The organism is Neobacillus sp. BF23-41 (assembly GCF_041106275.1).
This window is the reverse complement of sequence record NZ_JBGBPR010000001.1, coordinates 1-57671: the sequence shown is the minus strand read 5'-3', so window position 1 is coordinate 57671 and position 57671 is coordinate 1. Positions and strand designations below refer to the sequence as shown.

Below are 57671 nucleotides of genomic sequence, written 5' to 3'. Positions count from 1 at the left end.
CATGAGTTTAAGAGAATAGGAGAAACATCCTTATTTGAACTTCTAGTTGAAAATACCGATCCAGCGAACGTGAAATTTGAGCTGGACCTCGTTTGGGTTATGAGAGGAGGATATGATCCTCTTGAATTGCTTGAGAAATTGGGGAATCGCTGCGACATGATCCATCAGAAGGACTTAGGTAAACATGTAAATCCAGTTAGTATATTTACCGCATCGAGCCAAGAAGAAAGCAATGACCTGATGAAAATATATACAGAGTATGTGAAGCCAAATGATTTTGTCAATCTCGGAACTGGTATCGTTAATTTTCAAGAAACCTATCAAATTCTTAATGAATTGGGATACATCCGTTATGCAATTGTGGAAAACGAAGGACAGCTAGGAGATAAATTTACAAGCATTTCGGGGGATTTAACAGTAATGGAGAAATCTGTAAAAGGTCTTATCAAAAATTAATTAAGAGGAGTGTTCCTAATGTCTAAAAAGTTAAATATTGGAATCATCGGCTGTGGCGGAATTGCCAATCAAAAGCACATGCCTTCATTGGCAAAGCTTGGTCATTTAGGAGAAATGACTGCATTTTGCGACGTGGTAGAGGATAGAGCCGTTAAAGCAGCACAGCAATTTGGCACAGAAGAGGCAAAAGTTTATACCAATTATAAGGAGTTATTACAGGATGACTCGATTGATGTTGTTCATGTACTTACTCCTAATCTGCAACACTCCTTTATCACTGTTGATGCACTAGAAGCAGGAAAGCATGTCATGTGCGAAAAGCCAATGGCCATCAATTCTAAAGAAGCCGAAGAAATGATTGATGCAGCCAATCGAACAGGAAAGAAGCTTACAATAGGTTACCAAAACCGTTTTCGTGATGACTCGGAAGTATTGTACAAAGCTTCAAGAGAAGGTGAATTCGGCGATATTTATTTTGCTAAGGCACATGCCATTAGAAGAAGAGCGGTTCCTACATGGGGGGTGTTTCTTGATGTAGAACAACAAGGTGGCGGACCATTAATCGACATCGGTACACATGCATTGGATTTGACGCTTTGGTGTATGGACAATTACAAACCGCAATCTGTAACAGGTTCCGTTTTCCATAAGCTTGCAGATAAACATGAAGGAAATTTGTTCGGACCATGGGACCCAGAAACATATAGGGTAGAAGATTCAGCGTTTGGATTTATTAAAATGGAAAATGGGGCCACGATCATTTTAGAATGTTCTTGGGCATTAAATACAACGGATGTTCGAGAAGCAATGGCAACCTTATGTGGCACAGAAGGTGGTGCTGAAATGAAAGCATTACCAAATTCACCTACAAGTGAGTTAGTTTTCAATGGTACAAAATACGGGAAGTTGGTTGAAACAAAACCTGCCACAGGCGGAGGAATTGCTTATTTTGATGCAGGAGCAGAGGAGCCTGGAGTAAAAGAGGCGAGACAGTGGCTGGAATGCATTATTAATGATACAGAACCACTTGTTAAACCGGAACAAGCATTAGTTGTCACACAAATTTTAGAGGCGATATATACCTCAGCAAAGACAGGAAAAACAATAGACTTTTAACAAACAGGCAAACAAGAATAAGAAAATGGGGGATTTTAGATCCTCCTTTTTCCTACCTGTTTCTGAGCAAAAAGGTGATCCTCTAATTAAAGGAGTAAAAAATTCGTGTCGAATACACCATCGTTATGGAACAAAACCTTTTTTATTATCATGTTTGCTAATGCATTTGCTTTTTTCGCATTTGATCTATTGCTGCCAACTCTCCCACTCTTTTTGGCAAAACATGGGGGACTCGATATATCCCAAATAGGATTAATTATCGGGAGTTTTACTTTTTCAGCCATTATCATTCGTCCTTTTACTGAATTCTTTACCAATAAATTTGGAAAAAAGAAAACATTAGTAGTCTCCATCCTTATTTGTTTAATCTCCTCTCTAGGTTATTATTTTGGGACAAACTTCATCCTTGCACTTTCCATTCGTATTCTGCATGGTTTCGGTTTTGGTCTTGCTGTCACGATTCTTTCCACTTTAGCAGCGGAGATTATTCCAAAACAAAGAAGGGGCGAAGGGATGGGTATGCTTGGGAATGGTACAACGATTGCTTTAGCATTATCGCCATTTGTTGGGATATGGCTGTTTAATTCCTATAATCCAATCATATTATTCGGTACCGCAGGAGCTAGTTTACTAATCTTCCTGTTTTGTATTAGTTTCATTTCTTTTCCCGAAAGTGTGATCAATCCCAATCAAAAAGAAACATCATTCCTAAAATCATTGATTGAACCTTCTGCTATTTTTCCTAGCTTCTTGATGCTTTTATTTGGCATATGCATGGGCGGAGTCATTAGTTTTATGGCACTTTATGCAAAAGAGTTAGAGATAGAAGGTGTAGAATGGTTTTATTTCGTAAATACGGTTAGTGGATTCTTAATCCGTTTCATTTCAGGAAAAGTATTTGACCGTAAAGGACATGCTTGGGTGTTAGTTCCAAGTTCGATCTCAGTCATCATTGGTTTTGTATTAATATATCAAACTACTACTTTAAGTGATTTAATCATTGCTGCAATCCTATATGGGATGGGTACAGGATCATTATTCCCTTCCCTCCAAGCCTGGGCACTGAATAATACGAAGCCTGAGCGGTATACGAAAGTAACCGCCATGTTTTTTAATTCATTTGACTTAGGAATTGGAGGAGGGTCTGCCGTTCTTGGTTTGATTGCGGCAAAAACAAATTATGGTTCTATTTATTTGTTTTCAGCCTTCGTAATGGTATTTTTTCTCCTTGTCTATTGTTCCGTATTATTTTTAAACAAACAAAACATGGTGAGAATTCAGTAAAGAGCAAATTGAATATAGTGAGCAACTTTGGAAATGAAGATGGTCACTACTACACTGTTTTCATTGGAGGATTAAAAATGAAAAATGTTAAAACAAAAATCGATACTGAGGATCATATCAAATATGTGGAAAATAAAGGAGGACCAACGTTAGGATATTCCGAAACTTCTGGAGTTACGATCATCCAAAAAGACGGTCATTTTTTTAAGGATTTAAACAAAGATGGAAAAATAGATAAATATGAAGATTGGAGATTAACTCCTGAGGAGAGAGCAAAGGACCTTGCATCTAAAATGACAATTGAGCAAATCGCGGGACTCATGTTATATAGTAGGCATCAAGCCGTTCCTGCAGGGAGTAAGGGTTGGTTTGCTGGTACCTACGGGGGGAGGTCCTACGAAGAAAGCGGTGCAAATCCATGGGACTTAACCGATGAACAAATCGAGTTTCTTTCTAAAGATAATTTAAGACATATCCTCGTAACTACGGTCGAAAGCCCTGAAACTGCTGTGCGATGGAATAACAATATTCAAGCTTTTGCAGAAGGGACAGGGCTTGGTATCCCAGCAAACAACAGCTCAGATCCACGCCATGGTTCAGATTCTAGTACCGAATTTAATGCAGGAGCGGGCGGCAACATTTCTATGTGGCCTGAGCCACTTGGTCTTGCGGCAACATTTATTCCAGAAGTGGCAGAAAGATTTGGAGAAATAGCCTCAAAGGAGTACCGGGCTTTAGGCATTACAACTGCATTATCGCCGCAAATTGATATTGCAACAGATCCGCGTTGGTTCCGTTTTAATGGAACCTTTGGTGAAGATTCACAGCTTTCCGCTGACATGGCTCAAGCTTATGTGGAAGGTTTTCAGAATTCAGCAGGTGATAAAGAAATTGCTGAAGGCTGGGGTTATAACAGTGTTAATGCAATGGTAAAACATTGGCCGGGAGGCGGCTCTGGCGAGAGTGGAAGGGATGCACACTATGGATATGGTAAGTTTGCCGTTTATCCAGGCGGCAACTTTGAAGAACATTTAATTCCATTTACTGAAGGTGCCTTTAACTTACCTGGAAAAACAAAGATGGCTTCTGCGGTTATGCCTTATTACACTATTTCCATGGAACAAGATCCGGTAAATGGAGAAAATGTTGGTAACTCTTACAATTCTTACTTAATAAATGATTTGCTTCGAAAAAGATATGGTTACGATGGTGTTGTTTGCACGGATTGGATTATTACTGCCGATGAACCAGAGAATATTGATACGTTTGTCGGCGGGAAGCCATGGGGTGTTGAAAATCTGACCGTTGCCGAGCGGCATTATAAATTAATTTTAGCTGGGGTCGATCAATTCGGAGGGAATAATGAAGCGGGTCCAATCCTGGAAGCGTACCAAATGGGGATTGCTGAATTTGGTGAGGCATGGATGCGCAAGCGCTTTGAAGAATCAGCAGTACGTTTATTAAAAAATATCTTCCGTCTAGGAATCTTTGAAAATCCTTATATAAAAGTGGAAGAAAGTGTTCATGAGGTTGGGAAACCAGAGTATATGCAGGAAGGATATGAAGCGCAGCTTAAGTCTATTGTTATGTTGAAAAATAGGAATAGCATCCTGCCACTAAATAAAGAAAAAGTCGTCTATATCCCTAAAAAATATACACCTGCAGGCAAAGATTGGTTTGGTAATCCAACACCTGAAAAATTCGAATATCCAGTTAATATCGATGTTGCTAGGAAATATTTTAAGGTAACGGATAACCCTGAAGATGCAGATTTTGGATTGGTCTTTATTAGTACTCCTAAGTCCGGAACTGGTTATAGTCATGATGATGTAAAGGAAGGTGGAAATGGATACGTACCAATCAGCCTTCAATACAAACCCTATACGGCGATTTATGCTCGAGAAAAAAGTCTTGCTGGTGACGCTCGTGAGGGTGATGTTTTAAACCGATCGTACAAAGGAAAAACGGTGACTCCAAGTAATACCAAGGATTTGGATATGGTGGTAGAAACAGTTGAAGTAATGAAAGGAAAACCGGTAATTGTTTCGCTTCTCCTATCGAACCCGACAGTGGTGGATGAATTTGAAAAGAATGTCGATGCTATTATTGCGAATTTTGGGGTTCAGGATCAAGCTATTTTTGATATTTTAACAGACGGAGCTGAGCCTTCGGGTCTCCTACCAATGCAAATGCCTGCTAACATGAAAACCGTCGAAGATCAATTGGAAGATGTGGCCCATGACATGGAGTGCCATGCAGACTCTGAAGGTCATGTGTATGACTTCGCATTTGGTCTTAACTGGGCTGGTAGGATTCAAGATGATAGAACTAAAAAATATCAAAAAACCAAATAGAAAAAAGTAACCTAAACAACAAAGAAAAAAGTTAAGAATGAAACTCGACAAATGAAGAGGAGATGAAAGCCGTATGAAGTCGTTTCAAAACTTAAGCCCATTATTAAAAAGTTTTGTGGAAAGGGGGCCTGTTGGCTGCGCCTGTTCTGTTATGCTCCATGGAGAAAAGGTATTTGAAGAGTACATTGGCTATGCTGATTTAGAAACTCAAAAACCTGTTTCTACCGATACGATTTTCCGGATCCACTCCATGACAAAGATCGTTACATGTACAGCTGCCATGATCTTATATGAACGAGGGCTGTTTTTGTTGAATGACCCGCTCGAGGAATATTTACCTGAATTCAAAAATCCACATGTCTACCGGACTGCTAAAGAAGGAGAACAGATTATAACGCCTGCATCAAATTCTATCAGGATCAAAGACCTGTTCACGATGACATCCGGTTTAAGTTATAGCTGGGGAACAACAGAACAGGAAAGCGAGGTAAGAAGAGTAGAGGAACGATTAAATATTCAGGATGATTTTACCCAAGAAACATATATTCGAACACTTTCTAAAGCACTAAGTACGATTCCGCTTGCGTTTGAACCCGGAACCGGATGGAAGTATGGTTATAGTCATGATGTTTTGGGAGCATTAATAGAGGTGGTATCCGGAAAGACTCTCGGCCAATTCTTAAAAGATGAAATCTTCCAACCTTTATCAATGAATAACACCTTCTTTAATCTGCCTGATGAGAAAAAAGATTTCCTTTCCAGCTTTTACATACGGAATGAGGAAGGCAGCCTGATAAAAAGCTCGGATATGTTTCCAAAAGTAAAGACTCGCTTTGAAAGTGGTGGCGGAGGTCTATTCTCTACTCTAAGTGATTATAGTCAATTTGCTCATATGTTAGCCAGTGGCGGGGAAATGAATGGAAATCGAATTATAGGAAGAAAAACAATCGAACTAATGTCAATGAATCATCTAAACTCGGAGAATTCAGTTGATTATAATTGGGATCGTCTGGCCGGGTATGGCTATGGTCTTGGAGTGCAGATAATGATGAATCCTCCATTGTCAGGCAGCAACAGCCCTGTTGGTGAATTCGGCTGGAACGGCATGTCAGGAACATGGGTAACGATTTGTCCAACAGAAAATCTTTCTGCTGTTTATATGCAGCAAATGCTGCCAAACTTTGAGGACTCTCAGCAGCCTAGACTACGATCTGTTATTTATGGAGCACTTTGAGCCTAAAAAAACATCTATAAAATAAGTCTTGGGTGAAAATTAGCTCAAGGCTTTTTGTTTTTCATTAAATTCCTATAATAATAAGAGTATGATTCTTTTATGAAATTCTTTTTCTTTTTTTTATTTATATAATAAAATATTACTATTTTTAGATGAATATTACCATACATCAAGTTAGAAATTAATATAATTAGATTGTAAATCTGAAAACGCTTTCTATTAATTAGATCGTAACTAATAGCCGTGAGTAAAAAATAGCTCTCGGCCTTTTATTATTGACTATCACTTATTTTAGAAGGATTCCCTTAGTAAGCCTTTTTTAAATGGACTTTTCAGAATATTTTTTAATTTATATTGTATAATTGGAATTACATTTTAGAGAGTTTACAACTGGAGGATCACTATGGGAAAAATGAAACTAGTTTTCAATTCGTTACTGTTTAAACTCTTTTTGAGTGTGTTTTTAATTATTGGACCATTAATTGTCGTTCACATTGTAAATAACTACTATGCGGTCGAAGTTATCAGGAGCCAGGTGGCCCAGTCAAACAAAAATATGCTGAATATTTATATGGACCAAATTGACCGAAGTTTGGAGGGTGTTGGAAACTATATCTTTCAAACTACACAAAACAATACAGATTTATATTTTCTTCAATATAATGAAACGATAGATCCCAATGATTATGAAGAAGCAAAAATACGTTTATTTAATTCTATTACCAATCAGTCTTATTTCTACACTGCCATCGATTCCATTTTTATTTATTCGGATGCCTATAAGGATTTCCTATTTACACAAAAATCCGGTGACAATTATTTTGAACGCTATGAAGCAAGAGACGAAATTTACCAGTTGTTTGAGAAAAACCCGGAGCAGCTTAGAGAAGGGAAATGGAATATTTGGAAGGGTGCAAAAAATTATTACTTGCTTCAATATTATAAAGTAGATGGAGTATATGTAGGCGCCTGGGTGAATATGGACAAGCTTATTACTCCGTTTAAATATATTGATTTTGGAGAAACAGGAAGAGCCTTGTTGGCAACTTCAGACCTAAAACCGATTACAAATAAGAAATTTATTGAAAAGGAAAAAATAGATTTATCGATTAAGAAGGAAAAGTATATTATTACTGGGAAAGATAACCGTTTTGTTTTAATGAAAAAAAAATCATCACAAAGTGATTTCTATCTTGCAGCATTGATACCTGAAAGAGAAATCCTAGAGAAACTACCATTTTTACAAAGAATATCGTCGGTTATTACTTTTTTAGCTGTGTTGTTCTTACTATATTTTATCTTTATCATGAGAAAGGTTTTTCTTCAACCAATTAATCGAATTGTCGCCGCTATGAAAAAACTGCGACAAGGTGATTTGGATATTCGCCTTCCCATCCATCGAAATTCTACTGAGTTTGAGGTGATGAATGGTACTTTCAATCATATGATTTCTGAGATTAAGGATCTTAAAATAAATGTATATGAGGAAAAGCTAAATCTTCAAAGAGCGGAATTAAAACATTTACAGCTGCAAATCAACCCGCACTTTTTCCTTAATTCATTAAATATTATCTATAATCTAGCTACAGTTAAGGATTTTGCAGTCATCCAAGAGATGGCAAAATGTCTGGCCAATTACTTTCGTTTTATGTTTCGGAGTAATTCATATTTTGTTAGCTTAGAAGATGAACTAAAGCATACGGAAAATTACTTAAAAATTCAACAGCTCAGATTTCCCGATACTTTTAAGTATTCTGTTGAATCACCGCCAGAGCTTTTAGAATGTAAGATTCCTCCGCTTGTCATTCAAACGATGGTGGAAAATTCAATTAAACATGCCTTTAATCTAGATGACCCGCTTGATATTTTAATAGTGGTAAAAAAGAATGAGGACCCTGGGTTTATAAGTATAAAAATTCAGGATACAGGTGATGGATTTCCTGACGATGTTTTACGCAGTTTGAAAGAAGACGAATCTTTAACAAATGCTGAAGGCGAGCGCATTGGAATATGGAACGTTAAACAACGACTAAGTTTGTTATATGGAGAAAAATCAAATATCCAATTTTCGAATGAACCAGGCAAAGGGGCGACTGTTCGGATACGAATTCCGAACAATATAATTTAAGTCAAGAGGGTGGTTAGGGTTTATGAATCAATTCCAGGTTCTAATAGTTGATGATGAAATTCATTCCATTAGGGGTGTCCAGGCTGGTGTCAATTGGGAAAAGCATGATATCTCTTCTGTTTTTACAGCCAATAACTTAAGACAAGCTCAAGAAGTGTTTTTAAATAACAAAGTTGATTTGTTATTATGTGATATTGAAATGCCTAGAGGCTCTGGAATTGATTTGCTAAAGTGGGTGCGCGAACACTTCCCAATGACTGAAGCGATTTTTTTAACCTGTCATTCAGACTTCTCTTATGCAAAGCAAGCTCTGCAATTGAAAAGCTTTAATTATTTATTAAAACCCGTCGATTACCAAGAACTTGAAGAAGTTATTCATAGCGCATTGGAGAAAATCAAAAAGGATCAAGAAACAAGAATGGTAGAGGAATCTTACCTTCAATTGAAAAAGTCCCACCATTCAGTCATGCAAGAACGTTTCTGGTTAGATCTTATTAATCAAGTTATCCCAACAACCAAAGATCAAATTGAAAAACAAATGAAGAATTATCATTTATCCTATTCAGAATTAACTACTTTTCTACCCATTTTATTTCATGTTCAGCAATGGAAAGAGGAACTATCTGTCCATGAAGAAAAGGTGAGCGAATATGCTCTTCATAAAGCACTTGGTGAAGTAATCGAAAAGAATAATATGGATGGTTATGTGCTAAATGTAGAAATTGGCTATGTCTTAGTGATTATTGCATTAGTAGAGCCAATCAACCTGAAGGAGTTTAATGAAAATTGTAATCACTTTATTTCACAATTCGCTCAGTTTTTTTCTTGTGAACTTTGTGGCTACATTGGAAATCAGGTTCCGATTGAAGAATTAGTAGGGATGGTCCATACTTTGCAGGAATTTGATCGCAATAATGTAACTGTAAGTAACCAGACGATTAAATGTAACAATAAGAAAAAATGTATATGCACTTCCCCGCTGCTTCCTTCCGCAGAATGGACGAGTCTAATGAAAAATGGTCCAAAAGAAAAGTTTATAGATGCTGTCAATCAGTATTTTACTGATTGGAAAAAATCGGATGGAAATATAACCGCTCAATCCCTTCATTTGTTTTATCAAGATTTTTTGCAATTAATCTTTTATGTTCTTCAGGTAAAAGGAATTCAAGCCAATCAGGTTTATTCACAAAATTTGCTGACTGAAAAACCAAAAAGAGTATTGAAATCATTGAACTCGCTCCAAGAATGGGTCATATATATTGCCGATGTTGCCATGAACCAGCTCCATCAGCCTCAAGAAAAAGGATCAGTGGTGGACATAGTAAAAAATTATATTAATCATCATCTAGGAGAACAGCGGTTAACTCGTGATGAAATTGCCAATTATGTCTATTTAAATCCTGATTATTTAACAAGAATATTTAAAAAACAAACAGGTTTATCCATATCGGACTATTTGCAGCAGAAGCGTATTGAATACGCCAAAAAACTGTTAATAGAAACCAATCTGCCTGTAAGTGAAGTGGCATTATCTGCAGGTTATTCAAATTTTTCCTATTTTTCTACTATATTCAAGAAATCAACCCAATTAAATCCGATGGAATATCGAAAAAAGTCGTTTTTTTCAGAAAAGTCGGAATAACAAAAATAAAAGGTCGTATTTTTAGTAAGTGTTTTTTAAGCCAACCTCTATACTAAAATTAGATGAGTGGTAACGCTTTCAACAAGAGTTATCATAGAATCAACTAGATTATAAGGGGGAAAGAATGGATGAAATTTTTTAAGACATTTTCAAGGTTTATACTGATTGTAATGTCAGCAGTTTTAGTATTGGCTGGCTGTAGTTCAAAGGAAAGTAGTTCAAGTTCAAAGGACGATACGAACACGAAGGGGCAGCCAAATGAGCTTAACATGGCGTATATGAACTTTACGAATATAGAAGATCTTCCATTAGTTCAGGAAGAAATTAATAAGATTGTTAAAAAGAAGATTAATGCTACTGTGAAATTAGTCCCGATTAATGCAGCGAACTATCAACAGCAAACAAACTTAATGCTGACTGGAAACGAAAAACTTGATTTGGTTGTTTCGTCAGCTTTTTTTGGTTACAACACACAAGCCACAAAAGGACAACTTGTTGCATTAGATGATCTGCTTAAATCAAATGGAAAAGGTATTTTGGAAGTTGTTCCAAAAAATCTTCTAGAGGGTAACAAGGTAAACGGTAAAATATATGGAATTCCTAGTATTAGAGACTGGGGCTCTTATTATGGATTTATTATGAGAAAAGATATAGTAGATAAATATAAAATTGATCTTTCTCAAATAAAAACATTTGCTGATTTGGAAAGTGTTTTTAAAATTGTCAAAGAAAAAGAACCAACTTTAACTCCGATTGTAAACGCAGGAACTGTATCGGTTGCTTCCGTCATTGCAGGTGGAAAATTTGACATTCTTGGGGACAACCTAGGAGTAGTATCCTTTAAAGACAAGAAAATCGACAATATGTTTGAAGAACCTGAATATGTTGATGCGGTCCAGTTAGCCAGAAAGTGGTTCAAAGCCGGTTATATCATGAAGGATTCAGCAACGTCACAAGAAGTTGCAGCGAACATTGTGAAGGCTAATAAAGGATTTGGCTATTTCTCTCATATGAAACCAGGCTTTGAAGTACAAGAAAAAGGTATTACTGGACATGAAATGGTATCTGTAAAATTGACGGATGTATATTCGTATACCGATGCTGCAACAGGCTTTAATTTGTCCATTGCCAGAAACAGTCAGAATCCTGAAAAAGCAATGGAATTTATCAATTTACTTTACACTGATAAAGAGATTATGAATTTACTGGATAACGGTATTGAAGGGAAACATTATGCAGTTAAATCTGATGGTATCATTACATTGCCAGAAGGTGTAAAAGAATCAAAATATGTATTTGGCCAATGGCAAATCGGTAATAACTTCCTGACATACCCTTGGGAAGGAAATCCAGCGAATTATTGGGAAGTTATGAAAAAACATAATGATTCAGCGATATTTTCTCCGGCATTTGGTTTTACATTTAATCCAGATCCTGTGAAAACAGAAATTGCGGCATCGACGAACGTATTAAATCAGTATAAATTAGGTATTGAATCTGGTACTTTAGATCCAGAGAAAAGTTTAAAGGAATTTAATAAGAAACTTAAAGCATCCGGCATTGATAAAATTATTGCAGAAAAACAAAAACAGTTTGATAAGTGGAAAGAAAAGAAATAAGAACGAAGAGAAGAGAGCTAGTGTAGATCTAGTTCTCTTTTTTTATAAATCCATAGATTTAAAATGGCTGAAAAACTATATTAAATATATTCTGAAAAGTCGGATAAACAAAAATAAGAAGTCGTATTATGGATAGTAACAAATTTACTAGTCTAATAGAATAAATATATAAGTAGGAATGATAGTTTTTGTAAGCGGAAACATTTTATTAGAACAAGGGGGAATGGGGATGTCAGAAATTACAGTAAAGCCGTTAAGTACGGACGTCCATGCTGTAACTGGGAAAAAAACGAGTGTTAGAATGATGAAATTTAAAAGGTATCTGCCATTATTTATTATGATGCTGCCTGGCTTAATTTACTTATTGATCAATAATTATTTACCAATGTTTGGCCTTATGATTGCTTTTAAAGATATTAACTACGCTAAAGGAATATTCGGCAGTGATTGGATTGGATTTAAAAACTTTGAATATTTGTTTAGTACAAGAGATGCCTTTGTAATTACCCGGAATACCATTCTCTACAATGGAGGATTTATTATCTTAAATACGATATTGGCCATCGGTGTAGCAATCATGTTAAATGAAATTAAAAATAAGCTGGCGAAAAGCTTTTACCAAAGTGTCATCCTATTGCCATTCTTAATCTCAATGGTTATTGTCAGTTATTTAGGCTTTGCCTTTCTTAGCGAAGATGTTGGTTACCTGAACAAAACGATTTTACCGTTTCTTGGACTTGATGGTATTTCATGGTATAACGAAGCAAAATTTTGGCCATATATTTTAACCTTCATTAATATGTGGAAAGGTGTCGGTTTCTTGTGCGTCATTTACTTAGCCGCAATTATCGGGATTGACCAAGAATACTATGAAGCAGCCACTTTAGATGGGGCAAATAAATGGAAGCAAATCATTCACATTACCCTTCCCTCAATTATGCCTGTGATTATCATGATGACTTTATTGGGGATAGGACGCATTTTTTACTCCGATTTCGGCTTGTTCTATCAAGTGCCAATGAATTCAGGTGCTATTTATGACACAACGAATGTTATTGATACCTATGTTTACCGTGGATTAATGCAGCTTGGGGATATCGGGATGTCAGCTGCAGCAGGTTTATATCAATCGATCGTCGGATTTGTCCTTGTATTATTATCAAATTATCTCGTACGTAAAAAAAGTAAAGATAATGCATTATTTTAAGCTGGAGGTCGAAGAAGATGTATAAATCTGATCGAATAACACAATGGGTTTCGCATATCTTTTTAATCATACTTGCGGCAGGAAGCATCATTCCGTTTATCATTCTTTTATCTTCTTCTCTGAATAGTGAAGCAGCCATCATGAAAGAGGGATATTCCTTTATTCCCAAGGAGATTAGCTTTGATGCATATAATTACCTGCTAAATAATTCATCTAGTATATTAAGGGCTTATGGAATCACCATCATTGTTACGGTATTTGGCACCTTTGTAAGCTTGGCGATGACTTCGTTTTTGGCATATGCGCTCTCTCGCCGCGATTTACCATATAAAAACGTTTTTGCTTTTCTGGTTTTCTTTACTCTATTGTTCAATGGCGGACTTGTTCCGACCTATCTTGTTTATACCCAAGTATTTGATATCAAAAACACCATTTGGGCACTAATAGTTCCAGGATTACTCATGAACGGGTTTAACGTATTGTTGATGAGGACATTCTTTATGACTTCTATTCCAGAGCCAGTTATTGAATCAGCACGGATGGATGGTGCAGGTGAATTTAGAACCTTCTTCTCTATCATTCTGCCGCTCTCATTGCCAATTCTGGCCACGATTGGATTGCTTCAAACGATCATATATTGGAATGATTGGTTTAATGGACTGATCTATATCACTGAACCGTCATTATTTAGTATCCAAAACATCTTAAACAGGATGCTGTCAGACATTCAGTTTTTAGCAAGCAGCAATTTAGGCACAAACGCAAGCCAGGCTGCATCGCAAGTTCCTACCACTGGTGTACGGATGGCGATTGCTGTTATCGGTGTCCTGCCGATACTGATTGCTTATCCATTCTTCCAAAAATATTTGGTAAAAGGGATTGCTTTAGGATCTGTTAAAGGATGATTTAATTAAATTAATCACATGGAGGGTCGATTGCAAAGCAATGGCCCTCCAATGATATATTCCTAGGATAAGAGTAAAAGCAAAGGAGGAATAACTGATGGAAGGTTTTATGCGGGGCTTTTATAGTATCTCGGAGTGGATCATGAAGTTTGCTTATGTGAATATTCTTTGGATTTCATTTTCCTTGCTTGGATTTATCGCTTTTGGCTTTTTTCCTGCCACTACAGCAATGTTTACAGTAGTTCGTAAATGGGTTTTGAAGCAGTCCGATATTCCAGTCTTGAAAACCTTTTGGTTCACCTATAAAAAAGAATTTGTAAAAAGCAATCTATTAGGACTTGTCATTATTTTAGTTGGTATTTTTATGTATTCTAATATCAGAATCGTGGAAGCCACTACGGTACATGAGCTTAAACTACTTTATATACCAAATGTGATTGTTATTTTCATATTTCTACTTACTCTCTTATATATTTTTCCAGTGTTTGTCCATTTTGATGTCAGCCTGGCAGAAGGAATTAAAAATGCGTTTATTTTAATGACTGTTAACCCTATGGCGACGTTTTGTATGGGAATTCTGACTGGATTCCTTTGTTTTATATTAATAAAATTACCAGGACTTCTTCCATTTTTCAGCGGGAGTTTCATTGCATTTTTACTTATGTGGATTAGTAACTATGTATTTATAAAAATGAATAAAGCTACTAATTTTTCCGTTGCGAGAAGCAGTACTAAAGTAAATTAATATTAGAGGCAGAAGCCAAGGCGAAGAAATTAAAACGATTTAATAGGAGGTAAAAAAATGGAGATTAGTAATTTAAGAACAAATCACGTTGTGAATCCGCTTGGATTTGAATTCGATCGATTAAGTCTTTCATGGGTGACCGAGTCAGGGGAGAGCCCTTCTGTTTTTCAAACAGCCGCCAGAGTGGTAATAGCTGCTGATCCAGGCTTCGAATCGATTCATTTTGATAGCGGGAAAAGTCAAGAGATTGATAATTTAGGGTACACTCCGGACCTACAGTTGAAACCACGTTCTCGTTATTTTTGGCGGGTAACTATATGGGGGAATGCTGGTGACGTGGAAACAAGTGAAACTGCTTGGTTTGAAACAGCAAAAATGAATGAGTCATGGCAAGGAAATTGGATTACGCCTGAATTGGATAAGGAAATCCACCCATTGATTAGAACAAACTTTATACTGCCTGCTGATATTGTATCAGCCAGAGCTTATCTTTGTGGAGTGGGTCTATATGATGTTGAAATAAACGGAATGAGAATTGGAGAGGAATATTTTACTCCGGGTTATAATGCTTATGATTTCTGGCTTCAGTATCAAACCTATGATGTGACGGACGTATTGAAGAGTGGGGAAAATGCGATTGGTATTATGCTTGGCAATGGTTGGTACAAAGGCCGTTTTGGGTTTGAAGGCGGTTATCATGAATTATATGGAAGTGAATTTGCTTGCATTGGTGAAATCGTTGTAACGCTAAAAGATGGAACTACCATTATCATTGCTACGAATGAAGACTGGAAGAGCGCACCAGCACCGATCACATTTAGCGGCATTTATGATGGTGAGATTTATGATGCAAATCAAGAGAGTAAAAAATGGGCGCTGCCTGATTTTGATGACAGTACATGGACTAGTGTAAGGAAAACGGAAATCAAAACAGAATGTTTTACAGCCAGACGAAATTTGCCTATCAAAATCATGGAAGAAAGAAAACCAATGGAGATTATACATACACCTGCCGGAGATGTGGTTCTTGATTTTGGTCAAGTAATGACCGGCTGGGTGCGTTTTAAAACCAATGCACCGAAAGGAAGCATATTACAGCTCCAATACGGTGAAATTCTTCAAAATGGAAATTTTTATCGCGAAAATTTGCGAGAGGCCAAAGCTGAATATGTTTATATTTCTGACGGAAGTGTAAGAGAGGTCCAGCCTCACTTCACCTTCTATGGCTTCCGATATGTAAAGCTTACTGGTTTTGAAGGAGACATAAACCTGGATGACTTTACTGGCTGTGTTATATACAGTGAAATTGAACAAACGGGAACAATTGAAACTTCAAATCCAATGGTAAATCGATTATTCCAAAATGCGTTATGGGGACAAAAAGGAAATTTTCTTGATGTACCTACAGATTGTCCGCAGCGCGATGAACGGATGGGCTGGACAGGTGATGCACAAGTGTTTGCCACTACAGCCTGCTACAATATGTATTCGCCTGCATTTTACCAAAAATACATGTTTGATTTACATGAAGAACAGAAAAGGTTAAACGGTTCCGTACCTTTCACAGTACCTGTCGTAAAACCAAAGGATGGAAACGGTTTTATTTCAGGTAGTGGGTCAGCTGCATGGGGTGACGCTGCGACTGTTATTCCGTGGACATTATATACGTACTATGGAGATAAAGAGCTTCTTCGTCAGCAGTTCGATGCAATGAAGGACTGGGTCGATTATATCAAAAAAGTGGATGATGAATCAGGTGCAAAGAGACTGTGGCAGGTTGGTTTCCATTTTGGTGATTGGCTGGCATTAGATGGAAAGGATCCTCAAAGCCCTATGGGTGGAACCGATTCTTATTATATTGCTTCCGCTTATTATTGTTATTCGGCACAGCTAGTGGCAAAAGCAGCAAAGGTCTTGGGTAACACTGGAATGGCGAAACAATATGACAATCTAGCAATTGAAATTAAAGAAGCAATCATGAAGGAATATTTTACGCCAAATGGCAGAAGTGCGATTAATACTCAAACCGCCATGATTGTTGCCCTATATATGGACCTGGTACCAGAAAGCTTTCGGCCAAGGTTAATAGAAGATTTAAAGGCTAAGCTTCGTGAAGATAAAATGCACTTACAAACAGGATTTGTCGGTACGCCCTATTTCTGTAACGTATTATCTGAAAATGAAGCTAATGATTATGCGTATATTTTATTGTTAAATGATGATTTTCCAAGTTGGTTATATGCGGTCAAACTTGGTGCTACAACGATTTGGGAACGATGGAACTCAGTGCTTCCAGACGGAAGCATTAGCGGAACAGGAATGAACTCATTAAATCACTACGCTTATGGTTCGATTGCAGAGTGGATGTATCGTTATATGTGCGGAATCAATCCGGTTGAAGATGCACCTGGGTTTAGAAAGATTAAACTATGTCCTAAACCATATGGAAAATTATCCTACGCCAAGGCAAAATTTTCTTCTCCGTCTGGATATATTGAGAGCGGCTGGGAATTAAAAGAGGATGGGTCGTTAACTTTTAGCTTTGTTGTACCATTCAATACTTCAGCTAAAGTTTTCCTGCCTGATGCTGCTTTGGAAACTATTAAGGTAAATGGCGACTTGCTCGTTAATCGAGGTTTGGAGGCTAAGCAGGAAAGTAAGGAAGTTCTATGTGAGCTTACTGCAGGCACATATGTATTTCAATATCTACCGACAATATCTTATATCTTAACTTATAGCACAAACAGTAGTTTAAAAGAGCTTCTAAACAATGAAGAAACAAAAGAAATTATTAATAATAATCTGCCAGAAATCGTAAATAACCCGATTGTAAAAAATGATCAATTTATTGAAAAATCATTGGAAGAATTAATTAATTTCCCATTATTCACTTCGATTGCTTCTTCAGAAAAATTAGATGAGTTAAATAAAAAACTAGTTCTTGTTCGACAATAGACTATTAAATCTGTAAAGAAAGAAATTTGAAATTCTAGTAAGTATTAAAAATGTAGTGGTCTTTTAAGCTTATTCCCTTATAGTAGGCGGTTAAAAGAGAAGTAGTACTGTCTATTATGAGGGGATTTTTTTCATGGGGGAAATTAGAATAAAATATAACATAAATACTATTTATCCGAAAATAGTACCATAAATAATTTAGAAAAGGATATAAACTGGGTAATGAATAAACCGTTTACATAAATTAAAACTAGCAATTGAAAGGAATGGAATTCATGACTAAAAAAAAACAACGGGAATTAGTATTTGAATATCAAGGCAAATCCTATCAATTTGATTTAAAACCTGAATCTTTTAACACGATTGTTTTAAAGTAAACCAATGACTCCGGTTTTAATACCGGGGTCACCTTTTTTATCATTAATAATAGTTAAAAATCAATAAAAAATTATGAAGAAATTGTTCAGTTGGAGGGATTTTGTTGAATAAGTCAGCAAAAGTAATCATTGATACGAAAGCGAAAAAATTTCCTGTAAGTCCATCATTATATGGTCTTTTCTTCGAGGAGATTAACCGTGCTGGTGATGGAGGAATTTATGGGGAGTTAATTCGAAATAGGTCTTTTGAGGATACGATCATTCCTGACCGCTGCGAAGTAGAGGGATGTGAATTGCATTCACCGGCAGGGTGGGTTTCACCTTTTGAAGAAGCCCCGGGATCAATCCCAGGCTGGCATCTCCGCACGGATGATCCGAATAGTAAAGCAGGCATTTCCCTAGATAGAAATGACCCTATTAATAATGAAAATCCTCTTTCTCTCAGGGTAGAGATTGAAGAATCATTGGATAAACGGATTTCAGTATATAATGAAGGATTTTGGGGAATCCCTTTGAAAAAAAATGAAAGATACAATCTATCTTTCTATGCAAAAAAGGACGGAACATTTTCGGGAGATTTGGAAATCACTCTTGAAAATAAAAAAGGTGTAAAATTGTTCTCAAAGCCTTGTGAAATAGTATCCGAAAATTGGCAGAAATATGAGCTGGTATTAGAAAGTAACGGCGAGGAGTCAGAAGGAATTCTGGCATTCTCTACGAATGAAGGAGGAACTTTTTGGCTTGAGTTTGTTTCATTATTTCCCCAAAAAACCTTTATGGAAAGGAAAAATGGCTTACGACCAGATTTAGTTGACAGGGTTACAGACCTTAAGCCGAATTTTTTGAGATTTCCTGGTGGGTGCTTTGTAGAAGGTCTCTCAGTGGAAACGGCTTTTCGCTGGAAGAAAACGCTAGGGGATGTAACCGAGAGGAGTTCTCATTGGACGCTGTGGCATTACCGGTCAACAAATGGTTTAGGCTACCATGAGTATTTACAAATGGCAGAGGATCTTGGCTTAGAGCTTATGTACGTCGTAAACTGCGGGCTCACTTGTCAAGGAAGACCAGGAGAGCAGGTCCCATTAGAAGATCTTAATGAATGGATTCAGGACATGCTGGATGCGATCGAGTATGCGAATGGACCTGTTACAAGCAAGTGGGGTTCTCTTCGTGCTGAAAACGGCCATCCAGCTTCTTTTAATTTGAAATATATCGAAATAGGGAATGAAAATTTTGGACTCGAATATAATGTCCGCTACAAATTGTTTTATGAGGCAGTAAAAGCAAAATATCCTGAAATTATTACAATTTGGAATACACATTGGGAGGTAGGAACAGAGACGAAAGGCTTGCCGGTCGAAATAGTAGATGAGCATTTTTATGCTGATTTTGATTATTATGTCATGTATCACGATATGTATGATAGTTATGATCGGAATGGTCCGAAGATCTATGTTGGGGAATATGCAATGATACTTGGCAATGGAGCGGGCGCTCTCAAAGGAGCGATAAGTGAAGCTGCGTTTATGACAGGGATGGAACGAAATCAGGATATTGTCGTGATGTCTTCCTACGCTCCATTATTTGCAAATGTCAATCATATTAACTGGACACCTAATCTCATTTATTTTAATGGAACGGATTCGTATGTATCGCCATCCTATCATGTTCAAAAATTGTTTGCAGAAAACAGGGGAGATATAGTCCTAGAAAGTAAAGTAGAAACAGAAAGTCGCTTCCCTTCATTTAAAGGTGAAGTAGCAATCACACAAAATGACCTTCAGAAGATTAAAGAAATAAGCATTACAAGTGGTGACCAACTTCTATTTAAGAGTGAAAACTTAACAGAAGATAACTCATTAACTCGCCTTGAATGGAATGTACTGCGGATTGGCGAACCTTCTTGGAAAGAATATACAGTTACTATGGATGCAACGCTGGGGCTACAGGGGCTAAAAATTCGACTGCTTGACAGCACAAAAGAATGGCAGCAAAACTATATTCTTTGGGAGTTAGACTCAAATGGTGAGAGTCGGTTACTTCATATCAATGGATGGTCTCGAGTGAAGCTGACCCCTAATCAAGCTGTGAATGTTAATCCAGATGGTGCTCATCATTTATGTGCCAAAGTTACAAATGATTCTATTTATTGCTATCTTGATGGTCGGCTGGTGCATGAGTATAAAATAGTAACCATACCGTATCTCACTTCCGTAACCACCCTTGATGAAAAGAATAATGAGGTAATCGTCAAATTAGTTAATGCTTCTGAGTTTAATCTACGAACATTGATTGATATTGAGGGGAAAGAGAAACTAGTGGGTAAGCAGATTATTTTAACCTCTGACGATCCAAACAATACAAATACAATGGAAGACCCTAACAAGGTAATTCCTCTTGAAACTGTATTGCAGTTGGATAGTAATATGTATGAAATCCCTGCTTATAGTGTAGTCATTTTAAGAATTGAGCTATAATTATTTCTTCTATGGTCCAGGTGCTATTCTGGACCATTTTTATGTAATTTCACTATCCTGATAGGGTAATCTCAGAATTTTTATTTATTTTTTATAAAAGTTAAAAAAATACTATTTATCCTAAAATAATACCATAAACTAGCTTCCTATCTATTTATACTATAAATAAATAAAGCGCTTTAAAAATACAAAATAAATTAATTTATTATTTTACCTCATGTTGAAAAGAGTATGACAAATTAAAAATTAACAAAAATGAAAACGTTTTAACTATCTAGGGAGGGTATAAACATGGCATTAAGAGAACAAGATTTACTAAAAGTGAACCATACTTCAAGTACAAATCAAAAGCTGTCCTTATTAGAAAAAGTTAGTTACGGTTTGGGAGATACGGGTTCAAACTTAATTTATACGGTCATAACCACTTATTTAACGTTTTACTTTACGGATGTTTTTGGAATTGGGGCAGCTGCAGTTGGTACCTTAATGTTAGTTGCAAGATTTGTAGATATGATTGATAGTCCGATTTTTGGGGTCTTGATTGATAGGACAAATACTAAGTGGGGAAAATCAAGACCTTGGATATTGTGGTCTAGTATTCCATTTACGATTGTTTCCATCCTTCTCTTTATGGGACCGGAATTAAGCGCTTCCGGTAAATTGGCCTACGCTTACATATTTTATATTACAGCCAATGTGTTATATGCAGCCGTTAATAACCCATTAACAACAATGCTTCCAAGTATGTCAAGCGATGTTCAGGAAAGAACCGTTGCCAATGTGTTCCGTATGTTAGGCGGACAGGTGGGCGGATTAATTGTTAACTTATCTTTATTACCACTCGTTGCTTATTTTGGTGCTGGCAATCAGCAAAAAGGTTTCTTCTATGCGATGACACTATTCTCTGTTATTGGTTTAATCTTGTTCTTTGTTACCTTCCTAAACACAAGAGAACGTGTTCAAAATATATCTGGTAACGAAGCTATTCCGGTAAAAGAAAGTCTAAAAGCAATTAAAGGCAATCGCCCATGGATGGCTGTTTCCTTATTAGGAATCGTCTTCTTCATGTTGTATATCATGAAATTGTCTGCCGGTATTTATTATATGACTTATAACATCGGTAAACCTGACATCATTTCTACGGTCAACACCCTTGCAATGTTTTCACTTGTTGGTATTTTGGCAGTGCCTTTCTTAACAAAGAAATTTAGTAAAGTACTATTAATTAATACAGGAATTGCTATCAATATCATTGGTCAATTAATCATCTTTATAGGTGGAGATAATGTATCGATAATTATTGCTGGAACGATCATAGGATCAATCGGAATGGGATTGCCAGCAGGGTTACTGTTTACCTTAATGGCAGATACGGTTGACTATGGTGAGTGGAAATCAGGAGTCCGTGCCCAGGGGATCCTTGTATCAGCTGCAGGAATAGGAATTAAATTAGGCTCTGGACTGGGTGGAGCGATTCCTGCTTGGTTACTGGCTGCCGGTGGTTACGTTGCTAATCAACAGCAAACAGAGACTACTCTGCAAATGATTTCCCTTAGCTACCTTTGGCTGCCAATTATTTTTAGTGTTGTATCCATCCTTATTATGGCTTTTGTCTATAAATGGGAAAAGCCGCATCATGAAATTATTGCTGAATTAGAAGCCAGAAGAGCAAAACGTTAATGAACAGATAGCTGATTACTAAATTCATTTATAATTTTTGAAGAGACCGTGGCAGACATACACGGTCTCTTTAATTTATAGGATTATCTTTAAAATGTTTGGGGGTAACTCCTGTAAATTTCTTAAAGACTTTTATAAAATAGCTTTGATCCGTAAAGTTTAATAGAGTACAAATTTCGGAAAGAGAATAGGAAGTTAATGTTAATAAATTTTTTGCTTCATCTATTTTCACTTTTTGAATATATTCGCTCAAAGAAACTCCTGTTTCTTTTTTAAAAAGCGAGGATAAATAATTTGGAGTCAATTGTACCAGCTCTGATAATTGAGACAATGTAATGTTTTCATATACATGGTTAAAAATAAAATTCTGACAGAGTGAGATAGGTTTAGAATACTGTTCAATTTGACTGGTGTGAACTCTTTCAGCAAAGTCACCAAATGCTTTTTCCATTAATTTCTTTACCTCATGAATATCCTGTAATTCTTCGAGTCTTTGAATATATAAATCACTTAAGGAATAGGCGATTTCTGGATATAAACCGCCTTCCATTGCAGCTCTAGTGGCTAAGGTAATGCCTGAAATGGTTAAATTCTTTTCACTTCTTAATTGGCTATTCTTTGATAGGACTCCATATTCAAATTCCTCATTTGCGATGTTCAAATAGTTTAACAATTCCTCTTTTTTTCCTTTTGTTATTGCTCCAAAAAGTTTCTTTTCAATTAAATAATCATGATGGAATTTAGTATTTTGACGTCTTAAAGATATTTCCAAATCGGGACTTTCAGTAAGAACCTCCTGATCCTCGATTATTTGATTTTGTTTGATAACATTTTCTGTATCCAGTAATTGATGATAAATCATATAGTGGACAAGGATACCGGCACGTGTCAAGTCATGAAGCTTCATAATTGGAAGTGATTGATAGTAAAGAATAATGAATTCTTGATCGATAAAAAATCCAAGGTCATGATTCATCCTTCTTATCATGTCTTCAGAGTAATTAGTAAAAACGGATGGACCTCCAATAATACTCCCTTGGAATGTATCTCCACCCTGTAAATTAACAATCAAGTAATTTTCAAGTAATTTAGTCGATTTGATGATCGGGTATTCTGATGAATCATCGTTCCTCATTAGCTGTCTTAAATAGTCTAATTTTGCATGGTATAGTGGGTTTTGTCTGTAACCTGATGATGATTCAAAAAGTAATTCACCGTTTGAATCAAATAGGTAAAAAGGAATTTTCAAAGTCTCATTCATATGCCTGCAAATATACTCTAAGTGGTCTCTATTAAGATATGGCATGCTACGTTAGTTCCCCTTTTAAAGTAAACGAATTCAATATTATTTAATTTAGTTAATAAGATAATACTATTTTTCGATAAATATTACCATAACTACCAGCGAGAAATTAATACAATATAAAAATAGAAAGCGTTTTCTATTAACCATACTAGGAGGTTCACAATGCGAGATATCAAACAATTAATTTCACAAATGACATTAGAAGAAAAAGCGAGCCTATGCTCTGGATTAGATTTCTGGCATTTAAAAGGGATTGAACGACTAGGGATTCCATCTCTTATGGTGACAGATGGGCCGCATGGTCTTCGCAAGCAGGCACAGGGTGCAGACCACTTAGGGATTTATAACAGTGTCCCATCCACTTGTTTTCCGTCAGCTGCCGGAATGGCCAGCTCTTGGAATCGCGAACTCATTGAAAAAGTAGGGATAGCTCTAGGAGAAGAATGCCAGGCAGAGGATGTAGCAGTTTTGCTTGGACCTGGAGTGAATATTAAGCGTTCACCGCTTTGTGGAAGAAACTTTGAGTATTTCTCTGAAGATCCTTATTTAGCTTCAGAAATGGCTGCCAACCATGTTAAAGGGGTTCAAAGCCAGGGAGTCGGAACATCTTTGAAACACTTTGCAGCTAATAACCAGGAGCACCGCAGGATGTCAACGGATGCTGTTGTTGATGAAAGAACATTGCGCGAAATTTATTTGGCCAGCTTTGAAGGCGTGGTCAAACAGTCCCAGCCATGGACTGTTATGTGCTCCTACAACAAAGTAAACGGTGAATACGCATCTGAAAATGAATATTTGTTAAATGAGATTCTGAAAGATGAATGGGGCTTTGAAGGCTTTGTCGTTTCCGACTGGGGTGCGGTGAATGAACGTGCAGAAGGATTATCAGCCGGATTGGAACTTGAAATGCCATCTAGTAATGGCATCGGTGACCAAAAGATTGTCGACGCTGTGAAGAGCGGTAAATTGTCTGAAGAAAAACTCAATAAAGCCGTTGAACGATTATTGCGCATTATTTTTATGGCCGTTGATCATAAAAAAGAAAATGCTGTCTATGACAAAGATGCCCATCACCAGCTTGCCAGAGAAATGGCAAGGGAAAGCATGGTGTTATTAAAAAATGAAGAAGCTATTCTTCCGCTGAAAAAAGAAGGAACCATTGCCGTTATTGGAGAATTTGCTAAAAAGCCAAGATATCAAGGCGGGGGAAGTTCTCATGTAAAACCGACAAAGCTTGAAAACATTGTGGAAGAAATCGAAAAAACTGCTGGTAAGCACACGAATGTGTTATATGCTCAAGGATACAGTCTCGACTCTGACGAAATTGACGGAACGCTTATTGCAGAAGCAAAAGAAGTGGCGGCTCAAGCTGATAAGGTGATCCTTTTTGCCGGACTTCCTGATCGTTATGAATCGGAAGGCTATGACCGCGAACATTTGCGCATGCCGGAAAACCACCGTCTATTAGTCGAAGCAGTAGCGGAAGTGAACCGCAATATCATTGTCGTGTTAAGCAACGGTTCACCGATTGAAATGCCATGGATTGGAAATGTAAGAGGTATACTTGAAGCTTATTTAGGCGGACAAGCACTTGGAGGTGCCATCGCAGATTTATTATTTGGCGATGCAAATCCGAGCGGAAAATTAGCAGAATCGTTCCCTAAACAATTAAGCGATAACCCTTCTTTCTTGAACTTCCCGGGAGAAGGCGACAAAGTGGAATACAAAGAAGGTATTTTTGTCGGTTATCGTTACTATGATACGAAAAAAGTTGAACCGCTATTCCCATTCGGATTTGGATTAAGCTACACTACTTTTGAATATAGCAATCTTTCAATCAGTCAAAAAGAGATTCAAGATACCGAAACGGTGGCAGTCAGTGTAACCGTTAAAAATACAGGTGATCGTGCTGGAAAAGAGATTGTGCAGCTATATGTAAAAGATGTAAAGAGCAGTGTCAACAGACCTGAAAAAGAGCTGAAAGGCTTTGAAAAAGTGGACTTGCAGCCAGGTGAGGAAAAAACAGTTACGTTCTTATTAAATAAGCGGGCATTTGCTTACTATAATGTGGAAATGAATGACTGGCATGTGGAAACAGGAAAGTTTGAAATTTTAGTAGGAGAATCGTCGCAAGAGATTGTCCTTAAAGATAGCATCGTTGTTCAATCAACAGTTTCCATTAGAAAGCAGGTTCATCGCAATACCTTAATTGGTGATTTGCTGGCAGATCCAATTTTACTACCGTTAGCGACGGAATTATTAAATAAACACAATCCATTCCCGGATTTAGGTGCAAATGAAGGGGATGCGGCCGAAATGATGGAAGCCATGATGAAATATATGCCTCTTCGTGCATTAGTCAACTTCAGCATGGGTGCGTTTACCGAAGAAATGCTAACAAATCTGATGGACGAATTAAACCAGTTCTCGGGTAGTAATGAAACTAATCTTGTTAAGAAATAAATAGATTACACCTATTTTGCCCCCCTTCTCACAGAGTAGGGGGGCAAATAAATAAGATATATTTTAGTTCAAATTACTCTGCTTAAAGTTTCTGTAAGGAAAAGAAATCATTATATAAACTAAAATTTGTTTAGCATGTTTAGTAGCAGGAAAAATTTTTGCTTGACCCAAAGAAATCGATCATAAAGGAAAAGATTACAATAACCGCAAAAAAAAAAAAACAAATTTAAGCTGTCTCACAAGTTTATTTTAAAAATAAGTAACCCACGGAAAATGACATTCCGTGGGTTTTTTGCCATGGCAACCAACAGGGGTTCAAAATTCACCAATCGGAGTATGTAAAGTTCCGAATAGAGGTTGTATTAAAACCAAATTTTGATTCAATCCTTCCTAGTTTGTCACTTTGTTTACTGCACATGAATTCCTTTCAATGAGTTCTGTATCAACAAACAATTTTATTTTATCAGAGTCATTATTTTCAATCTGTCTAATTAGTTTTTCTACTGATAGTAATGCGATCTTGTCTTTTTTTACATGTATGGTCGTTAATTCAGGAGTAATCACTTGTGATTCAAAAATGTTATCAAAGCCGATAACAGAAATGTCTTCCGGGACTTTTATTCCTAATTCAGTGAGCGATTTAATTACGCTAATGGCCATATAATCCGCTTCACAAAATAAAGCAGTGGGTAATTGACCCATCCGTTTATTGATTTTTTCTTTAAAAGCATCTTGGGATGAAATTACTGTTGGGGATAATGAAAAGTAATTACTTTCGGCAATTTTTAAACCGTTTTCAGTGAGTGCTTGCAAAAAGCCTTTTTTCCTCATGTCAAAATTATACATTCTTGTATTTGACCCTACATAACCAATTTGCTGGTGTTCCAACTCCATTAAATATTGTCCTGCCTGGTACGCACCATATACATTGTTCATCACGACAAAGTTTACATCTAATGTTTCAAAACAAGTATCCAGGACAACGATATTTGGCTGTATTTCTGCAACTAGATTAATTTGCTCTTGCGTTAAGTTGGTACCTAACAATAATATGCCTGCCGATTTTTGTTCTTGTTCGAGCCTCGATACTTCTTCTTGAAGGCTTTCTATACTGATAGATGAAACCAAAAGAGAATAACCACTGGAGCCGATTTGTTTGTCAAGATTATGAATTAACTCCATAAAAAAAGGGAGCGATTCATATTGCTCTGTTATTATTCCTGCATTTGTGCAAGCAATAAATCTCAATAATTTTGTGTTTGGCTGAAAATATTGATCAGCTTTAATAATAGGGCGCGGAATGTATCCATGTTCTTGTGCGATTCGTAAGACTTTCTCGCGCGTTTTTTGACTTACCCCATTTTTTCCATTCAACGCCAGAGAGACAGCGGATTTTGAGACATTGGCTAATTTAGCAATATCATCTATTTTCATAAATATAACACCTACCTAGTTGATAAAAGTACTGATCTGTTTTATAAACTTATTTCATTTGATTATAGCATAAGACAAGTTTTTTCAGTGGATGTTTAGTAAAAATAAATGAATTTATATACAAATATTCAGTAGTAATTCGGTAGTGTTTATACGTTTCAAGGGAAAGTTCTTAAAATTGATTAAGTAAAAAAGTTTATATAAAACTGAAAAAACAACTAAATAAATTTATTAAAACAATTGACTGATAATTTAATCGTTGATATTATTGACTCAAGTAGTTTAAATAAGATAAATAATTTTAGTTCATTTAACATTTTTGTTTTTTGAATGCGCTTTAAATTAAATGAGCGTTTTAGTATGTTTAGTTGAATTTTAGTTGATGAGAAATTGCTTAGGAGGCATAGAAAATGGAAAAGATTAAGCTTGGATTCGCACCCACTCGAAGATTTGTATTTAGTAAAGAAGATGCATTAAAGTTTAAACAATTAATTAGAGAGAAAATTGAGAGCTTTGGATTGGAAATGGAAATTGTTGATTTGGAAGGGATTAATGAAGAAGGGTTGTTGCATGAACGTTTAGAAGAACCGGCCATTATTAAACGATTTAGAGATGCAGAGGTGGATGCTGTATTCTTCCCACACTGTAACTTTGGAACAGAGGATATTGTTGCACGAGTAGCAAAAGCAATTGGCAAACCTGTTTTACTTTGGGGTCCAAGGGATGAGGCTCCACTGGAAGATGGGATGCGTCTTCGTGATTCACAATGCGGAATTTTTGCAACAGGTAAAGTTCTAAGAAGATTTAATGTTAAGTTTACATATATTACGAATTGCAGTGTGGATAGCCCTGTTTTTGAACGCGGGTTTAAGAATTTTATTGGTGCAGCCAATGTTGTAAAGCAATTTACTAATCTACGAATCTTGCAAATATCGACTAGGCCCTCTGACTTTTGGTCTGTTATCTGCAATGAGGGTGAATTGTTAGAGACGTTTGGAATACAAATTCATCCGATCACTCTCGAAGAGTTGAAAAAAGGAACATTGAAGATAGAAAAGTCTGATAGCCCAGAATTAGATGAAGCAATTGGCTATATCAAGGAAAAGCTTGATTGGAGTGGAGTAACAGAACAGGATGTCCGGCGAATCGCTTCATTAAAAGTAGCGATGAAACAAATGGCTGCAGATACAGGAAGTACAGCGATTGCGATTCAATGCTGGTCAACCTTACAAGATATTATTGGCATTATGCCATGTTTGGCAAATGCGATTTTGACAGACGAACAAATCCCAGTAACCTGTGAAACAGATATACATGGTGCGATAACTTCCATTATGGTTCAAGCAGCTACATTAAATACAAAACCAACGTTTTTCGCAGATATTACAGTACGTCATCCTGAAAATCCAAATGGAGAGTTATTATTCCACTGCGGAAATTTCCCTGTATCGTTAAGTGTAGAAGAAAAGCCAAAGCTAAACAAACATTTCCTATTTGATGATCATTCTCCAGGAACTCATGAAGGAGAAATAAAGGGTGGAGAAATGACGCTTGCACGTTTTGACGGAGATCATGGTGAATATTCTATCTTTCTTGGAAAAGCAAAGGGCATTGAAGGTCCATTCACCAGAGGTTCATACGTTTGGGTGGAAGTAAATGACTGGCCATTATGGGAAGAAAAGTTAGTGAAAGGACCATATATTCACCACTCAGTAGGTGTCCACGCGAACGTTATCCCGGTCCTGTTTGAGGCATGTGAATATATTCCTGGGTTGAATCCTGATCCAGTAGATCCAACTGAAAGTGAAATTAGAGCATGGCTTCGTGGGAGCGACCTTAATAAATAAAGCTGGGGGGTAAAAAGGATGAGTAAAATTGAGTTTCTAAAACGTAAAGCAACAGAAATTCGAATGGAACTGCTAAAAATGATTTATGAGTCGGGTACCGGTCATACAGGTGGCTCTCTTTCCAATACCGATATCTTAACGGTTCTTTACTATCATATTATGAATGTGGATCCAAAGAATTCTAAATGGGAAAATCGTGATCGATATATACAGAGTAAAGGGCATGCCGTTGAATCATACTGGGCGATATTAGCGGATAAGGGGTTTTTTCCAAAAGAGGAATTAAAAACATTCTCTCAATTTAATACAAGATTAATAGGTCACCCGAACAATAAAGTGCCTGGTGTAGAAATGAATACAGGTGCGTTGGGACATGGGTTGCCAATTTCAGTTGGAATGGCCTTGGCTGCCAAAATGGATGGAAAATCGTATCGAATCTATACTCTAATGGGGGATGGCGAGCAGGCAGAAGGGTCAGTTTGGGAAGGGGCTATGGCCGCTTCTCAGTACAAGCTGGATAATTTAGTCGCTATTATTGATCGCAATAGATTGCAAATAACAGGAAGTACCGAAGATGTTATGTCCCTTGAACCGTTAGGGGATAAATGGAGATCGTTTGGCTGGGAAGTCGTAGAAGTAGATGGAAATGATATCGAACAGTTAGTAGAAGTTTTAAGCAATACGCCTAGAGTGAGCGGAAAACCAACGATGATTGTTGCAAATACAGTCAAAGGCAAGGGAATTTCATTTGCTGAAAATGTAGCAAAATGGCATCATTACGTACCTAATAAAGAAGAATATGAATTAGCAATGGAAGAACTTTCAAAGCAACTGGAGGTGCTACAATGACTAAAGCGGCTTTAAAAAGTGTAAAAGGAAATAAGATCGCTAATCGTCAAGCTATCAGTGAGGTTTTAGAAGAATTAGCGAAAGAAAATAGAGATATTTTAGTCTTAACTAGTGATTCCAGAGGATCAGCTTCTCTTGTGAATTTTGGGAAAGAATTACCGGATCAAATTGTAGAGGTCGGAATTGCAGAACAAAATCTCGTTGGGATTGCTTCGGGCTTGGCGGCTTCTGGTAAAAAACCATTTGTTGCATCACCTGCTTGTTTTTTAAGCATGAGAAGTATTGAACAAATCAAAGTAGATGTTGCGTATTCCAATACAAATGTGAAACTAATCGGCATTAGCGGCGGCGTTAGTTATGGTGCACTAGGCATGTCTCACCATTCTCTGCAGGATCTCGCTGTGACCCGTGCCATTCCTGGTCTAGATGTAATGATGCCAGCGGATCGTCATGAGTCGAAAAAAATGATTAAAGCATTAGTTGAATATGATAGACCGGTATATCTTCGGATTGGTCGCAATCCAGTTGAAGATTCATATGTATCTGAAGACTATGAGTTTCAAATTGGTAAAGCAGTCACGATGAAAGAAGGAACAGATATAACCATTATTGCAACTGGCGAGACGGTCAGAATTGCATTAGATTCCGCAGAAGCCCTTCAACAGGAAGGAATCGATTGTCGGGTTATCAATATGCATACAATCAAACCGTTAGATAAGGAAGCAATTCTAAGGGCTGCTCAGGAAACAGGAAGAATTATCACCATCGAAGAGCATAGCATTTATGGCGGTTTAGGTTCAGCGGTGGCTGAGGTTGTTTCACAAAGCCACCCGATACTTATCAAGATTCTTGGGCTGCCAGACGAACCGGCTGTTGCAGGAAAAACAGCTGAAGTGTTTGATCATTATGGATTAAGTGTAACCAATGTTAGGAAGATTGCCATGCAGATGGTGAATAATGGATGAGGTATTTCTATGACAAACGAGAAATATATTCTTTCGATTGATCAAAGTACATCGGGAACAAAACTATTGCTCGTTAATACGAGAGGACAAATTATTCATAAATGTTCTGTTAGTCATACACAATACTATCCACACCCAGGATGGGTAGAGCATGATCCGGTTGAAATCTATGAAAATGTTAAAACACTCTTGGAAGAGATGGTTCAAACATCTGATGTCTCACAAGATAATTTAGCTGTTTTAGCGATTACAAATCAACGAGAAACGATAGTCGTTTGGGATAAAGAAACAGGAATCCCAGTTTATAATGCTATCGTTTGGCAATGTCGAAGAACGTCTGACAATTGCCAAGAGCTAAAAGAGCAGGGATATGAACATCTTATACAATCAAAAACCGGGTTAAAGGCAGATCCATATTTTTCTGCATCTAAGGTAAAATGGATTATGGATCATGTAGATGGCGTCAAAGACAGAGCAAAAGAAGGCAAGCTCTTAATTGGTACGATTGACAGCTGGCTCATCTGGAAATTAACAGGCGGGAAAGTCCATGCAACCGATTATTCGAATGCAAGCCGAACACTTCTATTTAATATTCATACCCTTCAGTGGGATGATGAGTTGTTGGAACTTTTTTGTATCTCAAAAGAAATGCTTCCTGAAGTAAAAGATTCTAATGAACTATTTGGTGTTACCGAGGATCCCGCTCTTCCGTTCACACAACTTCCTATCTCAGGGATAATTGGAGATTCTCAAGGTGCTTTATTTGGGCAGAAATGTTTTGAGCCGGGCATGGCCAAAGCGACATATGGTACAGGCACTTCCGTACTGATGCAAACTGATGAATTGGTGGATGGTACCAATGGTTTAGTCACTTCCATTGCATGGGGAATGAATGGGAAAGTAAGTTATGCACTGGAAGGGATTATTAATAGTACCGGTGATACGATTAAATGGCTGAAGGATCAGCTCGAATTGATTGATGAAATTGATGAGGCTGAGCAGTTGGCAAGTTCTATATCAGATAATCAGGGTGTCTATCTTGTACCAGCTTTTGTAGGCTTAGGAGCTCCTTATTGGAAACCGTACACTCGTGCCGCAATTATGGGAATGAGCCGCAATACCGGAAAACCGCATATCGTGCGTGCAGCATTAGAAAGTATCGCTTATCAGGTTAAGGATATTATTGAACTGATGCAATCAGAATCCAATATTCAAATAAAAAGTGTAAAAGTGGATGGAGGCGCAACAAGAAACCGCTTCTTAATGCAATATCAAGCAGATATGTTGGATAGCGATGTTATTGCATCAGAAGTAGCCGAACTATCTTCAATGGGTTCTGTTTATTTAGCGGGTTTAGGAGTCGGAATTTGGAAATCTAAAGATGAAATAAATAAACTTAATCAGGATCATGAATTGTATCGCCCTTTGATGACAAGTGATGTAAGAGATAAGTATTATCAAGGGTGGAAGCAGTCAGTAAATGGTGTTTTAGTATATTAAATAATTCTACCAGCTGGAGGTTATCATTTTGGAATTTACAGAAAAAACGAAACTAGGTAGTGTTTTGTCGAATAAAGAGGCTAGGGGCATACTAGAAAAACATATTCCTCAACTTTTTGATTTAATGCTTGATCCAAGTCTAGGTACATTTATTAGGTTAGCTGATTTACCACAGCTTGCTTCGTATATTCCAGAATTAACACTGACGTCGGAAATTGTAACAGCACTGCAGCAGGATTTGGCAAAGGTCTCGGAGGAGTCGGAGGACAGCAGTGAGATTACACCGGCTACTGATTATGAAAATGAATCGGTGGCTAGAGGTTCGGCGGCGATTACACTGCCTGATCATGTCGACAAGTGGGGCGTATTCGAGTTGAAATTGCAGGGCCCGGATCACGGAAATCCGTTTGTCGACGTAGCTCTAAGTGCTGAATTTAGTTTTGAAGATAGAACACTGGAAACACTAGGTTTCTATGACGGAGAAGGCGTTTACCGGATTCGATTTATGCCTGACACTGAAGGCAAATGGACATTCCGGACGAAAAGCTCCGCCAGATCACTTGATAGTATTGAAGGTCAATTTGTCTGTAAGGAAGCATTGGAAGGGAATCAGGGTCCGGTTCGTGTACAAAACACCTTTCATTTTGCTCATGAGGACGGAACAAGGTATATTCCGGTCGGTACGACTTGTTATGCCTGGGTCCATCAGGAGGAAAATTTGATTAAGCAAACACTAGAAACGCTTGAAACATCTCCTTTCAACAAAATGCGTATGTGTGTTTTTCCGAAATCGTATTCTTTCAATACCAACGAACCTCCCTTTTACCCGTATGAGGGATCGATTGAGGAAGGTTGGGATAATACTCGATTCAATCCATTGTTCTTTCAACATTTGGAACAAAGAATTATCGATCTCGGAAAGCTTGGTATCGAAGCAGATTTGATTTTGTTCCACCCATATGATCGATGGGGATTTGCGGATATGAAAAAGGGCGCTGACGATCGGTATTTGCGATACATCGTTGCCCGTCTTTCCGCCTATCGACATGTTTGGTGGTCTTTGGCCAATGAGTACGATTTAATGTGGTCTAAGGAAATAGATGATTGGGAACGTTTTGCAAAAATTATTACGGAAAATGACCCTTATAATCATTTGATCTCTATCCACAACTGTTTACAATTTTATGATTACAACCGACCATGGATCACTCATTGCAGCGTTCAACGCATTGATGTATACAAGACGGCAGAAAGCGCGGATGAGTGGCGGAAACAATGGAATAAGCCAATTGTTATAGACGAATGTGCATATGAAGGAGACATTGATCAAGGCTGGGGCAACATTCCTGGTGAAGAAATGACACGCCGATTCTGGGAAGGTGCCTTAAGAGGAGGATATGTTGGGCATGGTGAAACATACCTGCGTCCAGATGAGGTTTTATGGTGGTCTAAAGGCGGCAAACTGCATGGAAGCAGTCCCGATCGTATTGCATTCTTAAGGGGCATCATGGAAGAAAGTCCAAAAGATGGATTGAATCCTTTGCAAATGTCATGGGATGCACCTGCGGCAGGAATACCGGACGAATATTATCTTTTCTATTACGGCTTTAACCAGCCTCGCTTCAGAGAATATCGGATGAAACCAGGGACGAAGTATAAAGTAGAAGTAATTGATACGTGGAATATGACAATTAACGAATTGGAAGAAATCTATGAAGGAAAATTCCGAATCGAGCTCCCTGGCAGACAATACATGGCAGTCAGGATGTCAAGGATCTAATCTAAACAGCTATCTTCCCTTGAAAGTTTGAAAATATTATATATTTTAATACAGTTACGAAACAAAAATCAGCCAGGAAGCGTCTCCGGCTGGTTTTTTTGTTCGATATATTCTTTTTTGCATTGTCAGCGATATTGACATTTAGGAACCTGTTTGCTCAATAAATTCTCCACAGAGCTTGTTAAATTCAATTGTCCTTCCAATCAAAGTTCTCAATAAAGCGTACAAATGCCTTAACAACATTCCATTCCAGAGATTCCTTATGATAATACATCCACGTTCTTCGCAATATAGGATTTCCTTCTTGATCAAGTAGGTGGATTTTATGTAAATCTTCTATTCCGGTAAGTACCCTGCTGGACAGGATGCCATAGCCTAAACCATTTATAACCATTTCCTTACACGTATCAACTTGGTCAACTTCTATACTAATAAAGGGCGCTTGCGAATAATTTTCACCCCACCAATGATCAATGATTGATTTTAATAAATAATCCCCTCTATATTCAATTCTCGGAAGACTAGGGAGATCCATAATATCAATTTCATTCATAGAAGCAATGCAAATCTTTTCCTCAAATAATTGTTGTTTCGATAATCCTCGCCATCCATAATCTCCCCGAACAAAGCTGATATGAACATCCTTGTTGTGTATAAGCTGCGTTACGTCTCTGCTCCATCCTGTAGTTACCTTGAATTCCACATGAGGATATTGCATTTTAAATAGTTTCAAAACATAAGGAAGTGCATAATTGGCAAAAAAGTTGGATACCCCCAATTTCAACGTACCTACCACTTTATCACTTTCGTTATGACTCATATTTTGGACATTTTCTTTAATCTTTTCATAATGAGCAAGGGCCTCCTCAGCACAATGAACAAGATATTCTCCTTGTGGGGTAAAATGCACTCCTCTGCTTTCACGAGTTACGATTTTAACGCCTAGTTCTTCCTGCATATGTTTTAATCGAGTCGTTAACGCGGGTTGAGTAAGAAATAAGAGGCGAGCTGTTTTTGTTAGATTCTTTTGATGATAAAGCACCTTTAGTATTTCCCAGTCACGATAATCCATTTTTCCACCCATCTATCTGATATAAATATTTTTTATAGATTAATATAATTTTTTAGCATTTTATTTATTTCAATTATTACATTATCCTTATTCTAAAGCAATTGATAATTACATCACTAAATAATCAGAAACAAAACATATAAAGTAACACAACAATGGGGGAATTGGGAATGGGAGTACAAAAAAACGAACATAATCCATGGCGGAAATTTAATGGTCCAAACCTGGGCTATGTAATCGAACAATATGAGCGGTACACGAACGGGGAAGATACCATTGATCCAAAATTAAAAGAGCTTTTTATTAAATGGGGCTCCCCTTTGTCTTTTGAATCAAGTCATACCGAAGAACCCCTCAATAATGAATTTGTCAATCCTGACAATTCCATAAATATACAGAAAGTACTCAAAGTGGTAAAACTGATTGAAGATATTCGTTCAAACGGTCATTTAGCGGCAAACATGAACCCATTAGAGGGGAATCTACAAAATCAAGAGTTGTTTAATCCAGAAAAACATGGGGTAAGTGAGCAAGACTTGAAAGCGATTCCATCCAAACTTGTTTGGGAGGAGGCACCAGCAGGTATTCAAACCGCATGGGATGCTATCAACCATTTAAAGCGTATTTATACCTCCACACTAGCCTATGAATTTAACCATGTGCAACATATGGATGAACGAGCATGGTTAACTCAAATGGTGGAAACAGGTTCTTTGCATCGCTCCTTATCTAAAGAAGAACAAACGAACTTGTTACAGAGTTTGACAGAGGTTGAAGGATTTGAACAATTTTTGCATAAAACCTTTGTCGGTCAAAAGAGATTTTCCATTGAAGGCGTTGACATGCTTGTCCCCATGCTGAATGAAGCCGTGCACGAAGGTGTCGGGGATGGAGCGCGTAATGTAGTGATTGGAATGGCGCATCGCGGCCGCCTAAGTGTCCTTGCGCATGTGTTAAACAAACCATACAGAAAAATGTTCTCTGAATTTCAGCACTCGTCTGCTAAACAACAGGGTCCGTCAGAAGATTTGGTCGACATAAGTGAGGGCTGGACTGGAGACGTGAAATACCATTTAGGCCGAAATCGATTCATGGAAGGCCCCGGAAACGTTCGCGCACGTATTACTTTAGCCAATAATCCGAGTCATCTTGAATTTGTCGATCCGGTAGTTGAAGGTTTTGCAAGAGCTGCCCAAGAAGAACGAAAGTCTGCCGGTTATCCTAAGCAGGATGTTAAGAGGGCGTTTGCGATTTTGGTCCATGGCGATGCAGCCTTTCCGGGACAGGGAATTGTAGCGGAGACCTTGAATTTAAGCGGGTTAAAAGGATATCGAACTGGTGGAACCATCCATATCATTGCCAACAACATGGTCGGCTTTACGACAGATAGCCACGATTCTCGTACGACAAGATATTCGAGTGACTTAGCAAAAGGATTTGAGATTCCGATTGTACATGTAAATGCGGACGATCCAGAAGCTTGTCTGGCTGCCGTTCGTCTGGCCTATCAATACCGTACTCGGTTCCAAAAGGACTTTTTGATTGATTTAGTTGGATACCGGCGATTTGGCCACAATGAAATGGACGATGCAGCAGTCACCCAGCCACAGGTTTACAAAAAAATCGCGAACCATCCAACGGTAAGAGCGGTGTATTCCAAACAGTTGCAAAATAGTGGCATTCTCAAACAAGATGAAGTTGAGCACATTAACCGCAGCGTGCAGGAAATGTTGCAGGCTGAGTTTGAAAAAGCGTCCGAGAAGAAGCAGAGTGAACCCCTTGCAGAAGTAGAGGTTCCGAGGGTGATCGCCAAAGGAATTCCACCGGTAGAAACAAGCGTGCCCCTTGGTACCCTTCGTGAATTAAACCAAGATTTGCTGAAATGGCCGGAAGGTTTTCATGTATATCCAAAGTTAAAACGGATTCTGGAGCGCCGTAATTCGGCACTAGAAGAGAACGGGAAAGTAGAATGGGCGGTGGCAGAAGTACTGGCATTTGCGTCGATGTTAAAAGAAGGTACGCCGATTCGTCTAACCGGCCAAGATTCTGAGCGTGGAACGTTTGCGCAGCGGCACATTGTTCTCCATGATTCGGAAACAAACGAAACCTATTCACCACTGCACCAGCTTCAGCAAGCACAGGCTTCGTTTGCGGTTCATAATAGTCCGCTGTCGGAAGCAGCGGTTGTAGGCTTTGAATATGGATATAATGTATTTGCTCCTGAAACACTTGTCATGTGGGAAGCACAATATGGCGACTTTGCCAACACAGCACAACCCCTCTATGATCAATTTGTTTCATCCGCAAGAGCGAAATGGGGGCAAAAATCAGGGCTTATTCTCCTGTTGCCTCATGGGTATGAAGGCCAAGGTCCGGAGCATTCAAGTGCCCGTCCGGAACGATTTTTACAGTTAGCAGCTGAAAACAACTGGACAGTTGCCAACCTGACAAGTGCAGCCCAATATTTTCATATTTTACGCCGTCAAGCATCCATCTTAGGAACAGAGTTTGTTCGGCCATTGGTGATTATGACGCCAAAGAGTCTGCTTCGTCACCCGTTGGTCGCTTCTCCAGGTACTGCGCTAAGCGAAGGCCATTTCCAAACAGTAGTGGAACAGCCTCAGCTCGGAAAAGAGACAGACAAGGTAAAGCGTTTAGTATTAACAACTGGTAAGATGGCCATCGATCTGGCTGTAGAAATCGATTCAACGAAAGAAAATCGAAACTTAGAAGAGTTACACATCGTTCGAATCGAACAATTGTATCCATTTCCTCAGGAAAAAGTAGAAGCGATCATGAAGCGTTATCCAAACTTGAAGGAAATCATTTGGGTACAGGAAGAACCGAAAAATATGGGTGCGTGGCACTATATCGCCCCAATTCTCTTTGATCTTGCTTCCGGTAGCCAGACAGTTGGTTACATTGGACGTCAGGAGCGTTCAAGTACGGCAGGCGGCGATCCAATCGTTCATAAAAAGGAACAAGAACGCATTATCCAACAGGCTTTGAACTATATAGAGTCTGGAAGATACTCAGAAACAAGAAAGAGAGTTTAGTTTTAACTAACCATCATCACTCACAAATTACGATAGTTGAAATACGAGCATAATAGGAGACTTACCATCATACCTAGGAGGATACACCACATGATAGAAATAAAAGTACCAGAACTGGCAGAATCCATTACAGAAGGAACCATTTCACAATGGCTCATTAACGTTGGTGATAAAGTGACCAAAGGAGATAGTGTTGTTGAGCTGGAAACAGACAAAGTGAATATCGAATTAAATACCGAATACTCAGGTATAGTTTCAAAATTATTAAAAGAGACGGGCGATATCGTCGAAGTAGGCGATGTAATTGCGATTATCGAAGAGAATACGGCTGCAGGAGCCACTCCAGGCACTCCTACTGTTCCAGCTGCAGCTCCGGAAAGACCGGCAGAAGAAACTTTTAATCAACAAAGCAACCAACCTGAGCCAGAACTTTCGATAGCCGCACGTCCAATTGCTTCACCAGCAGCAAGAAAATTGGCAAGAGAACGGGGAATCGATTTACACCAAGTAAGCAGCCGTGATCCACTTGGCAGAATTAGAACAGAGGATGTAAAAGCATATACACATACACCTGCGGTTAAAGAAGAACCAAAGTTGGAAAAGACCAGCCCAAAACCTGTCGTACAACAAATTGATGAAGAGTTTGACAAACCAGTAGAACGTGTGAAAATGTCCCGCCGACGTCAAACCATCGCTAAACGCTTAGTAGAAGTCCAGCATACAGCGGCGATGTTGACCACATTTAACGAAGTGGATATGTCTGCTGTTATGGATTTACGCACGAAGCGGAAAGACGCCTTTTTCGAAAAACATGGGGTTCGTCTTGGGTTCATGTCGTTCTTTACAAAAGCAGTGGTTTCGGCTTTGAAGCAATTCCCGCTTTTAAATGCTGAAATTCAAGGCGATGAATTGATTTTGAAGAAGTTCTATGATATCGGAATTGCCGTGGCAGCACCAGAGGGGTTGGTCGTACCGGTTGTCCGCAATGCGAACCAGAAAAACTTTGCCGAAATCGAACAAGAAATCAGTAATCTCGGTAAAAAAGCTCGTGATAATGCCCTTACTTTAAATGATTTACAAGGTGGAACATTTACGATTACAAACGGCGGAGTTTTCGGTTCATTAATGTCAACGCCGATCTTGAATAGCCCGCAAGTAGGGATTCTCGGTATGCATAAAATCCAAATAAGACCAGTAGCGATTGATCGTGAACGAATGGAAAACCGCCCGATGATGTATATTGCCCTTTCTTACGACCATCGAATTGTCGACGGAAAAGAGGCTGTCAGCTTCCTAGTTGCAGTGAAAGAATTATTGGAGGATCCTACCTCTTTATTATTAGAAGGATAAATCTTATTGATTTGCTAGTTTAATTCTAAAAGACCAAACAAAAACAGACCTTTGAGGTCTGTTTTTGTTTATTTAATCAGAAGTAAACAAAAGGTGTGTTCCTGAAATAAGGAACATGTCTTTTGTTCTATGGAGTGAAGAGAAATATGATATGATTTGACTTAACGAATGCAACGCTGGGAGAGAACACAGGAAAAAGGTGAGTTGTATGAACTATGACCTTCTAAATGAACTTTTACAGATTACGGATGAAGAGAAAAGCATCCTTGAGCAAAAAACGGAAGTAAGTAAAGACATATACACAAGTAAGACAAATTTTATTATTGAAAGCGAAAAATTCCTTAGCAAAGACAAAATGATCATGGTTCGAAAGCACACTAGATTTGTTGATTTCCCCTTACATAAACATGATTATATAGAAGTCAATTATGTTTATAACGGGGAATTGATTCAAACAGTTGGCGGCAGACAATTAACCCTGAAAAAGGGAGAACTTCTATTATTAAATCAGCATATTGAACATGAGATCAAGGCCTGTGCCAAAGAAGACATTGTCATTAATTTTATCATTCGTCCTTCTTTCTTCGACTTTATTTTTTCCTTTTTAAGTTCCGAAAATATAATCAGTGATTTTCTGCTTAATAGCTTATATAACAACACGCAGAACGGTCAATTCCTTTATTTTAAAGTGGCTGATGTACCTGCTATTCAGGACATGATTGGAAAAATGATTGAGGAAATCATGCATCCTTCTGCTTTCTCAGAGTCAACCATTAAACTGTATATGGGGCTTTTCTTGATTGAACTGATTAAGAATTCTGATAAGGTGGAGAGAAAGGAAGAGGCATCTATCAATCACTATTTGGTAGTAGAATCACTTAAGTATATTGAAGAACAGTTTAAGGACGCCTCGTTATATGAATTAGCCGACCGATTGAAACAATCTCACTATGGTTTAAGTAAAACCATAAAAAAGGCCACCTCCCACACATTCAAAGAGCTTCTGCAAGAGAGGCGACTTATCAAAGCGAAAGAATTATTGGAAGGAACCGACATGGCGATTGCTTCAATTGTGGAGCAGGTGGGGTATGATAATATCAGTTATTTTTACCGGATATTTAAAGGGAAATATGGACTGACACCGAAGGAATTCAGAAAGAGGACAATTCGAGCATGAGCAAGGAAGTATAAAAAAACAATGAATCCCTTAAATATTGGGATTCATTGTTTCTTATTTTTTCAATAACAAATACATAAAGTACGGAGCACCGATTAAGGCAACCATTATACCAGCTGGAATACCATTGGGTTCAACCAAATTCCGTCCAATGGTATCAGCAATGAGTAAGAGCCAACCGCCTATTAGAATGGCTAAGGGAATAAATAGTTGATTTCTAGGTCCTACCAACACTTTTGCTATATGGGGAGCCATCAATCCGATAAAGGAAATTCCTCCCGTAACTGAAACGGCAGAAGCAGCAAGGGCCACGGCTGTTACTAGTAAAACGATCCGTTCCTTTTCAATCGAAACACCCACACCGATGGCTACAGGTTCACTTAGTCCGAGAAGATTCAATCGATTAGCCTTGAATAATGTGTAGGGGATTAGAATCAATAACCAAGGTAAGAATGCCCAAATAAAAGGCCAATCCGTTCCCCAAATATTCCCCACTAACCATTTAGAAATAAAATCTACCTTTTCCCGTTCGGCAGATGAAATCAGGACAATCATTACCCCAGAAAGTGCCATCGAAAAACCAATCCCAACTAGAACTAATCTAACCGGCTGTATGCCAGTACTTCTTTTATATGAAAATAGGTAGATTAGTGCGGCAGTTAGTATAGCACCGCAAAAAGCAACAAGGGGAAGCACGTAGACAAATGAACCTGCTTCGATCGGGAAAAACAAAAAGAAAACGGTAATAGCAACACCTGCTCCAGAGTTTATCCCAATAATACCAGGGTCAGCAAGATCATTTCGTGTGATTCCTTGTAAAATAGAACCAGATAAGGCCAAGGCCATCCCTGCTAACAATGTAATAATCATTCTTGGTAAGCGGATAGAAAATAAAACAAAATCTTCTTTAAACGTTCCATGTCCGAGAAGGGTTGGTATGAGTCTGTCATAGGAAAGGGAGGAGTAGCCCAAACCCATGGCAATAATACTTGAAATCAATATGAGTACTAATAAAATAGATAAAAGCAATCGCTGTTTTTTTAATAAAGAAGGTTGAATCATGAAAATACTCTTCCTCCTTTACGAACAATAACAAGGAAGAAGGGCAACCCCATTACAGCCATTATTGCAATGATAGGTGTTTCGTAAGGAGCATTAATTGTTCGGCCAAGGGTATCAGCAAAAAGCATAAAAGTGGCACCAGAAATAGCGGACATTGGAATGATGAAACGGTAATCCGTTCCGACGATTGCGCGAACCAAATGGGGAACCATTAAGCCGATGAAGGCCATATTCCCGACAAGTGCCACCGAAGCACCAGCTAATAGAATGATCACTATAAATAGAATCGTCTTTATTTGAGTGGTTTTTTGACCTAGTCCAACGGCAACTTCTTCATTTAAGCTTAAAATGGTAAGCTGTCTGGAGAGAAAAAGTGACACAAGGATCCCAATAATAATAAATGGGACGATGATTTGAAGCTGATTCCATGACGTCCCAATCATCCCTCCAGAAGTCCACATAGAAACATTTTTGGAAACTTTGAAATAAATCCCAATTCCTTCTGCAACTGCATAAAGGAAGGCAGAGACCGCTGCTCCAGCTAAAACAATTCTAAGCGGAGAAAAGCCGCCTTTCTTTATGGAACCGATACCAAAAACCATCAATGTTCCAACAGCAGCTCCCACAAAACAAGCGATCGTCAAGCTGAAATAATTGGCAGAAGGGATAAACGCAATGGTTATGGCAAGTGCCGCATTCGCACCAGCTGTTAATCCAAGTAAACCAGGATCTGCTAGTGGATTTCTCGTCAGTCCTTGCATGATTGCTCCTGAAACAGCAAGAGCAGCACCAACAAAAATGGCTGCAGCTGCTCTTGGAAATCGGATTTCACGGAGCATCGAAGTGGCATTATCACTTACATTTGAAGTTAACGCTCGCCATACATCCTTGACAGTAGTATCTGCCGCTCCAAAAACACAGGCAGCAATGGTCATACCAGCAAAAACAAGGAAAGCAGCGATAATTTTATATACAAAGGGGAAATTTTCTTTTGTCATCAGTCTCTCATCTTTTCTTTCCTAGAATAAGGGAAGAGGGAATTCTTGAATAAGAATCCCTCATAGATTATTAATTTCCGAGAAATGACTTCTTAAAAAAGTCTAATTGCTTATCTAATGTAACTGGGTCACTAAAGGAAGCACCGTTTCCATTTAGTTCAAAGACACGATTGTTTTTAACGGCTGGAATATTCTTGTATGTTTCTGTTTCTTGGAATGAGTGATCCGCATCAGCGTATTTACTAAGGATCACATAGTCCCCAGCATACTCAGGAAGTACCTCTGCTGAAATCGTATAGTAACCAGATTTCAATGCCATTTCCTTCACCTTATCAGGCATTCTCAAATTCATAGCTTGATATAAGATTTCAGTTCCTCTTGCCCAGTTATTGCCGAATACATATAGATCCTTATCATAAGCTTCGATGACTGAAACCGTTGCATCTTCACCAATTTTTGATCGAATTTCGTCTCCCGCAGTTTTGGCCCGTGTTTTGAAGTCATCAACCCAAGCTTGGGCTTCTTTCTCTTTATTTAACAATTTTCCGATTTCTAGGTGTTGGGTTAAATAATCGGCTTTCCCCCAAGTATAAGTTACAGTTGGAGCAATTTCTTTTAATTTATCAAGGTTTTTAATATTGGATAACCCAATGATTAAATCTGGTTCTAATTCGATAATTTTTTCTAGGTTTTCATCAGATACTTCTGCGACATCTTTTAATTCTTCTTTAAAAGTGGGATTATTTTTAGACCAAACATCTACACCAACGATATTTACACCTAAATCGATGACATTACCTGTGAATCCTGACAGCAAAATGACACGTTTTGGGTTGGCAGGGACTTCTATTGGTCCATTTTCTGATTGATATGTAATGGTTTTTGGTTGTTCTTCTTTTTTACTGGAACTCTCTTCTGTTCCTGAGGTCTCGTTACTGCAGGCACTAATAATTAACACTAAGAGCAGGATAAACGGAAATAGCAGCTTTTTCATTTATAATTTCTCCTTTTAATAAGTTGTAGGTAATACACATGGGCTTATTTGTTCGTGGATCTTTTCCGATTTGGGCATCTATTTGGAAAACCTTTTTCAACACTTCAGTAGTCATAACTTCCTCGCAATCTCCTGCCTTGACGATATGGCCCTCTTTCAGAGCAATAATATAGTCAGCGAAACGCGCAGCATGATTTAAATCGTGAAGGACCATGACAATTGTACGTTCCTGTTCAATGTTCAGCCGTTGAAGAAGCTCTAGTACTTCCAGTTGATGGGCCATATCTAAAAAGGTGGTTGGTTCATCCAGAAAGATGATGTCCGTTTCTTGAGCAAGAGCCATGGCAATCCAAACTCGTTGTCGTTGACCTCCTGATAAGGAATCAACTGAACGAAACTTAAAGTCTAGTAAACCTGTGACTTCAAGTGCCCAGTCAATAACTTCATAATCTTTTTTCGTTAAGCGGCCAAAGCCTTTTTGATAAGGAAAGCGGCCATAGGAAACGAGCTCACCCACTGACAATCCACCGGCACTTTCAGGTGATTGCGGGAGAATGGCCATTTTTTTTGCAAGAATCTTGGTATTTTCCTTTGAGATATCTTTTCCATCTAACAAAACGGTTCCAGATTGCTGCGAAATAATCCGTGTGATTGCTTTCAATAATGTAGACTTCCCGCAGCCATTAGAACCGATGATGGTTGTAATTTTACGATCGGGTATTTTCACACTGAGATTTTTAACAATCAACTGTTCATCATAGCTAATGTTTAAATCCTCTGTATATAACCGAACCATTATTGACCTCCTTTTAAACAAGAGTTAGTAACAACATGTTGTTGATAATGATTATCATTTTCACACCTAACTATATTCGGTCGATTTATTTCTTGTCAATAACTATTTTTTTAGTTTTTCTGAGAATCGTTGTGAAAAGAGTGGGAAATCGTTGATAGGACGGAGTGGATGTTAATAATTTAATAAAAAAATTCAAAAAAATTAAAAAAACATTTGATATTGATAATCGTTATCAATTAAAATAGGGTTAAGTGATAATATTTATCAATTAGCAGAGTGGGATTGATGATAGGGGAGGGGCTTTGACATGAAGAGCCAGCTGAACGAAATGAAATATTTTACAGAAGAAAATTTAAGAGTGTTCATTACTTGTCCTTATAAATTTTATTATGAATATATTGAGAAGAAAAAACGGCCAAAGGACTGGAGACATATGGTGCAACAGGTGGTAAATCATGTCGTTTTTTCCTATTTTCGACTCCCAATTGAACAGCGGTCAGCAACGAAGATACTTTCATTGGTTGAACGATATTGGTCCAACATTTCTCCTCAAATATTTGAGTCTCGAATTCAATATTATACGGTGACAGCTAAAATTACCGATTACTTAATGCAAAATTTGACCGCAGAAACAGATTCAGCCCCGCCTTTGTTTTTATTTGAAAAATTTACATCCACTATACAAGAACTAGATATGGATCTCTCGTTAACTATTGATGTGGCGGAATGGTCCAATTCCTCCTTTGTTGTTAAAAAATACTTGGTTGACGCAGAAAAAGACATGTTAATGCTATATAACTATTTAATCGCAGTATTTTCAAAAAAGGTATTTAATAAAATCCCTAGTAGAATTGAAGTGACAACTTTATTGGATGGAAGAAAGCATACCTATTTTCCTACACCTGAAAGAATTGATGAAGGCATCCGTTATTTGCAATTAATGAATCATTTACTAGGTAATTCTTCAAGATTTAATGAGGTATATAATGAAAAAAATTGTGAATCTTGTCCTTTTGAACATGTCTGTGAACGTGATGCGCGAAATGGTAATGAATCCACTACATATTATTCATAAAAAGATTGTCTTGGCAGGGAGTGTTTATAGATGGAGCAGCAGGAATTATTTGATGTGACCGTAATTGGCGGGGGACCAGCAGGGCTTTATTCTACTTTTTATAGCGGACTTAGAGAAATGAAAACAAAGATCATAGAATTCCAGCCGCAATTAGGTGGGAAAATTCATGTTTATCCAGAGAAAATGATCTGGGATGTAGGCGGGCAAACACCCATTCCTGGAGCCAAATTAATAGAGCAGCTAGTTACACAGGGGTTAACGTTTAATCCAACCGTAGTGTTAAACGAAAAGGTTGAGTCGATTACACGAAATGAAGACGGAATTTTTGAATTACAAGCAGCCTCCGGTCAGAAGCATTTATCGAAAACAGTCATAGTCGCAATCGGCAGTGGAATCTTGAACCCTCAAAAGCTGGACATTGAAGGGGCTGAAAGATTTGAGGTATCTAATTTAAATTACACAGTCAAGTCATTAAAACATTTCAAAGATAAGACTGTCATCATTTCAGGTGGTGGAAATACAGCCATTGATTGGGCGAATGAGTTAGAGTCGATTGCCAAAATAGTTTATGTAACCTATAGAAAAGATGCATTAAAAGGTCACGAGGCACAAGCAACTCAGTTAATGAAAAGTTCGGCTGTTTGTTTATTTCACACCTCGATTACCAAACTGATTGCCAGCAACAATCATGAAGCTATTGAAATGGTGGAACTGACAAACCATATTTCAGGAGAGGTTTCTTTTTTGCCAATTGATGAAGTGATTATTAATCATGGATATGAACAAGACGCTGCATTACTGGAAAACAGTAGTTTAAATATAAAGCTAGCAGACAATTATTATATTGCTGGTAATTCAGTAAGTGAATCATCCATTGAGGGGCTTTATGCTGCCGGTGATATCCTTATGTATGATGGTAAGGTAAATTTAATAACGGGTGCCTTCCAAGATGCAGCGAACGCAGTAAATAAGGCAAAACAATTTATTCAGCCTGACGCAAGTAAAATCGGGATGGTCTCTTCCCACAATGATCTCTTTAAGAAGCGCAATAGAGAATTGGTTAAACAAATGATGAAATAAGCAAAATATATGGTTTAAAAGCCAAAAATGGTTTTGCCATGTCCTTCATCTTCTTATTTTGCAGCTATTTTGCCCGATATATCTCTTTCATGGTCACGTCTGCCTGACGTGATTCTTTTTGCATTGATTTTATTGCTGTAATACAATGTAGTTAAGGAGTGGTAAAATTGAAAGAAATAATTCTCATGCTTACTGATCTTTTAAATAATGTCCATGATTTTATTCAATTTTATGCAAGTAATTATTTAAATCTTGGATTAAACGATAAAGACTTACACTTTTGGATAATGGGTATTATTGGAATCATTGTATTTCTTATTGTACTTATTTTGTCTAAAATCATATCTAATATGCCCTTTGGGATCACAATACTATCATTCCTCTATACTTTTACATTTATGGTAGTTTTAGTATTTGCAATAGAAATACAACAGGCTATCACTAATAGAGGTAACATGGAATTTCAAGATGCTATCGTGGGATTATGGGGATACGTTGTATTTTTCTTAGGCTTTGTGATAATTTCAGCAGTCATCCTAACAGCAAAAATGTTTTTAAATAGAGTTCTTAAAAATGGTTCTAGTAAAAGAAGATAATTTAAAAATAATTCACCCTAAAGCCCCCTTTCGAGAGGGGCTTTTTCGACAGATCCTACAATCTTATAAAAAAACACTGATATTATGTATCTCTTACCGGAAAGTTAAATCCGCCAGAAATGCGATAATATCAGTGTTTTTATAAAGGTTTTATGTCCCAGAGAGGATTCGAACCTCCAACCTACAGTTTAGGAAAAGTATGAAATTGGTATTTTTATAACTAAATTTCAATAAAAAGCGTTGATTTATCAAGCTTTTTTGATAATTACATTCAATCAAAAACAATTAAATAAATATGGTTTTACTGAGTTTTTCGGCAAATTTTCGGCAATTCAGGTAACCACTAAAACAAGAGCCACACCTAAAGTACCAACATTACTGACGGATTGGCATTGCTAGGAAGGCTTTATGGTGGTATTGATTGGTATATTGTCATAGTAGGTTGGATCTTCATAATGATTGGCTTTTCGGTCTTGCATAGATACTTTTCTCGACATACTTCCATAAAAAAAGTTTTAATTCTATTTGGTACCTATGTTTTTATCTATCTATTATTTGTACTCTACATATATAAAACAAACGATAATCTCTACTTCCATATTAAGTATTTATTATTTGTAGGGTCCGGAGTAATCTTTGCTACCTTTCTAATAGAGTCATATATCAAGCTATATAGATTAAATAATCAATTGACATACATGTTTAAGAAAGTAGAAGAAAGTGAATCAAACCACCGATTAATAGCAGAGAAAACGTTAGACCTTATAGTGGTGTTGGATAAAGAGTATTCAATTCGTTACTTCTCTCCTTCACATAAGTATGTTTTAGGATACTAAGAATCGGAATTGGAAGGTAAATCATTCTCTAAATTATTTCATCCTGATGATGTTTGTACAATTAGAATTTCATTAGATAACATGTTTAACAACAATGATTCTCAAGCTATTGAATTCCGATTGCTCCATAAACAAGGAAATTGGATTGAGTTGGAATCCCATTGTATGCCTGTATTAGGGGGAGATAATACGATCGAACATATTGTTATGGTAAGCGGAGATATCTCGAATCGGAAAAAATCAGAACAGCTTCTTCTGCAATCTGAAAAGTTAGCAATTGTTGGCGAATTAGCCGCAGGAGTAGCTCATGAAATAAGGAATACGCTTACAACCTTAAAAGGGTTTGTACAACTTAATCGGTCAGAATGCTGTGATGATAAGTATAGCGATTTGCTCATAAGTGAAATTGAACGAATTGAAACGATAACTAGTGAATTACTCACTTTGGGAAAACCTCTAGCGTTTCAACCAAACCGAATGGATGTAAGAGAAATAATCGAGCTTACGCTTGAATTATTAACACCTGAGTTCAAGATGAATAATATTCACTGTAAATTGAGTGCTGAGGAAACTCCAATTATTATTACTTGTGAGAAGAACCAGATAAAGCAAGTTTTTCTTAACGTAATAAAAAACTCGATTGAAGCAATGGGTAGGTGGAGATATTCAAATTAGTCTTCGAAAAAGCCAAAATGGTTTTTGTAAAATATCTTTTCAAGATCAGGGTTGTGGCATAAAAAGTAATAGGGGCTTATCATCCAAATCAGAAAATGGATGATAAGAAAAGTATGTGAGCAATTGATCAATTGGCTTGAGGCAGGGATACCACTCTTTCCAAAAAGTTTAAATATTGGTGTCAAGAGGAAAATGGTCATAAGTTATTGAACGATTATGTTGGTACACACACTCATTGGTTGAATTTACGAAAATTACTAAGATAAGCAGTGGTCTCTAAATTAATGTGTCAGCATATACCTTTATTAACTGTTTACAAAACCAATAAGTGGAGGGCTTGGAATGAAAATTGGGTATGCTCGTGGTTCAACAATGGAACAGAACTTGGACTTACAATTGGACGCTCTAGAGAAAGTTGGAGTTGAAAGACTCTTTACAGAGAAAGTGTCTGGAACAAAGAAAGCCCTTCCAGAACTAGACCGTTGTCTAGACGTGTTACGCTCTGGAGATATACTCATTGTTTACAAGCTCGATAGAATTGTAAGTAATATCAAACACTTAATTGAGCTTAGTGAGAAACTAGAGGAGCTTGGAGTCAATCTGGTGAGCATTTGTGACTCAATCGACACAACAACTCCAGTTGGAAAGGCTATGTTCAATATGATTGGAGTTATCGCAGAACTGGAAGGAACAAAAACTGATCTTGAGAAAGCCAGAGGAAGGATAGAGGTAAATCCAGAAGACCATCCAAGTGCATTGGATTTATACGACTGGGATTGGGAAATTGAAGGTATCACTAAAATGACTGGAGTCAGCGAAGAAGAACTTTATAGTATGCTGAAGGAACGTTCTGAAAAAGGTTAACCAAATTGGTTGACCTTCTTTTTTTGCCTAAGTCATTGGTTCACTGTACACAGCAATTTTTTAAGCTCTGTCCGTAAGTATTTAGCAGCGGAATTATTGAGCTTTTTATGACAGAATGTATACAATTTGTCGAGCAAATGTTCCTTAAGCAAAGTCTATTAATATACACAATCCCTAAGCTGACAATGGTTAGAAAGCACGTTCATGAATAATTCCAGAGTTTACATGTAAATAAAGTTGTTAGCTGCTTTTTTGTCTAAAATCTGACATTTTGTGTACTTCTCATTACACTAAAATGTTCGCAATCACAGTGTACATAAGGGTTCTCTTGACAGTGTGTTGGTCATTTTTTATGTCATATACGACAATAAATAAAAAAGTAAGTGAATAATTGTTTTACGATCGTACTAAACAAATCTAAATTAGATAGCTTAGAAAAAAAAGACCCTTGACGATCTAAGCAGAATGCATTAGGAAATCTCTAATTTTTTCGATAGAAATCCCTATATTTCGGGCTTCCAAAATCAGGTCTATCCATTCACTATCTAGTTCTTTTTCATTAGGTAAATTTGTATCCATCAATCCTCCTGAAATATTTTGATAGCTAAGCTACCATAGTGAAGAACCTTAGGCATGAAGCTTTGAAGCCCAATCTAGATGTTTTCCTTTACTGTATTAAAGCTTTAAAGCTTATAAGAAAATAGTACCATATTTGTTAATTATTAAGAATGAGAAAATTTCGACAATATACGCAATTTTGAATTAATATGCTGAAAAGATTTACAATGGATTTTTTTTATCTACATCCAGAATGTTTGTTCGTGTATGATAATAGCGAAGGAGTTGACCGTAATGACGATAAAAGATCGCGGTTTAATTAAATGGAATGCAGCGTCCTTTATGCCGCAAGTATTCGAGCAGCAGCGCGATATGTTCAAGGATCAAGAACGCCAGCCATGGCCGTTGCTAAGCAAATTCGATACGGAGGAGTTTGACCAGCGGATAGACTACGCGATAGAGTTCAAATTAGCGGTGAGGCTTTTACGGTATATATGGGAGGACGGCTTTACTACGGAGATGACCGGACATATACATCACGTGGATCCTATTACGCATCAGCTACGCATTGAAATTAAAGACGGAGAGTTTGAGCGGGTGGCGTTCGATAGTGTTGTCGGAGTTAAGGTCGTTGATTGATTGCTTTGCGTCACCTTAACCGGTGGCGTTTTTATTTGTACAAAAATTAAAGAAAGCCCTATGTTCAAGGGCCCAATTGTCGTGTAAAGTATCGATAATTAATTCTTAGAGTTTTCCTCAATTTTATGAATATACACGACACCGCTCGTTACAACTGAACCATTTGTTTCACCGCAATGGGGGCAATTAATATTCTCACGCTCTCTGCCTCCAGGGACATTCATTTCCGTAACTTGGAAATAAAACTCTTTTTCACATTTTTTGCAGTTCAACAAAAGACATCCCTCCGTGTACTTTTATTAGTAACTCAAAGTATACATTCGCCAAGTTGTAAGCGTTTTCCTTCTTAATATTATTCATTTGACGGAATTATAGAGGACATTACGAGTATACCTACCGGGGGTATATAATGGAAGGAACACGGTAGCAAGAAGCGCCCGGCGAAGACGACCGTCAATAAACTTACGTTTCATACGGTTTTAGCTCCTTCTGTAATTCAGCCGCAAGTGTCCTTCGTTCACCAGTCTACGTCCTACAGCGTCAAAAAACACGTCCTACAGACTACAAAAAAAAACGCCATGTCACCGCATTGTCACCGTATTGATTGACGGATGACAAACCGCGATACATAGCGCTTTAATAACGATGATGTCCCAGAGAGGATTCGAACCTCCGACCTACAGTTTAGGAAACTGTTGCTCTATCCTACTGAGCTACTGAGACAAATCAAATAGGAACGTTATTTATTATAATTTGTTAATTCTAAAAGGTCAATAAAAAGTTGAGATTATTGAATTGGCAGGTCTCTCGCCACTTCGGTTTTTTTTGCAGTCTTCTCACGGAAAATCAACCAGACGATTATACTAAGCCCAATTAATAGACCTTCTAGCGATAAAATGTACCATGGATAAGGTCCTAAAACATCTAATAAACTCGCACTGTCCGGTTTATGACTTAAGAACATATAATTTCCGTCGACCAGCTTATTGATTATCATAATAATCGGCATTAATACATTCAAAAAGATACATAATTTAAATACAGACCAAATCGTCGGTCGGTATCCCTTTGCCCATGTAAAATAAAGCGGCACCCAGATTTCCATCAAATGTGTATAAAAGAAATGGAAAAACCGAAAATGCGGGAAGTCATAATTTAATGATGGGGTTAATAACGCCTGAGATGCGCCTAATAATGCTGTGAATAATAAAACCTCATAGATTATTTTTTTCTTAGTTAGCAATAAAATGACGGTTAATATCAGACTAATGCTGCACAATTCTAATGGGATAGCGTGACTTACATCCCAACTTCCATTCACAATCATCCAAAAATGATAAGTCAATTCCATAATGATTAGTGAAACAGCGAACCCGATTTCCGTTCTTCTCCATTCAGTAGCCTTCAATTTATCTCTAAACAGGAATAGGCAGACTGAAACTAGGAGTAAGATAGAGATAATAACAAAGTGACTTGCAGAAAACATATCAAAATCAAAGTTTTTGTTACTGCGGCCAAACACTCCATCCATATTACCACCACCCTGTAGACAATATTCAAAACAATTATCAATTGTAAATTAATGCTAGTTTTACTTTAATAATTATATTCTATGGGATTTGCTTTTACTCCTCTTAAGAAATTTTAATTATTTCCTTTTTGATTATGATTAGGTTTTTTCTTCCTAATAAAGTCTTCTCGAATTATGGTATAATAATTTGTCGAAGAAAATCGAAAGACTTTATTTAGTGGAGGTCATTATGGCTGCATATACGCCGATGATACAGCAATACTTAACAGTTAAGGCAGATTACCAAGATGCCTTTTTATTTTTTCGTTTAGGCGATTTTTATGAAATGTTTTTTGACGATGCGATTAGAGCTTCGCAAGAATTAGAAATAACTTTAACGAGCAGACAAGGTGGAAGCGATGACCGGATTCCGATGTGCGGCGTTCCCTACCATGCGGCACCGAACTATATTGAACAACTTATTTCAAAAGGCTATAAAGTGGCCATTTGTGAGCAAGTTGAAGACCCGAAACTGACCAAAGGGATGGTAAAAAGGGAAGTTGTCCAATTGATCACACCGGGAACAGTGATGGAGGGCAAGGGATTAAATGATAAAGAGAATAACTATATTGCCTCGATCACAAGCTTTGATGACCAAACCTATGGTTTTGCCTACAATGATATCTCAACCGGCGAAAGCCGGGTTACGTTATTATCAAATAATTTTGACGAAGTTTTAAATGAGTTAGCCGTATTAAGTGCAAAGGAAGTCGTTGTCTCTAGCAGTTTTGACGCAGAACTACAAAAAAAACTTCGTGAACGCGATGTATTAGCGATTTCGTTTGAAGATAATAGTTCAATAGATATCAATTATTCGCATTTACTTCAAGATTTGAATCAAGAAAAATTAAAGCAATCCATCGCAAGACTTTTTAACTATTTATACCGGTCACAAAAAAGAAGTTTGGACCATCTTCAGCCAGTCACTACCTATCAAATCCATCAATATATGAAAATTGATTACTATTCAAAGCGCAATCTTGAACTTACGGAAACGATTCGTTCCAAAGGAAAGAAAGGTTCATTATTATGGCTCCTGGATGAGACGATGACCGCAATGGGCGGCAGGATGTTAAAACACTGGATCGACCGACCGTTAATCAATCAGAATGAAATTGAATCACGTCAAACCATCGTTGAAGTCCTGATGTCTTATTATTTCGAGCGTCAGGAACTTCGTGAAAAGCTGAAAGAAGTTTACGATTTAGAACGATTAGCGGGAAGAGTAGCCTTTGGCAATATTAATGCCCGTGATTTGGTCCAATTAAAGCGTTCATTAATGCAGGTCCCTTACTTGAAACAAATCCTTGCAGGCATGCAAAATGAAAAGGTGAGCCAAATTGCCGATCTTCTTGACCCGTGTGAAGAGATCACAGATCTATTGGAGCAGTCGATTGTTGAAAATCCACCGCTTTCCTTAAAAGAAGGCAATATGATTCGTGATGGATACAATGCTCAGCTCGATCAATATCGTGATGCCAGCCGGAACGGGAAAACGTGGATTGCCCAACTCGAACGAGAAGAGCGCGAGAAAACCGGTATTAAATCGTTGAAAGTAGGTTATAATCGTGTATTTGGTTACTATATTGAGATTACCCGGGCGAATCTGCATCTTTTAACAGAGGGTCAGTATGAACGGAAGCAAACCTTATCGAATGCAGAACGGTTTATTACTCCAGATTTAAAGGAAAAAGAAGCATTAATTTTACAAGCTGAAGAAAAATGCGGTGAGCTTGAGTATGAATTGTTTACTGAAATTCGCGAAATTGTGAAGGAACAAATCCCACGTCTACAGGCCTTGGCAAAAACGATTAGTGAACTAGATGTCCTGCAGTGTTTTGCTCAAGTAAGTGAAGACCGGCACTATATAAAACCGCAGTTTTCTATGGAAGGCCGGGTGGTTGTAATGGAAGGCCGCCATCCAGTCGTTGAAAAGGTATTAAACGCCCAGGAATATGTTCCAAATGATTGCTACATGGACAGCGAGCGCGAAGTCTTGTTGATCACGGGTCCGAACATGTCAGGGAAAAGTACGTACATGCGCCAAATCGCGTTAATCTCGATATTAGCCCAAATTGGCTGTAATGTTCCGGCCACAGAAGCGATACTGCCGATTTTTGACCAAATATTTACCCGCATCGGTGCCGCTGACGATTTGATCTCAGGACAAAGTACCTTTATGGTTGAAATGTTGGAAGCCAAAAATGCGATTTCAAATGCGACACAAAACAGCTTAATTTTGTTTGATGAAATTGGGCGCGGTACATCTACTTATGATGGAATGGCACTTGCTCAAGCCATCATTGAATATATTCACACCCAGATTGGGGCAAAGACTCTATTCTCCACCCATTATCATGAATTAACGGTTTTAGAGGAAGAACTGGATAAGTTAAAAAACATTCACGTCAGTGCGATTGAACATAATGGAAAAGTTGTTTTCCTTCATAAAATTAAAGAAGGACCGGCTGATAAGAGCTACGGGATTCATGTTGCCCAGCTTGCAGGGCTGCCGTCAGAATTAATCAGCCGTGCCAATGAAATATTAACCGCACTCGAGCAGTCTGATATCCAACCAGACAAGCCAAAAAAAGATGTGGTAAAAGTAGTGGAAGTAGTGGAGGTACAAGAACAACCTGCCCAACTATCTTTCTTTGATGAACCAAAAGAAGTGAAAAAGCAAGATCTCTCTTCGAAGGAGAAAAGAGTCATAGAGAAAATGAAGGAACTTGATATATTGGATTTAACACCACTTCAGGCGATAAACCTGTTGTACGAGCTTCAGAAAAAGTTAAAGTAGGGGGTGAATCCGAATGGGTAAAATTATTCAATTAGATGATGCCTTATCTAATAAAATCGCGGCCGGGGAAGTAGTCGAACGGCCTGCCTCTGTTGTAAAAGAGTTGGTTGAAAATTCGATTGATGCCGGAAGCACCGTGATTGAAATTGAGGTAGAAGAGGCGGGACTCGCCAAAATCCGCATTACTGATAATGGAAATGGCATCGAGGAAGAGGATGTTTTACTCGCCTTTCAACGTCATGCCACATCCAAAATCAAAAATGAAAATGATTTGTTCCGCATCCTGACTCTCGGGTTCCGTGGAGAAGCCCTGCCAAGTGTTGCCTCGGTTTCACGGCTCGAGATGAAGACTTCTACAGGTGAAGGTGCCGGAAATCGATTGGTGATTGAAGGCGGCAAAGTTGAAACGTTTGAAAAAGCATCAAGCAGGCGTGGGACCGATATCTCGATTACTGATTTATTTTTCAACACACCTGCCCGTTTAAAATATATGAAGACGATTCATACAGAGCTTGGAAATATTACGGATGTCGTGAATCGACTGGCCCTTTCTCATCCGGAGGTGGCCTTCCGCCTGATTCACAATGATCGCAAACTGCTGCAAACGAATGGTAATGGGGATGTTCGTCAGGTTCTGGCATCGATCTACGGTATGGGGATCGCCAAGCAGTTAGTTCCAATCACCGGACAATCGTTGGATTATAAAATTAATGGATTTGCTTCGATGCCTGAGGTAACGAGAGCCTCAAGAAACTATATTTCGACAATGATTAATGGACGATTCATTAAAAACTATCCATTAGCCAAGGCAATTCAGGAAGGCTATCATACCTTGCTTCCGATCGGCAGGTTCCCGATTGTGCTCCTTAATATTGAAATGGACCCTTTACTCGTTGATGTCAATGTTCACCCCTCGAAAATGGAGGTCCGCATTAGTAAAGAAGCGGAACTGAATGAGCTTGTCACTTCGATTATAAAAGAAGCGTTTAAATCAAAGATCCTTATCCCGACAGCATATACAGCAGTGAAAAAGGATGTACCGCAGGAAGAACAAACTTCATTGGTTCTGGATGAAGGTACAAGACCGGCAACTGATGAGAAAGAGTTTGAATGGAAACAACCAGTTGCAGCTGCAACTATCCAGGAGAACCGTCCATGGCTGGAAGTGCCTGTTGAGACACCTGTTAAAAAATTACCTAGTTTCCAGCGTGATGAAGCGACAGGTGGAAGAGACAGTTGGCAATCTATTAATCCATTTAGTGAATCAGATGATGAACCAGATGACAGTAATAAAGTGATTGTACCTAATGTGAATCCTATTGAGACAGATAATGTTTCGGTCGAGAGCAGAGTTCCACGGCTATATCCGATTGGACAAATGCATGGAACCTACATTTTTGCTCAAAATGAAAATGGCTTATATATCATTGATCAGCATGCGGCCCAGGAACGGTTGAAGTATGAGTATTTCCGGGAGAAAGTTGGGCAAGTCCAATCAGAACTACAGGAAATGCTTGTACCATTAACCTTTGAATACTCGACGGATGAATTTTTGAAAATAAATGAATACCAAAGTGAGCTTGAAAAGGTCGGGGTTTTTCTTGAGGAATTTGGACTAAATAGTTTTATTGTCCGTTCTCATCCACAGTGGTTCCCAAAAGGGGAAGAAAAACAAATCATAGAAGACATGATTGAACAGCTTTTATTGATGAAAAAGGTGGATATTAAGAAACTACGTGAAGAGGCAGCGATTATGATGAGCTGCAAGGCATCCATAAAAGCAAATCGGCATTTACGAAATGATGAGATTCAAGCACTCCTTGATGATTTGAGGAAAGCATCTGATCCATTTACATGTCCGCACGGCAGACCGATTATTGTGCATTATTCGGTTTATGAAATGGAGAAAATGTTTAAACGGGTTATGTAACTAAGAAGAACGTTCCTAATTTTATTAGGAGCGTTCTTTTATTTTGAGTGTTGGTTAAGTGATTTTGATTTTATTGAAAAGATGGATGGCTCTACGTGCCCGAAACCGAGGATAACCAATGAACCCGGTCACGTAGACAGGTCCTACGTGCCCGAAACCGAGGATAACCAATGAACCCGGTCACGTAGACAGGTCCTACGTGCCCGAAACCGAGGATAAC

At 37.9% G+C, this 57671-nt stretch carries 41 protein-coding genes and 1 tRNA gene (1 of these 42 running past the window's edge); 31 read left to right on the top strand and 11 right to left on the bottom strand.

Annotated features, from left to right (window positions below; all coding sequences use genetic code 11):
- The 14 genes from AB7942_RS00210 to AB7942_RS00145 all read left to right on the top strand — a co-directional run.
- Positions 1-456: the 3' portion of a sugar phosphate isomerase/epimerase family protein gene (locus tag AB7942_RS00210; protein ID WP_369445390.1), read on the top strand. 423 nt of this gene lie to the left of the window's left edge; only the last 456 of its 879 coding nucleotides appear in the window; its start codon lies off the left edge, out of view; the stop codon is at positions 454-456.
- An 18-nt stretch (positions 457-474) separates the two neighbouring features.
- Entirely contained in the window at positions 475-1572 is a 1098-nt protein-coding gene (locus tag AB7942_RS00205) for a Gfo/Idh/MocA family protein (protein WP_215010162.1), read from the top strand.
- 105 nt (positions 1573-1677) lie between these two features.
- Positions 1678-2856, top strand: a complete 1179-nt coding sequence (locus AB7942_RS00200) for an MFS transporter (RefSeq protein WP_369445389.1) — start codon at positions 1678-1680, stop codon at positions 2854-2856.
- Between the two features lie 77 nt (positions 2857-2933).
- Positions 2934-5210, top strand: coding sequence for a glycoside hydrolase family 3 protein (locus AB7942_RS00195; protein ID WP_369445388.1), 2277 nt, complete (start codon positions 2934-2936; stop codon positions 5208-5210).
- A gap of 73 nt (positions 5211-5283) precedes the next feature.
- Positions 5284-6444 carry a serine hydrolase domain-containing protein gene (locus AB7942_RS00190; protein ID WP_369445387.1) on the top strand — a complete coding sequence of 387 codons (1161 nt, stop codon included), beginning with the start codon at positions 5284-5286 and terminating at the stop codon, positions 6442-6444.
- 403 nt (positions 6445-6847) lie between these two features.
- Positions 6848-8572, top strand: coding sequence for a sensor histidine kinase (locus tag AB7942_RS00185; protein ID WP_369445386.1), 1725 nt, complete (start codon positions 6848-6850; stop codon positions 8570-8572).
- Positions 8573-8594: 22 nt separating this feature from the next.
- Positions 8595-10214: a response regulator transcription factor gene (locus AB7942_RS00180; RefSeq protein WP_369445385.1), complete on the top strand. Its 1620-nt coding sequence runs from the start codon at positions 8595-8597 to the stop codon at positions 10212-10214.
- Positions 10215-10342: 128 nt separating this feature from the next.
- Entirely contained in the window at positions 10343-11833 is a 1491-nt protein-coding gene (locus AB7942_RS00175) for an ABC transporter substrate-binding protein (protein ID WP_369445384.1), read from the top strand.
- A gap of 301 nt (positions 11834-12134) precedes the next feature.
- Positions 12135-13040: an ABC transporter permease gene (locus AB7942_RS00170; protein WP_335713040.1), complete on the top strand. Its 906-nt coding sequence runs from the start codon at positions 12135-12137 to the stop codon at positions 13038-13040.
- A gap of 17 nt (positions 13041-13057) precedes the next feature.
- The gene (locus tag AB7942_RS00165; protein WP_098932939.1) at positions 13058-13945 is read left to right on the top strand and encodes a carbohydrate ABC transporter permease; all 888 of its coding nucleotides are present in this window, start codon (positions 13058-13060) and stop codon (positions 13943-13945) included.
- A 97-nt stretch (positions 13946-14042) separates the two neighbouring features.
- Positions 14043-14690, top strand: a complete 648-nt coding sequence (locus AB7942_RS00160) for a YesL family protein (RefSeq protein WP_369445383.1) — start codon at positions 14043-14045, stop codon at positions 14688-14690.
- A gap of 57 nt (positions 14691-14747) precedes the next feature.
- Positions 14748-17645, top strand: coding sequence for an alpha-L-rhamnosidase (locus AB7942_RS00155; protein WP_369445382.1), 2898 nt, complete (start codon positions 14748-14750; stop codon positions 17643-17645).
- Between the two features lie 481 nt (positions 17646-18126).
- The gene (locus tag AB7942_RS00150; RefSeq protein WP_369445381.1) at positions 18127-20499 is read left to right on the top strand and encodes an alpha-L-arabinofuranosidase C-terminal domain-containing protein; all 2373 of its coding nucleotides are present in this window, start codon (positions 18127-18129) and stop codon (positions 20497-20499) included.
- A 291-nt stretch (positions 20500-20790) separates the two neighbouring features.
- Positions 20791-22179: a glycoside-pentoside-hexuronide (GPH):cation symporter gene (locus AB7942_RS00145; RefSeq protein WP_369445380.1), complete on the top strand. Its 1389-nt coding sequence runs from the start codon at positions 20791-20793 to the stop codon at positions 22177-22179.
- A 70-nt stretch (positions 22180-22249) separates the two neighbouring features.
- On the opposite strand, the gene AB7942_RS00140 is transcribed toward AB7942_RS00145, so the two are convergent.
- Positions 22250-23485, bottom strand: coding sequence for a helix-turn-helix domain-containing protein (locus AB7942_RS00140; RefSeq protein ID WP_369445379.1), 1236 nt, complete (start codon positions 23483-23485; stop codon positions 22250-22252).
- 162 nt (positions 23486-23647) lie between these two features.
- On the opposite strand from AB7942_RS00140, the gene AB7942_RS00135 reads away from it, so the two are divergent.
- Entirely contained in the window at positions 23648-25948 is a 2301-nt protein-coding gene (locus AB7942_RS00135; protein ID WP_369445378.1) for a glycoside hydrolase family 3 C-terminal domain-containing protein, read from the top strand.
- 390 nt (positions 25949-26338) lie between these two features.
- On the opposite strand, the gene AB7942_RS00130 is transcribed toward AB7942_RS00135, so the two are convergent.
- A complete protein-coding gene (locus tag AB7942_RS00130; protein WP_369445377.1) occupies positions 26339-27382 on the bottom strand; it encodes a LacI family DNA-binding transcriptional regulator in 1044 nt (347 codons plus the stop codon).
- Positions 27383-27792: 410 nt separating this feature from the next.
- Here AB7942_RS00130 and AB7942_RS00125 point away from each other — a divergent pair, with 410 nt between their 5' ends.
- The 5 genes from AB7942_RS00125 to AB7942_RS00105 are packed head-to-tail and all read left to right on the top strand — an operon-like array spanning position 27793 to position 34323.
- A complete protein-coding gene (locus AB7942_RS00125) occupies positions 27793-29229 on the top strand; it encodes an L-fucose/L-arabinose isomerase family protein (protein WP_098932930.1) in 1437 nt (478 codons plus the stop codon).
- Between the two features lie 18 nt (positions 29230-29247).
- Complete coding sequence (locus AB7942_RS00120) at positions 29248-30078, top strand: transketolase (protein WP_369445376.1); 831 nt, start codon at positions 29248-29250, stop codon at positions 30076-30078.
- On the top strand, positions 30075-31043 hold the full coding sequence (locus AB7942_RS00115) for a transketolase family protein (protein ID WP_369445375.1): 969 nt from the start codon (positions 30075-30077) through the stop codon (positions 31041-31043). The genes AB7942_RS00120 and AB7942_RS00115 overlap by 4 nt, the downstream gene beginning before the upstream one ends.
- 9 nt (positions 31044-31052) lie before the next feature.
- Positions 31053-32543, top strand: a complete 1491-nt coding sequence (gene glpK / locus AB7942_RS00110; RefSeq protein ID WP_369445374.1) for a glycerol kinase GlpK — start codon at positions 31053-31055, stop codon at positions 32541-32543.
- Between the two features lie 28 nt (positions 32544-32571).
- Positions 32572-34323 carry a DUF5605 domain-containing protein gene (locus AB7942_RS00105; RefSeq protein WP_369445373.1) on the top strand — a complete coding sequence of 584 codons (1752 nt, stop codon included), beginning with the start codon at positions 32572-32574 and terminating at the stop codon, positions 34321-34323.
- A gap of 187 nt (positions 34324-34510) precedes the next feature.
- On the opposite strand, the gene AB7942_RS00100 is transcribed toward AB7942_RS00105, so the two are convergent.
- Positions 34511-35395 (bottom strand): LysR family transcriptional regulator, encoded by an 885-nt coding sequence (locus AB7942_RS00100; protein ID WP_369445372.1) that lies wholly within the window; start codon positions 35393-35395, stop codon positions 34511-34513.
- Between the two features lie 170 nt (positions 35396-35565).
- Between AB7942_RS00100 and AB7942_RS00095 the strand changes: the two genes are divergently transcribed.
- The 3 genes from AB7942_RS00095 (at position 35566) to AB7942_RS00085 (ending at position 40978) form a co-directional block, all read left to right on the top strand.
- Positions 35566-38451, top strand: a complete 2886-nt coding sequence (locus AB7942_RS00095) for a 2-oxoglutarate dehydrogenase E1 component (RefSeq protein ID WP_369445371.1) — start codon at positions 35566-35568, stop codon at positions 38449-38451.
- A 90-nt stretch (positions 38452-38541) separates the two neighbouring features.
- Positions 38542-39801, top strand: a complete 1260-nt coding sequence (gene odhB / locus AB7942_RS00090) for a 2-oxoglutarate dehydrogenase complex dihydrolipoyllysine-residue succinyltransferase (protein ID WP_369445370.1) — start codon at positions 38542-38544, stop codon at positions 39799-39801.
- Between the two features lie 208 nt (positions 39802-40009).
- Entirely contained in the window at positions 40010-40978 is a 969-nt protein-coding gene (locus AB7942_RS00085; RefSeq protein ID WP_369445369.1) for a helix-turn-helix domain-containing protein, read from the top strand.
- A gap of 54 nt (positions 40979-41032) precedes the next feature.
- Here AB7942_RS00085 and AB7942_RS00080 read toward each other — a convergent pair whose 3' ends face one another.
- The 4 genes from AB7942_RS00080 to AB7942_RS00065 form a co-directional block, all read right to left on the bottom strand.
- Positions 41033-42040, bottom strand: coding sequence for a FecCD family ABC transporter permease (locus AB7942_RS00080; RefSeq protein ID WP_369445368.1), 1008 nt, complete (start codon positions 42038-42040; stop codon positions 41033-41035).
- Positions 42037-43038 carry a FecCD family ABC transporter permease gene (locus AB7942_RS00075; protein WP_369445367.1) on the bottom strand — a complete coding sequence of 334 codons (1002 nt, stop codon included), beginning with the start codon at positions 43036-43038 and terminating at the stop codon, positions 42037-42039. The genes AB7942_RS00080 and AB7942_RS00075 overlap by 4 nt, the downstream gene beginning before the upstream one ends.
- Positions 43039-43108: 70 nt before the next feature.
- Complete coding sequence (locus AB7942_RS00070; RefSeq protein WP_369445366.1) at positions 43109-44032, bottom strand: iron-hydroxamate ABC transporter substrate-binding protein; 924 nt, start codon at positions 44030-44032, stop codon at positions 43109-43111.
- Positions 43983-44828 (bottom strand): ABC transporter ATP-binding protein, encoded by an 846-nt coding sequence (locus AB7942_RS00065; RefSeq protein WP_369445365.1) that lies wholly within the window; start codon positions 44826-44828, stop codon positions 43983-43985. The genes AB7942_RS00070 and AB7942_RS00065 overlap by 50 nt, the downstream gene beginning before the upstream one ends.
- 307 nt (positions 44829-45135) lie before the next feature.
- On the opposite strand from AB7942_RS00065, the gene AB7942_RS00060 reads away from it, so the two are divergent.
- The 5 genes from AB7942_RS00060 (at position 45136) to AB7942_RS00040 (ending at position 49954) form a co-directional block, all read left to right on the top strand.
- Positions 45136-45903, top strand: a complete 768-nt coding sequence (locus tag AB7942_RS00060; protein ID WP_369445364.1) for a hypothetical protein — start codon at positions 45136-45138, stop codon at positions 45901-45903.
- A gap of 30 nt (positions 45904-45933) precedes the next feature.
- On the top strand, positions 45934-46983 hold the full coding sequence (locus AB7942_RS00055; RefSeq protein ID WP_369445363.1) for an NAD(P)/FAD-dependent oxidoreductase: 1050 nt from the start codon (positions 45934-45936) through the stop codon (positions 46981-46983).
- A 167-nt stretch (positions 46984-47150) separates the two neighbouring features.
- Positions 47151-47579, top strand: a complete 429-nt coding sequence (locus tag AB7942_RS00050; RefSeq protein ID WP_369445362.1) for a hypothetical protein — start codon at positions 47151-47153, stop codon at positions 47577-47579.
- 845 nt (positions 47580-48424) lie between these two features.
- Positions 48425-49090, top strand: a complete 666-nt coding sequence (locus tag AB7942_RS00045; protein WP_369445361.1) for a histidine kinase dimerization/phospho-acceptor domain-containing protein — start codon at positions 48425-48427, stop codon at positions 49088-49090.
- Positions 49091-49432: 342 nt separating this feature from the next.
- Entirely contained in the window at positions 49433-49954 is a 522-nt protein-coding gene (locus tag AB7942_RS00040) for a recombinase family protein (protein ID WP_369445360.1), read from the top strand.
- A gap of 456 nt (positions 49955-50410) precedes the next feature.
- On the opposite strand, the gene AB7942_RS00035 is transcribed toward AB7942_RS00040, so the two are convergent.
- Complete coding sequence (locus AB7942_RS00035) at positions 50411-50533, bottom strand: anti-repressor SinI family protein (RefSeq protein WP_088086520.1); 123 nt, start codon at positions 50531-50533, stop codon at positions 50411-50413.
- Positions 50534-50806: 273 nt separating this feature from the next.
- Here AB7942_RS00035 and AB7942_RS00030 point away from each other — a divergent pair, with 273 nt between their 5' ends.
- Positions 50807-51151: a YolD-like family protein gene (locus tag AB7942_RS00030; RefSeq protein WP_369445359.1), complete on the top strand. Its 345-nt coding sequence runs from the start codon at positions 50807-50809 to the stop codon at positions 51149-51151.
- A 98-nt stretch (positions 51152-51249) separates the two neighbouring features.
- Here the strand turns inward: AB7942_RS00030 and AB7942_RS00025 are convergent, their stop codons facing one another.
- The 3 genes from AB7942_RS00025 to AB7942_RS00015 form a co-directional block, all read right to left on the bottom strand.
- A complete protein-coding gene (locus AB7942_RS00025; RefSeq protein WP_369445358.1) occupies positions 51250-51426 on the bottom strand; it encodes a hypothetical protein in 177 nt (58 codons plus the stop codon).
- Between the two features lie 374 nt (positions 51427-51800).
- A tRNA-Arg gene (locus AB7942_RS00020) sits at positions 51801-51874 on the bottom strand.
- Between the two features lie 64 nt (positions 51875-51938).
- Positions 51939-52682, bottom strand: a complete 744-nt coding sequence (locus AB7942_RS00015) for a YwaF family protein (RefSeq protein WP_369445357.1) — start codon at positions 52680-52682, stop codon at positions 51939-51941.
- 229 nt (positions 52683-52911) lie between these two features.
- Between AB7942_RS00015 and mutS the strand changes: the two genes are divergently transcribed.
- Together mutS and mutL are read left to right on the top strand one after the other, a co-directional pair.
- Entirely contained in the window at positions 52912-55521 is a 2610-nt protein-coding gene (gene mutS, locus AB7942_RS00010) for a DNA mismatch repair protein MutS (protein ID WP_369445356.1), read from the top strand.
- Positions 55522-55534: 13 nt separating this feature from the next.
- On the top strand, positions 55535-57451 hold the full coding sequence (gene mutL, locus AB7942_RS00005) for a DNA mismatch repair endonuclease MutL (protein ID WP_369445355.1): 1917 nt from the start codon (positions 55535-55537) through the stop codon (positions 57449-57451).
- Positions 57452-57671: the final 220 nt, after the last annotated feature.

Bases quoted from the DNA above. Each gene is read 5' to 3' on its own strand.
- AB7942_RS00040 (WP_369445360.1), top strand. From the start codon at position 49,433: ATGAAAATTGGGTATGCTCGTGGTTCAACAATGGAACAGAACTTGGAC.
- AB7942_RS00065 (WP_369445365.1), bottom strand. From the start codon at position 44,828: ATGGTTCGGTTATATACAGAGGATTTAAACATTAGCTATGATGAACAG.
- mutS (WP_369445356.1), top strand. From the start codon at position 52,912: ATGGCTGCATATACGCCGATGATACAGCAATACTTAACAGTTAAGGCA.
- AB7942_RS00100 (WP_369445372.1), bottom strand. From the start codon at position 35,395: ATGGATTATCGTGACTGGGAAATACTAAAGGTGCTTTATCATCAAAAG.
- AB7942_RS00035 (WP_088086520.1), bottom strand. From the start codon at position 50,533: ATGGATACAAATTTACCTAATGAAAAAGAACTAGATAGTGAATGGATA.
- AB7942_RS00070 (WP_369445366.1), bottom strand. From the start codon at position 44,032: ATGAAAAAGCTGCTATTTCCGTTTATCCTGCTCTTAGTGTTAATTATT.
- AB7942_RS00185 (WP_369445386.1), top strand. From the start codon at position 6,848: ATGGGAAAAATGAAACTAGTTTTCAATTCGTTACTGTTTAAACTCTTT.
- AB7942_RS00180 (WP_369445385.1), top strand. From the start codon at position 8,595: ATGAATCAATTCCAGGTTCTAATAGTTGATGATGAAATTCATTCCATT.
- AB7942_RS00085 (WP_369445369.1), top strand. From the start codon at position 40,010: ATGAACTATGACCTTCTAAATGAACTTTTACAGATTACGGATGAAGAG.
- AB7942_RS00095 (WP_369445371.1), top strand. From the start codon at position 35,566: ATGGGAGTACAAAAAAACGAACATAATCCATGGCGGAAATTTAATGGT.
- AB7942_RS00155 (WP_369445382.1), top strand. From the start codon at position 14,748: ATGGAGATTAGTAATTTAAGAACAAATCACGTTGTGAATCCGCTTGGA.
- AB7942_RS00030 (WP_369445359.1), top strand. From the start codon at position 50,807: ATGACGATAAAAGATCGCGGTTTAATTAAATGGAATGCAGCGTCCTTT.
- AB7942_RS00135 (WP_369445378.1), top strand. From the start codon at position 23,648: ATGCGAGATATCAAACAATTAATTTCACAAATGACATTAGAAGAAAAA.
- AB7942_RS00075 (WP_369445367.1), bottom strand. From the start codon at position 43,038: ATGACAAAAGAAAATTTCCCCTTTGTATATAAAATTATCGCTGCTTTC.
- AB7942_RS00160 (WP_369445383.1), top strand. From the start codon at position 14,043: ATGGAAGGTTTTATGCGGGGCTTTTATAGTATCTCGGAGTGGATCATG.
- AB7942_RS00080 (WP_369445368.1), bottom strand. From the start codon at position 42,040: ATGATTCAACCTTCTTTATTAAAAAAACAGCGATTGCTTTTATCTATT.
- AB7942_RS00145 (WP_369445380.1), top strand. From the start codon at position 20,791: ATGGCATTAAGAGAACAAGATTTACTAAAAGTGAACCATACTTCAAGT.
- AB7942_RS00055 (WP_369445363.1), top strand. From the start codon at position 45,934: ATGGAGCAGCAGGAATTATTTGATGTGACCGTAATTGGCGGGGGACCA.
- AB7942_RS00165 (WP_098932939.1), top strand. From the start codon at position 13,058: ATGTATAAATCTGATCGAATAACACAATGGGTTTCGCATATCTTTTTA.
- AB7942_RS00130 (WP_369445377.1), bottom strand. From the start codon at position 27,382: ATGAAAATAGATGATATTGCTAAATTAGCCAATGTCTCAAAATCCGCT.
- odhB (WP_369445370.1), top strand. From the start codon at position 38,542: ATGATAGAAATAAAAGTACCAGAACTGGCAGAATCCATTACAGAAGGA.
- AB7942_RS00205 (WP_215010162.1), top strand. From the start codon at position 475: ATGTCTAAAAAGTTAAATATTGGAATCATCGGCTGTGGCGGAATTGCC.
- AB7942_RS00125 (WP_098932930.1), top strand. From the start codon at position 27,793: ATGGAAAAGATTAAGCTTGGATTCGCACCCACTCGAAGATTTGTATTT.
- AB7942_RS00170 (WP_335713040.1), top strand. From the start codon at position 12,135: ATGATGAAATTTAAAAGGTATCTGCCATTATTTATTATGATGCTGCCT.
- AB7942_RS00060 (WP_369445364.1), top strand. From the start codon at position 45,136: ATGAAGAGCCAGCTGAACGAAATGAAATATTTTACAGAAGAAAATTTA.
- AB7942_RS00115 (WP_369445375.1), top strand. From the start codon at position 30,075: ATGACTAAAGCGGCTTTAAAAAGTGTAAAAGGAAATAAGATCGCTAAT.
- mutL (WP_369445355.1), top strand. From the start codon at position 55,535: ATGGGTAAAATTATTCAATTAGATGATGCCTTATCTAATAAAATCGCG.
- AB7942_RS00190 (WP_369445387.1), top strand. From the start codon at position 5,284: ATGAAGTCGTTTCAAAACTTAAGCCCATTATTAAAAAGTTTTGTGGAA.
- AB7942_RS00195 (WP_369445388.1), top strand. From the start codon at position 2,934: ATGAAAAATGTTAAAACAAAAATCGATACTGAGGATCATATCAAATAT.
- glpK (WP_369445374.1), top strand. From the start codon at position 31,053: ATGACAAACGAGAAATATATTCTTTCGATTGATCAAAGTACATCGGGA.
- AB7942_RS00120 (WP_369445376.1), top strand. From the start codon at position 29,248: ATGAGTAAAATTGAGTTTCTAAAACGTAAAGCAACAGAAATTCGAATG.
- AB7942_RS00140 (WP_369445379.1), bottom strand. From the start codon at position 23,485: ATGCCATATCTTAATAGAGACCACTTAGAGTATATTTGCAGGCATATG.
- AB7942_RS00175 (WP_369445384.1), top strand. From the start codon at position 10,343: ATGAAATTTTTTAAGACATTTTCAAGGTTTATACTGATTGTAATGTCA.
- AB7942_RS00015 (WP_369445357.1), bottom strand. From the start codon at position 52,682: ATGGATGGAGTGTTTGGCCGCAGTAACAAAAACTTTGATTTTGATATG.